The sequence below is a fragment of the Marinitoga sp. 1138 genome (assembly GCF_013363265.1).
In the GTDB taxonomy this organism is placed as follows: Bacteria; Thermotogota; Thermotogae; order Petrotogales; family Petrotogaceae; genus Marinitoga; species Marinitoga piezophila.
The window spans coordinates 57,672-105,045 of record NZ_LBFA01000026.1 but is presented as its reverse complement, the minus strand read 5'-3'; the positions used below and the strand labels follow the sequence as shown (position 1 = coordinate 105,045).

40 protein-coding genes and 1 tRNA gene (1 of these 41 running past the window's edge) are annotated in these 47,374 nt (G+C 30.3%); 13 read left to right on the top strand and 28 right to left on the bottom strand.

The window, feature by feature from the left end; all coding sequences use genetic code 11:
* The 11 genes from XO11_RS09380 to XO11_RS09330 all read right to left on the bottom strand — a co-directional run.
* Positions 1-642, bottom strand: a 642-nt coding sequence (locus XO11_RS09380; protein WP_175418532.1) for a motility protein A, incomplete at its 3' end; no start/stop codon positions are given.
* The gene (locus XO11_RS09375; RefSeq protein WP_014297358.1) at positions 643-846 is read right to left on the bottom strand and encodes a flagellar FlbD family protein; all 204 of its coding nucleotides are present in this window, start codon (positions 844-846) and stop codon (positions 643-645) included.
* A 13-nt stretch (positions 847-859) separates the two neighbouring features.
* Complete coding sequence (locus XO11_RS09370) at positions 860-3,484, bottom strand: flagellar hook-basal body complex protein (RefSeq protein WP_014297357.1); 2,625 nt, start codon at positions 3,482-3,484, stop codon at positions 860-862.
* Between the two features lie 28 nt (positions 3,485-3,512).
* The gene (locus XO11_RS09365) at positions 3,513-4,181 is read right to left on the bottom strand and encodes a flagellar hook assembly protein FlgD (protein WP_014297356.1); all 669 of its coding nucleotides are present in this window, start codon (positions 4,179-4,181) and stop codon (positions 3,513-3,515) included.
* Positions 4,171-7,728 (bottom strand): hypothetical protein, encoded by a 3,558-nt coding sequence (locus XO11_RS09360; RefSeq protein WP_175418531.1) that lies wholly within the window; start codon positions 7,726-7,728, stop codon positions 4,171-4,173. The genes XO11_RS09365 and XO11_RS09360 overlap by 11 nt, the downstream gene beginning before the upstream one ends.
* 10 nt (positions 7,729-7,738) lie before the next feature.
* Complete coding sequence (locus tag XO11_RS09355) at positions 7,739-8,407, bottom strand: hypothetical protein (protein WP_014297354.1); 669 nt, start codon at positions 8,405-8,407, stop codon at positions 7,739-7,741.
* Positions 8,408-8,545: 138 nt separating this feature from the next.
* Positions 8,546-10,033 carry a YfcC family protein gene (locus tag XO11_RS09350; protein ID WP_014297353.1) on the bottom strand — a complete coding sequence of 496 codons (1,488 nt, stop codon included), beginning with the start codon at positions 10,031-10,033 and terminating at the stop codon, positions 8,546-8,548.
* A 1-nt stretch (position 10,034) separates the two neighbouring features.
* A complete protein-coding gene (locus XO11_RS09345) occupies positions 10,035-11,381 on the bottom strand; it encodes a M20 family metallopeptidase (RefSeq protein WP_075780746.1) in 1,347 nt (448 codons plus the stop codon).
* A 321-nt stretch (positions 11,382-11,702) separates the two neighbouring features.
* Positions 11,703-13,322 (bottom strand): chaperonin GroEL, encoded by a 1,620-nt coding sequence (gene groL / locus XO11_RS09340; protein WP_014297351.1) that lies wholly within the window; start codon positions 13,320-13,322, stop codon positions 11,703-11,705.
* Positions 13,323-13,336: 14 nt separating this feature from the next.
* Complete coding sequence (gene groES / locus XO11_RS09335; protein ID WP_014297350.1) at positions 13,337-13,606, bottom strand: co-chaperone GroES; 270 nt, start codon at positions 13,604-13,606, stop codon at positions 13,337-13,339.
* A gap of 166 nt (positions 13,607-13,772) precedes the next feature.
* On the bottom strand, positions 13,773-14,048 hold the full coding sequence (locus XO11_RS09330) for a hypothetical protein (RefSeq protein WP_014297349.1): 276 nt from the start codon (positions 14,046-14,048) through the stop codon (positions 13,773-13,775).
* Between the two features lie 506 nt (positions 14,049-14,554).
* Between XO11_RS09330 and XO11_RS09325 the strand changes: the two genes are divergently transcribed.
* Genes XO11_RS09325 through XO11_RS09305 form a run of 5 tightly spaced genes read left to right on the top strand, consistent with a single transcriptional unit; the run spans position 14,555 to position 19,502 of the window.
* Positions 14,555-15,055: an NAD(P)H-dependent oxidoreductase subunit E gene (locus tag XO11_RS09325; protein WP_014297348.1), complete on the top strand. Its 501-nt coding sequence runs from the start codon at positions 14,555-14,557 to the stop codon at positions 15,053-15,055.
* Between the two features lie 12 nt (positions 15,056-15,067).
* Positions 15,068-15,466, top strand: a complete 399-nt coding sequence (locus XO11_RS09320) for a ferredoxin (RefSeq protein ID WP_014297347.1) — start codon at positions 15,068-15,070, stop codon at positions 15,464-15,466.
* A gap of 12 nt (positions 15,467-15,478) precedes the next feature.
* Positions 15,479-17,269, top strand: a complete 1,791-nt coding sequence (nuoF, locus tag XO11_RS09315; RefSeq protein WP_014297346.1) for an NADH-quinone oxidoreductase subunit NuoF — start codon at positions 15,479-15,481, stop codon at positions 17,267-17,269.
* 16 nt (positions 17,270-17,285) lie between these two features.
* Entirely contained in the window at positions 17,286-19,019 is a 1,734-nt protein-coding gene (locus XO11_RS09310) for an NADH-dependent [FeFe] hydrogenase, group A6 (RefSeq protein ID WP_175418530.1), read from the top strand.
* A gap of 57 nt (positions 19,020-19,076) precedes the next feature.
* A complete protein-coding gene (locus tag XO11_RS09305; protein WP_014297344.1) occupies positions 19,077-19,502 on the top strand; it encodes a hypothetical protein in 426 nt (141 codons plus the stop codon).
* 243 nt (positions 19,503-19,745) lie between these two features.
* Here XO11_RS09305 and rnr read toward each other — a convergent pair whose 3' ends face one another.
* Positions 19,746-21,950, bottom strand: a complete 2,205-nt coding sequence (rnr, locus tag XO11_RS09300; protein ID WP_175418529.1) for a ribonuclease R — start codon at positions 21,948-21,950, stop codon at positions 19,746-19,748.
* 11 nt (positions 21,951-21,961) lie between these two features.
* A complete protein-coding gene (dnaB, locus tag XO11_RS09295) occupies positions 21,962-23,362 on the bottom strand; it encodes a replicative DNA helicase (RefSeq protein ID WP_014297341.1) in 1,401 nt (466 codons plus the stop codon).
* 75 nt (positions 23,363-23,437) lie between these two features.
* Here dnaB and XO11_RS09290 point away from each other — a divergent pair, with 75 nt between their 5' ends.
* Together XO11_RS09290 and XO11_RS09285 are read left to right on the top strand one after the other, a co-directional pair.
* Entirely contained in the window at positions 23,438-23,632 is a 195-nt protein-coding gene (locus tag XO11_RS09290) for a hypothetical protein (protein ID WP_014297340.1), read from the top strand.
* Between the two features lie 92 nt (positions 23,633-23,724).
* Complete coding sequence (locus tag XO11_RS09285) at positions 23,725-24,198, top strand: QueT transporter family protein (protein WP_014297339.1); 474 nt, start codon at positions 23,725-23,727, stop codon at positions 24,196-24,198.
* Positions 24,199-24,276: 78 nt separating this feature from the next.
* Here XO11_RS09285 and XO11_RS09280 read toward each other — a convergent pair whose 3' ends face one another.
* The 5 genes from XO11_RS09280 to XO11_RS09260 all read right to left on the bottom strand — a co-directional run bounded on the left by XO11_RS09280 (position 24,277) and on the right by XO11_RS09260 (position 29,009).
* Positions 24,277-25,011 (bottom strand): ABC transporter ATP-binding protein, encoded by a 735-nt coding sequence (locus XO11_RS09280; protein WP_014297338.1) that lies wholly within the window; start codon positions 25,009-25,011, stop codon positions 24,277-24,279.
* The gene (locus XO11_RS09275; RefSeq protein WP_175418528.1) at positions 24,995-25,840 is read right to left on the bottom strand and encodes an ABC transporter ATP-binding protein; all 846 of its coding nucleotides are present in this window, start codon (positions 25,838-25,840) and stop codon (positions 24,995-24,997) included. Before XO11_RS09275 ends, XO11_RS09280 begins: the two co-directional genes overlap by 17 nt.
* Positions 25,837-26,928 (bottom strand): branched-chain amino acid ABC transporter permease, encoded by a 1,092-nt coding sequence (locus XO11_RS09270; protein ID WP_014297336.1) that lies wholly within the window; start codon positions 26,926-26,928, stop codon positions 25,837-25,839. The genes XO11_RS09275 and XO11_RS09270 overlap by 4 nt, the downstream gene beginning before the upstream one ends.
* 4 nt (positions 26,929-26,932) lie before the next feature.
* On the bottom strand, positions 26,933-27,841 hold the full coding sequence (locus XO11_RS09265) for a branched-chain amino acid ABC transporter permease (protein ID WP_014297335.1): 909 nt from the start codon (positions 27,839-27,841) through the stop codon (positions 26,933-26,935).
* 61 nt (positions 27,842-27,902) lie between these two features.
* Positions 27,903-29,009, bottom strand: a complete 1,107-nt coding sequence (locus XO11_RS09260; RefSeq protein ID WP_014297334.1) for an ABC transporter substrate-binding protein — start codon at positions 29,007-29,009, stop codon at positions 27,903-27,905.
* A gap of 318 nt (positions 29,010-29,327) precedes the next feature.
* On the opposite strand from XO11_RS09260, the gene XO11_RS09255 reads away from it, so the two are divergent.
* The 4 genes from XO11_RS09255 to XO11_RS09240 all read left to right on the top strand — a co-directional run bounded on the left by XO11_RS09255 (position 29,328) and on the right by XO11_RS09240 (position 35,222).
* Entirely contained in the window at positions 29,328-31,130 is a 1,803-nt protein-coding gene (locus XO11_RS09255) for a TIGR03960 family B12-binding radical SAM protein (protein ID WP_175418527.1), read from the top strand.
* Positions 31,127-31,891 (top strand): inositol monophosphatase family protein, encoded by a 765-nt coding sequence (locus tag XO11_RS09250; RefSeq protein WP_014297332.1) that lies wholly within the window; start codon positions 31,127-31,129, stop codon positions 31,889-31,891. The genes XO11_RS09255 and XO11_RS09250 overlap by 4 nt, the downstream gene beginning before the upstream one ends.
* Positions 31,888-32,961 (top strand): glucose-1-phosphate thymidylyltransferase, encoded by a 1,074-nt coding sequence (locus tag XO11_RS09245; protein ID WP_014297331.1) that lies wholly within the window; start codon positions 31,888-31,890, stop codon positions 32,959-32,961. Before XO11_RS09250 ends, XO11_RS09245 begins: the two co-directional genes overlap by 4 nt.
* 908 nt (positions 32,962-33,869) lie before the next feature.
* Positions 33,870-35,222 (top strand): glutamine synthetase family protein, encoded by a 1,353-nt coding sequence (locus XO11_RS09240; RefSeq protein ID WP_014297330.1) that lies wholly within the window; start codon positions 33,870-33,872, stop codon positions 35,220-35,222.
* Between the two features lie 30 nt (positions 35,223-35,252).
* On the opposite strand, the gene XO11_RS09235 is transcribed toward XO11_RS09240, so the two are convergent.
* The 3 genes from XO11_RS09235 to lgt are packed head-to-tail and all read right to left on the bottom strand — an operon-like array spanning position 35,253 to position 37,263.
* On the bottom strand, positions 35,253-36,014 hold the full coding sequence (locus tag XO11_RS09235; RefSeq protein WP_014297329.1) for a TatD family hydrolase: 762 nt from the start codon (positions 36,012-36,014) through the stop codon (positions 35,253-35,255).
* Positions 36,015-36,017: 3 nt separating this feature from the next.
* Positions 36,018-36,377: a cupin domain-containing protein gene (locus XO11_RS09230; protein ID WP_014297328.1), complete on the bottom strand. Its 360-nt coding sequence runs from the start codon at positions 36,375-36,377 to the stop codon at positions 36,018-36,020.
* A gap of 1 nt (position 36,378) precedes the next feature.
* On the bottom strand, positions 36,379-37,263 hold the full coding sequence (lgt, locus tag XO11_RS09225) for a prolipoprotein diacylglyceryl transferase (RefSeq protein WP_175418526.1): 885 nt from the start codon (positions 37,261-37,263) through the stop codon (positions 36,379-36,381).
* A 50-nt stretch (positions 37,264-37,313) separates the two neighbouring features.
* On the opposite strand from lgt, the gene XO11_RS09220 reads away from it, so the two are divergent.
* Positions 37,314-37,389: transfer RNA gene (locus XO11_RS09220), tRNA-Gly, on the top strand.
* 16 nt (positions 37,390-37,405) lie between these two features.
* Here XO11_RS09220 and XO11_RS09215 read toward each other — a convergent pair.
* The 7 genes from XO11_RS09215 to XO11_RS09185 are packed head-to-tail and all read right to left on the bottom strand — an operon-like array spanning position 37,406 to position 45,493.
* Positions 37,406-38,698, bottom strand: coding sequence for a hypothetical protein (locus XO11_RS09215; protein ID WP_014297326.1), 1,293 nt, complete (start codon positions 38,696-38,698; stop codon positions 37,406-37,408).
* Complete coding sequence (locus XO11_RS09210; RefSeq protein WP_175418525.1) at positions 38,674-41,214, bottom strand: hypothetical protein; 2,541 nt, start codon at positions 41,212-41,214, stop codon at positions 38,674-38,676. Before XO11_RS09210 ends, XO11_RS09215 begins: the two co-directional genes overlap by 25 nt.
* A gap of 2 nt (positions 41,215-41,216) precedes the next feature.
* A complete protein-coding gene (locus XO11_RS09205) occupies positions 41,217-42,086 on the bottom strand; it encodes a polyprenyl synthetase family protein (protein ID WP_148265170.1) in 870 nt (289 codons plus the stop codon).
* A complete protein-coding gene (locus XO11_RS09200) occupies positions 42,058-42,606 on the bottom strand; it encodes a bifunctional nuclease family protein (RefSeq protein WP_014297323.1) in 549 nt (182 codons plus the stop codon). Before XO11_RS09200 ends, XO11_RS09205 begins: the two co-directional genes overlap by 29 nt.
* Positions 42,606-43,379, bottom strand: a complete 774-nt coding sequence (locus tag XO11_RS09195; RefSeq protein WP_014297322.1) for a 1-acyl-sn-glycerol-3-phosphate acyltransferase — start codon at positions 43,377-43,379, stop codon at positions 42,606-42,608. The genes XO11_RS09200 and XO11_RS09195 overlap by 1 nt, the downstream gene beginning before the upstream one ends.
* Positions 43,376-44,599 (bottom strand): tRNA uracil 4-sulfurtransferase ThiI, encoded by a 1,224-nt coding sequence (thiI, locus tag XO11_RS09190; RefSeq protein WP_014297321.1) that lies wholly within the window; start codon positions 44,597-44,599, stop codon positions 43,376-43,378. The genes XO11_RS09195 and thiI overlap by 4 nt, the downstream gene beginning before the upstream one ends.
* A 45-nt stretch (positions 44,600-44,644) precedes the next feature.
* Positions 44,645-45,493 (bottom strand): YitT family protein, encoded by an 849-nt coding sequence (locus XO11_RS09185; protein ID WP_014297320.1) that lies wholly within the window; start codon positions 45,491-45,493, stop codon positions 44,645-44,647.
* 149 nt (positions 45,494-45,642) lie between these two features.
* On the opposite strand from XO11_RS09185, the gene XO11_RS09180 reads away from it, so the two are divergent.
* On the top strand, positions 45,643-47,374 hold the 5' portion of the coding sequence (locus tag XO11_RS09180; protein WP_014297319.1) for an ATP-binding protein. The gene runs 1,022 nt beyond the window's last position; 1,732 of the gene's 2,754 nt are visible here — the first part of the coding sequence; its start codon is at positions 45,643-45,645; its stop codon lies beyond the right edge, outside the window.

Below are 47,374 nucleotides of genomic sequence, written 5' to 3'. Positions count from 1 at the left end.
AAGATTTACCTGTATTGATGTTCTTCTTCCTATTTTTTCTGCTATTGGCAAAGAGAATATATTTGCAACAAGAGCACCGTATAACGTTGTAATAAGAGCAATAGCCATTTTAGGACCTATAGTAGATGGATCGTTCAAACTACCAAGCATCAAAACGAGACCTATCAGCGTTCCAATCATTCCATATGCTGGAGCTAATGTACCCCATGTGTTTAGGATACCCGACCATTTACTTTGTTCCGCTTCAAATAACTCCATTTTTATTTCAAGGATTTTCCTTATTTCTTCTGGATCAGTACCATCAACTGCAGCCCTTAAACCTTCTTTCATAAATTCGTTATCAAGGCCTTCAAGATCTGCTTCAAGGGATATTAAACCTTCTCTTCTTGCTTTTTCTGCAAATGAATATAATGTTTTTAAAATTTCGACCATATCCATTTTTGGTTCTTTTATTCCCATCATTATTGCACTAACTATTTTAAAGGAGATATCTTTTGGCGCGGCAATCATCATACCCCCAATAGAACCAATAACTGTAATAAAGAAGGAGTTTGTATCCCATAATTGTCCTAATCCTGATCCACCACCAATTAATATAGCAACAAAAGCCAAACCCAATCCTATTAAACTTGAGAGATCCATCTAATCACCCCTTGAGTATGTCCCGGAAAATATCCTGCTTTTAAAGTTTATTATTTCTTCTATTATTTTTTTTACATCTTCTTTTACTATATAGATATGACCATTGTTTAAAATTATTGTTGTATCTGGACGGGACTCTATCTTTTCTATCATATCAGGATTTATATAAAACTCTTTACCTCCAAGATTAGTTACTTTTATCAATTAAATCACCTCATTATCTCTTGAGGTTAACAAGCTCTGTTAAAATCTGATCTGATGTTGTTATTACCCTTGCTGCTGCCTGGAATCCTCTCTGGGCTGTAATCATTTTTGTAAATTCTTCTGATAAATCAACATTTGACATTTCTAACGCTCCTGATACAAGAGTTCCTGCACCTTCCTCACCAAAAGATCCTATTTTGGCAATTCCACTGTTATCACTTTGCATAAACATTGAGTTACCTACATCAAGCAATCCTCCAGGATTGGTGAATTTAGCAACAGCTACCTGAGCAATTAAATCTGATTTTCCATTTGAGAATATTCCCAACACTTCACCTAAATCATTAATTGTGAAATTCTGCAATACGCCTTTTGCATTTCCATCCTGATCTGCAATGTTTACTGAATTTGGTGCTGCAAATTGTGTTAAATCATACATGTTTAAAGATACTTTTACAGGTCCAGCCGCTGCAACTGATGATGGTGCAACCCTTTCATTTGGAGATTCACCTGTGCTTGCAGGATCAAACCAGAATCCAATAGCTCCATTGTTTCCATCTGATGTGTCATAATCAACATATCCAACTGAATCCAATCTCCATCTTGAACTTAAATATTGACCTTTCCCATCAAAGGCTATAACACCTTCTGCAGGGTCAGATGTTGTTGTACCATCTTCTGTTATTTTGTATAATGGCTGTCCGTCTACTGTTTCTGCTTTCCAGTACCATGTGTTGTCAGCAATTTTTGTGTATTTTATATTTATATCGTAATCATTTCCAAGTGAATCATATATTTTTGTTGAAATAACCACATTTGGATTTTCGTATTCTGCTATTTTATAATTCTGAGAATTTTCTGTATCTATTAATCTTAATTCACCTGAAACTGGAGTTTGAATTATTTTTCTTGCTGCAATATATCTAACTGTTCCATCTTCTGATGTTTCACCTGCTGTGTTTCCGGTTGTTGCAACAAATGTGTCTGTAGCATTTGCTTCTATTACTGATAATCCAGCTATTGTGTATTTTCCATCTGTTGATTTCCATCCACTTTCCATTTTTGCATTAAATTCTTCAACTGTATCTGCTGATGCGCTATCTCCATCTGCATCTGTAAAGGTTACTGTTTTTAATGAACCACTTTCTTCCACTTTTAATGTTATAGTTACATTTCCATTATTATCTACACTAAATGATATATCCCTTGGATCATAATATACTTCATTGTTCTGACTGTCTTTTAATGAAATACCGCCTAAGAATTTCACATTCCTTGTATTTGTACCATCTGTTAGTTGTAATCTATTATCTTCATCCTGATATTTTGGAATTAATTCTCCTTTTGTATCTGTCATGTATATACCATCAAGTCCCCACTCAGTGGCATCATCAGATGAAGATTGATATAATTCTATGGATAATGCGTTTGTAGAACCTACTGGTAATAATGCAACTGATTCTGAAACACCTGAATCTAAAATAAGATTTTTTAATGTTATTTCATTACCTCCACTATCGGTAAGAGTAACTCCCTGTGCAAAATTTCTGTTTAAATCATAAAATGTTCCGTCTGTAGAAATTGTTCCTGTATATTGTGTTCCTCCAGAATCTGTAACCTGGATTGTTACCTGATTTGGATTTGTTGCATCTCTATATATCGCTATATCAGGTCTGCTATCTCTTGTTGAATCCTGAGAACTTAATGTAACAGGATTACCGTTAGAATCTGTTACAGAAATATCTCCATATGCTCTTAATGGCCAATCTATTCCATTTTTACCTATATCTATTCTTGAATCTGCAGGATATGAAGAGTTAAAATCATTTGTTGCATTGGCTCTAACAACATGTCCTGGATAGTTAGACCATCTTAATACATTACCAACTTCATCAAGTTCAACTTCACCGTAATTACTTCCTCCAAGTAATGTATAGTTTTTATCTGGATCTATACTTTGAGCATGCCATCTATATACAATTCTATCTTTATATTGTTCTGACATTATTCTTTCAAAGGTAAATTTTACCGGAACAACATCACCTGATGAGGATTTTATCGTCATTGTTGTTTCTTTTATTCCAACATCAGAATTTAAATTGTCCGCTAAATTAAGGAATGTTGTTTCTCTTGCTTCCATAACAAGATTTGGAGAAATTGTTATATCCTGAATAGGTTCATTGGAATCTATATATCTTTTTCCTGTTTCTGTTATTTTTGCATTCCATCCCTGTAATTTCATACCACTTGATGGATTTACAAAATGCCCTTCTGAATCTAATGTAAAGTTACCTGCTCTTGAAAAGTATTTTGTTAATCCATCTGATAATACAAAAAATCCATCTCCTTTTATTGCCATATCTGTTTTATTTCCTGTATTCTGAAGTGACCCCTGTGTCATTATTTTATCTATTGATGCTATTTTTGATCCCAATCCAACCTGTGTAGGATTTATTCCACCAAATTGTCCACTTGCTCCTCTACTTTCAGATAATGTTTGTGAAAGTGTATTCTGAAATGTTACTCTTGAAGTTTTATAACCAACGGTGTTTACATTGGAGATATTATTACCTATAACGTCTAATTGTGTCTGAAAGTTTTTCAATCCACTCTGACCACTAAACATTGCTCTTAACATATAATCTCCTCCCAAATTTATTTTATTTTTATATTTCTGATATTTCCACTATTTTGTCTGTGCTATACTTTCTTCCATTTACCAAAACATAAAATTGATTGTCTTCAAATTGTACTGCATCTACCTTTCCTCCATCTAAACCTCCGATTTTTACCTTTTTCCCATCTTTGTACGTATATACGTCATACTTGTATGTTCCATCTGCAACCTGAGAACCATCTGTATTTCTTCCATCCCAGTTAAATGTTTTCATTCCTTCTTCCTGAATACCCAAACTCTTTGTAAAAACAAGATTGTCATTTTCATCATAAATATCCACAAATACCTTGGTTGGTTCTTCAAGATTATAAATTATTGCATCAGAAAATCCATTAACAAGATTTATTTTATTGTTTTCTACCACAACATTTTTACCTATTAAATTGGACGTTTGTACTTTAAATAAACTCATTTGGGAGTTAACCATATCCTGAAACGATTCACTCATATTCATTATTTGTTCTGTCATTGACAGTTCAGACATTTGCGAGATAAATTCTCTATCGTTCATTGTATTGGTTGGATCCTGATACTTTAACTGTGTCATTAAAATCTTTAAAAACGCATCTTTATCCAGTTCTTTTTTGGGTTCTGAACTTTTAGGCTTTGAATACTGTGAAAATACTAAACTTGCTGCTGGATCAACATTATTGATCATTTAGATCACCTCTCAAAAATTCCCAGAATGTATTTCTTTTATCTTTTCTCTTTTTTTCATTTTCGCTGTCATTTTCTTTATATAAATTCTCTTTTTGATTATTTTCTCTTTGCTGATTTTGAGAATTATCCTGATTTTGCTCATTTCTCTGATCTGTCTTTATATTTAATTCCATTTTTTCATAATTTTCCTTAAATACCTGTATAACATTTTCAAGCCGTTTTTCAATTTCTCTTCCGTATCTGTCATTTTCAACTGTAATATCAAGGGATAAATTTTTCATTGATTTTATTATTTTTATTTCAACTTCTCCAAGATCTGGTGGATTAACTTTTACTACAGTTTTTTCAAAGTATTTTGGAACATTTTCTATTTTCTTTATTGTATTAACTATACGATTTTGTAATTCATTTATTGTAATTGTTTTTGGAACATTATTGTTTGTTAACTGCCTTGTTTCCTGCGCTGATGTTTGTTTTAACAAATGCGGATGCAAATATTCCACTTTTTTCTCAAATATTGGAGATTTTAATTCTACTTTTTTATCCCTTTTTAAATTTCTAAAATTTTCTATTTTATTTTCTGGTATATAGGATATTTTGTTATTTTTCTTTATCTTAATATTTTCTACTGTTTTTAGTATTTCCCTTGCTTCATCTATTCCTTCTTTACTGTATTTAATCAGAACTTTTATGTCTTTATAATTTTTAACTAATGTATAATCCATTTTATTTTTCGATAATACTCCTTTTAAATCCTTGATATTATTTCCGGAGATATTGTTTTTTAATATATATCCTTCTGATTTTTCTGAAGAATATATTTTTTCAACATGTTTTTTGTTATTTTCCATAAAAGTCTGTATTTTGTGTTTTAATAGATTTACGTCTATATTATTCTGTGGTTTTTTTATATGAGCTTTGTTTAATTCTATACTTTTTAATAATGCTACGGCCTGTTTATTGTTATTAATTAATATTTTTATATTGATATTTTTATCTTTTATCTGCAATACTTTCTGGTTACTATCAAAGGTATTTTTTATTGAAACTTTATAATTATTACCTTTTTTTAGATTCAACGTATTTTTTAATTTTTTGTATTTTACAGATTTAGCCTTTAAGATTTCTGGAACTTTTTCATTTTTAATAAATTCCGCATTATCCACTTCTTTATTTTCCAGATATTTGAACTTTTCAGTATTATTTCTATTTATACGTATCCTTTCAAACTCATTGTTTTTATTATTTTGATCTATTTTGTTGTTTATACGCTTTTCTATCTTTCCTCCATTTTCTCTTTTTATATTATTTATATTATGAGAGGATTTGATTTTTTCATTTTTTTCAGGCGATTTAAAGAAAACTTTTTGAATATCTTTTATTAATTTTTTAAGTTCTTCTGGATATGTTTCAGGAGTTAATTTAGATTGTTCAACATCATGAAAAATATCTTTTATTAATTTTTCTATTTTATTTTGTAGTTCATTTAAATTATTCTCTCTTCGAGTAATATTACTAAGATCTTTTTCTTTTTTTTGTCCAATTGGTGATTCACCTTTTTTATTCTGATTATCTATAATTATTTTCTTTATTTCCTTTATTTCTTCTCTGGTATCTTTGGATAATATTTCATCTTTTTCTTTATAAGATAATATAAATCTTATAACCTTTTTTACATCTTCTTTTGTAAAATTTAATTTTTCATTATGATTTTCTGTTGTTTTTTTATCTATATTGAGCTCTTTGACATCACCTTCTTTTATTTGTTTATTTATCTTTTTTATCATTGATTCAATTTCTTTTTCAATTTTTATTTTTAAGTCTTTAGTTTTACCTTCATTTTTCTGGAATGGATTTATGTTTAATTCTTTAATTATACTTTCGGTAATTATCTTTGCCGTTTCCTTTTCTTCTGAATTTTCTTTGTTATTTTTTACCGCTTCTAATATTAAATATTCTATTTTTTTTATGTTTTTATCTTCATATTTTATATTATGATTATTTTTTAATATATTAAATATTTTTCCAGCGGTTTCATTTATTATTTTCTTTATTTCTGAATTTTTTATTTCTTTTTTCACTTTATGAAAATCAAAGAGATTTATTAAGCTTTCTAAAAGCTTTTCATTATCTTCATTTAATTTATTGATATTAAGATTATTTATCCCAGATTCTTTAATTTTTTTATAAACTTTCTCTTTGATTTCATCTTTATTTGATATTTTTGTTTTAGTATAAGATTCTACTGTATTAATTATTTCCTCTGCTATTTTTATTATTTTTTCTTTGTGTTTGGTATCAGGATTTCCTTTATTGATTTCAGTTAATTTCAAATCTGATTTTATTAAAATTTTTCTTATTTTATCTTTTATCTGATTTTCATTAAATTCATTATTATTAATTACCTCTATCTTCTTACTTTCTATTATCTCTGATTTCTTATTTTCAATTTCAATATTTATTAGTTTTATTTTTTCCAATGCTTTGCTTAACTCGTTTTTTATTTCTTTAATTTCATTGGATTTGTTTCTATCAGATATTTTATTTATTAAAGCAACTATAATTCTTTTTACTTCATTAATTTCATTTTTGTCTTCTTTTGAATTCATATTTTGTAATTTTTTGTGTATTTGCTTTAATTCCTTAATTAATTTTTCTTTATTTGCTTCGTTTATTTTACTTTCTTTCTTATTTATTAAATTATTACTCTTGTTTTCAACAATCACTTTGTTCATTTTTTCTGATAATTTATCCAGTTCATCAATTTTATTTTTTAACATTTCAATTGATTTATTTATTACTTCCAGTTTATTATCACTCTTATTGTCACTTTTTAATTCTTCCTTTTTTATATTAATCTCTCTGCTGAATTTCTGAGTTTCTTTATTCTCTGAAAATTTTATTAAATCAGAATCCTTTATATATATTTTTCTTATTTGCTTTGAGTTTTCTATATTTTTTATATCTTTTTCAAATATTTCTACTATCTGTTTTAACTTTTCATTTAATCCACTTTTATCTTCAGTCTTTTTTTCTAAAGAAAATATTGCTTTTTTTATATTATCTATTTCTTTTTTTATCTCTATTAAAGCTTTTTTATTTATTTTTTCTGGTTCTATCTTTAAATATTTTATATTTTCTTCTACACTTTTCAGTATTTCTATTATCTTCTTATAATCAACATTTTCTTTATTTTCTATTTTCAAATTGTCATTTTTTAAGCTTTTCTCCAGTTTTGTTAATTTAACCTTCTTTATGGCAAAAGACTTTAAATGGCTATTTCCAGTTTCATAGCCATTTATTTTTTTTATATTTATCTTTTTTATATTTAATGATTTAAGAATCCTGGATTTTTCATTATCCCGGAAAGCTTCTTTTTTAACGAAAGAATTTATTTTTGAAGCGTGATTTAATGAAGAATTTTTATTTTCCACAAATAGTTTGTAGAAAGTTTTATTTGCGGATTTTATTTCATTATTTTCATTGGCGAATAATGCCTTTTTCTCTTTTTTTATCGAGAATAATAAAGGAAGACCGGATATCATTTTTTCCCTCCTATTGACTTTTCACCTCCCCTATCTTTGAAATAACATTTGCAGCTTTTGTTGGATTTACCTGTGCCAATGCCTGTACTATCTCTGCTGCTGTATCAGAAGGCAGCATTAATAACGCATTGACTATTAAATCTATGCTTACTTCATCTCTGGAAAGCGCTAACGCTATTTGAGATGGTGTAGAGGAGGCGAACCATTCGGATAATTTTTTTATTCTATATTTATAATCTTCAAACATTTCCTTTTCTTTTTCAAATTTCTTTTTTTCTTCTTCCAGCTTTTGTTTTGCAATAGCAAGTTCACTTGCTTCATTGCTAAGTTGAACTGATAATTTATTCAACTCTTCAATTTGTGATTTTAATTTTTCATTTTTTATATCTATTTCTTTCATTCTATCTTCAAGTAATTTTTCTTGGATAACGTATGCATTTCCTACATCTAAATATTCATATTTTACTTTATCTTTTAATACAGGCACTTTTTGTAGCATATATGCTACAAAACTTTTCCAGTCTTCCTTTATACTTAAATTTAATGTTTTTAATCTTCCAAATTCAAAATTTATATATATTATTGTGATTACAATACCTGTTATAAATATTGACCAAAAAAATAAACCGAATAATCTCTTAAATCTACTTGGCTTTTTTACATTTTCTTCTTCTGGCATAATCCATTCCTCCTTTATTATTCTCAAAGTATAGTATATCAAATTTTTTCCTTTTTTAAAACAAATATACAAAAAAATCACACACGAAAATAAATTCGTGTGTGATTTTTCTACTTTAACTCTATATATTAAATATCATTATATATATACAGCTATTGTTAATGCTGCCATTACCACTAATGAAACTATTATAAGTAACTTCCATACAAATTTGAAGTATATTTCATATGGAACCTTTGCTATAGCCAATGCACCCATTATTACAGCACTTGTTGGAGTAAATAGATTTATAACTCCTGATGCTGATTGATACGCTGTTATAACAAGATCTCTTCCAACACCGGCAAAATCTGCTAATGGTGCCATAATTGGCATTGTTAATGTTGCAAGACCTGAAGTTGATGGAACAAGGAATGACATAGGTAAATAGAATAAATATGCAATATTTACAAATGCTACAGAACCAAGTTTAGCAAGTGTTTCTTCTCCCCAATGCAATATAGTTGCTGTCATTCCACCATCATTCATAACAACTGTAATACCTCTTGAAACACCTATAATTAATGCAACACCCAATAAATCCCTTGCGCCACTTACAAAAATATCTATGTATTCGCTTTCACTCATTTTATAAATCCTTGCAATAATTAAACTTGCTACAAAGAATAACATTGTAATTTCTCCAAACCACCAGTCACCCAATGGTATAGGATGTCCTATTATTTTTCCCAAAACAGGTATATTCATTAAAAAGTTATTAAAGTTTTCAAATATATGGATATCAAATTTCCATGCCCAAGGAATTACACCCAATACCATTACAATAAATGTTAACCCAAATATCCATAATACCTTTTTTCTTTCCTTTGTTAATTCAACTTCAAGATTTGTATTTTCATTATTGAAATGTTCTTCATGCTCTTCTTTTAAATGATATACTAATGATTTTGTTGGATCTTTTTTTACCTTATCCGCATATCTCATTACATATATAATTCCTATAATTTCAGAAGCTATTAAAATAATCAACCTTAATCCTATACCATCTCCAATAGAAATATTGGCAAAGCCGGAAGCTATTCCTGTAGCAAAAGGGTTAACAGTTGAACCGAGAACACCAAGCCCAGCTCCCAAGGCTATTGTCGCAACAGCTGTTAAAGCATCAAAACCCGCTGCAATAAATACCGGTATAATTAAAGGATAAAAGGCTATTGTTTCTTCTGCCATTCCATATGTTGTTCCTCCAAGACCAAATAATACCATTAATATTGGTATTAACAGCTTTTCTCTTCCATTTAATTTTTTCAGTACACTTGCAATTCCAGCATCAATAGCACCTGTTTTCATTACTACAGACAAAAAGCCACCTATTACAATAACAAATAACGCAATATCAACAGCATCATAAAAACCCTTAATAGGTGCATTAAAGATTTCCCATAATCCCTGAGGATTCTGTTCTATTCTATGATACGTTCCAGGAATAGGTTGTGGCTTTGATGCGTTTGGATCAACATAATCATATTGCCCTGCTGGAATAATCCATGTAAATATTGCTACAATAACGATAATGGAGAATAAAATCGTATAAGCAGTTGGCATTTTAAAACCCTTTTTTCTTTCCATTTTATACCTCCTCACAAATTTTATATATTGCTTTTGCATATATTTTTATTGCTTTGAGTAAATCATCTAATTTAATACTTTCATTTGGCTGATGCTCAGTTTTAGCGGAATCTGGAAATGTCGCACCAAAGGCTATACAATTTTTTAACGCTCTTGCATATGTTGCACCACCTGAGGATATTGGCAATGATTTATAATCTCCTGTTTCTTCTCTATATGTATTTAAAAGAATCTGATACAAAAAGTGCTCTTTTGAAAAATATACAGGTGCTAACCAATCAATTTCTTCAATTATTAAATTATATTTCTGTGCTTTTTCCTTTAATTTTTCCATTACAAATTCTTTTTCTACTGTAACGGGAATTCTTATATCAACGCCTATTTCCTGTTTATTTCCTTTAAATTCTATCTTTCCAATATTAAACTTTAAATATCCAGAATCTTCATCTTTACATTCACCAAAAATCTTCGTTGCATATGGATCTTCACCAACTTCATTGACAATAAAATCTATCATATTTGATCTATAACCTATTTTATTTAATGTTATAATTAATCTTATGATAGCATTAACCCCTTTTTCTGTATCTTTGGCATGAGCAGATTTTCCTAATACAACTAATTTTCCATTTTTTACAGTATATTCATATCCTGCATCTTCGAGTTCATTTTGTAATTTTTCCTGATCTTTGCCAGAATATTCCATTTCATCTGGAACTGCATTTAAAGCGCTTCCACCGGATATATTTAAATCACATTTTTCATTTCCAGATATTTTAAGTTGTAATAAACCTTTTTCAGCATATACTAAAGGAAATTGCGAATCAGGAGTAAAGGATATTGTTGGAATTTCTTCTTTTTCTTTATATTTTTCAATACCTCTCCATAACAATTCTTCATCGGTACCAAAAATAAATCTTATTCTCTTCTTAAATTCATAACCCATATTCTTTAAAATCTTAACAGCGTAAATTGCAGCCAGCATAGGACCTTTGTCATCCTGAACTCCACGACCATATAATATACCATCTTTTATTTCAAGAGAAAATGGATCTGTTTCCCAGTTATTTAAATCACCAGCCGGCACTACATCAAGATGCCCCAGAACACCTATTAATTCTTTTCCTTCTCCAATTTCCGCATATCCATAATAAGGATTATAAAATGTTTTAAACCCCATTCTTTCACAAATTTCAAGTGTTTTTTTCAATACATTATCAATATTTTTTCCAAAAGGAAATTCTTCTGATTCTTCTTCATTTACACTTGGAATTTTTATAACCTCCTCCAAGTCGTGAATAAAATCACTTTTGTTTGCAGATATTAATTTTTCAATATTTTCTAACATAACACACCTCCTTTGCCCAGCTTATTATACAATTAATTATAATTAACTCAAAATCCCAAAAAGGAATAAAAATAAACTTATTAAATCAAAAATAATACTCATGGTCATTTATTATATTATTTTATAAGTATGCATGAGTATGCATGAGTATGCACGAGTATGCGTATGATTATCATTTTATTATTCCTGGCGTATTTTATTATTAATATCAGAATACACTTATTAACCTATATTTTTTGTTTCTAATTAATAAAATATAAATATTGATATATTTTTTTATAAAAAAACTGCCCCGAAATTCGGGGCAGTTTTATTTATTTATTAATATGCTGGCATATCTGGCATTTCTGGTGCTTTTTCTTCTTTTGGTTCATCAACTACTAATACTTCTGTTGTTAAGAGCATTGAAGCAATTGATGCTGCATTTTGTACTGCACTTCTTGTAACTTTTGCTGGGTCGATAATTCCTTTATCGAACATATCTACAAATTCATCATTTAATGCATCATAACCGTAAGCTACTTCGTCTTTTGCCAATACTCTATCGATGATTATTGCTCCATCTACTCCAGCATTTTTAGCAATTTGTCTAATTGGTGCTTCTAATGCTTCATATACAACTTTTGCACCGATTTTTTCGTCTCCTTCTAATTCTTCTAATAATGGTTCAATAGCTTTTTTAGCTCTTAATAATGTTACTCCACCACCAGGAACTATACCTTCTTCTACTGCTGCTCTTGTAGCTGATAATGCATCTTCAATTCTGTGTTTCTTTTCTTTTAATTCTGTTTCTGTTGCAGCACCAACTTTAATAACTGCAACTCCCCCAGCCATTTTAGCAAGTCTTTCCTGTAATGTTTCTTTTTCATATTCTGAAGTTGTATTTTCAATTTGTGCTTTTATCTGTTTAATTCTTTCTTTGATGTTTTCTTCGTCACCTTTTCCACCAACGATAATTGTGTCATCTTTTCTTACTTTTACCATATCTGCTCTACCAAGGTCGTTTAATGTTACATTTTCCAATGTTAATCCAACTTCTTCACTGATTACAACGCCACCTGTTAAGATAGCTATATCCTGTAACATTGCTTTTCTTCTGTCACCAAAACCAGGTGCTTTAACTGCAACTGATTCTAATGTTCCTCTTAATTTGTTTAATACTAATGTTGATAATGCTTCACCTTCAACATCTTCTGCAATAATTACTAATGGTTTTCCAGCCTGTGCAACTTTTTCTAATACAGGAATTAATGGCTTTACTGTTGAAATCTTTTTATCTGTAATCAAGATATATGGTTCTTTCATTATTGCTTCCATTTTTTCTGTATCTGTTACAAAGTATGGTGAAATATATCCTCTATCAAATTGCATACCTTCTGTGAAATCTACAAATGTTTCCATTGTTTTTGAATCTTCAACTGTGATTACACCATCTTCGCCAACTTTGTCCATTGCATCTGCAATTAAGTTACCTATCTGTTCGTTGTTTGCTGAAATTGATGCAACATGTGCAATATCTTCTTTACTTGATAATTTTTTGCTCATGTTCTTGATTTCTTCAACAGCTTTTTCTGCTGCTTTCTGAATTCCATTTTTCATTAACATTGGATTAGCACCAGCAGCTACATTTTTCAATCCTTCTCTTATCATAGCCTGTGCCAATACTGTTGCTGTTGTTGTACCGTCACCAGCCACATCATTTGTTTTTGAAGCTACTTCTTTTACTAACTGTGCACCTAAGTTTTCAAATTTATCTTTTAATTCGATTTCTTTTGCAATTGATACACCATCATTTGTAATTGTTGGTGAACCCCAGCTCTTTTCCAATACAACATTTCTACCTTTTGGTCCTAAAGTTATTTTAACAGCATCTGCTACCTTATTAACTCCTCTTTCTAATGCTCTTCTTGCTTCTTCTGAGAATAACATTACCTTTGCCATTTCACAACACCTCCTTAGTCTTCATATTTTGCTAAAATATCATCTACGTCGATTATAATATAGTCTTCATCGTCAATTTTTATTTCTGTTCCTGAATATTTAGCAAATACTACGTGATCACCTACGTTTATTTCAACATCATCGTCAATAGTTCCAATAGCAACAACTTCTGCTCTCATTGGTTTTTCTTTTGCTGTATCTGGTAATACTATACCGCCTTCTGTTTTCTTTTCTTCAATAACAGGTTTTATTAATAATCTGTTACCAAGTGGTTTTACTTTCACACCAATCACCCTCCTTGTCCATATTTTTTATTTTTTTAGCAGTCAAGTTATCCGAGTGCTAATTTCTATTTGTATGATACTCCTTCTTGAAAAAAATTTCAAGCATTATTATAAGCGTTTATTCCTTTTTATTTTCAATTAATCGTGATTATAATTAAAATTCTAATTATTCTTCCTTTTTCCATAATATTTTATTTGCCCGATCATCAAAAATCTCTTTTATATCCTCTGGTACAGTTAATTCTTCTTTATATGTTTCAATAACCTCTATAATCAAATCCTTTGGCAATGATGAAATTACCCATAAATCACTTATTAAAACCCTGCCTTCATTTTTTACAGGAGCCTTAATAATCGAACTTTCAACTGCTTTTAAAAATATTCTTAAATCTTCTTCTTTATAAAAACCCTTACCTGTATCATTTCCATAATTAATAGGCATTTATACCCCTCCTTAAATTTGTTTTTTGTATTGTTTATTATAACATCTTTTAATTGCTATTAAATTAAAAAAGTTTTTTATATTATTTTATCTTCTTCAACCATACAAAATAACAGGTTATATATACCATTTGTATATATTGAGTATATTATATATAATGATTACTTTCTTGTAAATTACACATGTTTCTAAATCTTTTATTCGATATTCATTAATCATGATTTAACATTTCACAAATAGAAAAACATTTATTTAACACTTTCGTTTTGCTAATGTAATAAAATTGCCTGTAAATTAAATCAAATTATTTTATAATATAGTTGAAGATATTTATTTCTCCATCTTAACTCCGGATTGTGAAAAAAATAATAATATAAGATAATTTTAGTCAGAATTTAATTATTTTTAACTATAACTTAAATATAATTTGTGAAAAAAATAGCTATAAAGTTTATATATATTCATAAAACATATAAATAAAAACTTTATCTTGAGGAGGGAACGGAATGTCCGTAGAACTTGAAAGTAAGTTAAAAGAAGTAGAAGAATATATTGACTCTCTGGAACTCGAAGGGAAGGACAAAGTTACAAAGAGAAGTTATCTAATCCATGTGCTACATAGAGCACAGGAAATAATTGGTTATTTACCAATTGAGGTTCAAAAATTAATCGCTAAAAAATTAGACGTTCATGCTTCTGATGTTTATGGAGTAGTAACGTTTTATAACTTTTTTTCAATGAAACCAAAGGGAAAATATCCTATAAGTGTATGTTTAGGAACAGCATGTTATGTTAGAGGATCAGGAGATATTTTAGAAGAATTTAAAAAACAATTAGGCATTAAAGAAAACGAAACAACAGAAGATGGATTATTCAGTCTTCATGCTGTTAGATGTGTAGGAGCATGTGGTCTTGCACCAGTTGTTATGATTGGTGACGAAGTTCATGGAAGATTAACGAAAAACGATGTAAAGAAATTAATAAAAGAATACCGTGAAAGAGGTTAAGGAGGGAAATATATGCCTAAAATTAAAAGCCTTGAAGATTTATTAAAACAGAAGGAAGCTGCAAAAAATAAATTGAATTTAAGAAAAATTGCTGATAAAGACAATATAATAACTTTAAAGGTTGCAATGGGAACATGCGGAATTGCAGCTGGTGCAAAAGAAACATTTAACAAATTGGTTGAAATTGTTGAGGAAAAAGGACTTGATAATATTAGAATTATTCAAACTGGTTGTATGGGGTATTGTCATGCAGAACCTACTGTTGAAGTTTCTGAACCGGGAAAGGAACCTATATTATATGGAAAAATCAACGAAGAAAGAGCTGTTGAATTAATTGAAAAACATATATTAAACGGAGAATTGCTTCAGGATTCAATAATAGGAGAAACACACAAATCCATTAACGAGTAAGGAGGGAATATAATGCCATCATATAAATATCACATATTAATCTGTGGAGGTACAGGTTGTACATCTTCTAAAAGTGAACTTATAAAGGATAATCTTGAAAAGATTATAAAGGAAAAAAATCTTGAAAATGATGTTCAGGTTGTTAGAACAGGTTGTTTTGGATTCTGTGAACAGGGACCTATTGTAAAGTTCTTACCTGATAATACATTTTATGTTAGAGTTACACCGGAAGATGCAGAAGAATTGGTTAATGAACATATTATAAAAGGTAGAAAAGTTGAAAGATTGTTATACGTGGAACCTACAGAAAAGGAAAAAATCGACGAATCAAAGAAAATGCCATTTTATAAAAAACAAATCAGGGTTGCTTTAAGAAACGCCGGTTTAATTGATCCTGATGATATTGATGAATATATTGCAAATGATGGTTATCAGGCTTTAGCAAAAGCATTATCAATGACTCCAGAAGAAGTTGTTGAAGAAGTTAGAGAATCCGGTCTTAGAGGAAGAGGTGGAGGAGGATTCCCAACAGGATTAAAATGGGGATTTGCCCAAAAAGCAAAAAGCGATGTAAAGTATGTTGTATGTAATGCAGACGAAGGTGACCCGGGAGCATTTATGGATAGATCCGTTTTAGAAGGTGATCCACATTCAGTTATTGAAGGAATGGCTATTGCAGGTTACGCAATAGGAGCAAATCAGGGATATATTTACATAAGAGCAGAATATCCACTTGCAGTTAAAAGACTTCAAAATGCTATTAATCAGGCAAGAGAATATGGACTATTGGGTGAAAATATTTTAGGAACTGATTTTTCATTTGATCTCGAAATAAGACTTGGTGCTGGAGCTTTTGTTTGTGGTGAAGAAACTGCTTTATTAGCTTCAATTGAAGGATACAGAGGAGAACCAAGAACAAAACCTCCTTTCCCTGCCCAAAAAGGTTTATGGGGCAAACCAACTATTATAAATAATGTTGAAACACTTGCAAATATTGCTCCTATTATTTTAAAGGGTGCAAAATGGTTTAGAAGTCTTGGAACAGAAAAATCTCCTGGAACAAAGGTTTTTGCACTAGCAGGTAAGGTTAACAATGTTGGACTTGTTGAAGTTCCAATGGGTACAACATTAAGAGAGGTTATTTTTGATATTGGTGGTGGAATTAGAGATAACAAGAAATTTAAAGCTGTTCAAACAGGTGGACCATCAGGAGGATGTATTCCTGAAGCATATCTCGATACTCCAATTGATTTTGATACATTAACTGCATTGGGTTCTATGATGGGTTCAGGTGGTATGATTGTTATGGACGAAAATACATGTATGCCTGATGTTGCAAAGTTCTATCTTGAATTCTCCGTTGAAGAATCATGTGGTAAATGTACTCCATGTAGAATAGGTAACGTAAGATTACTTGAAATATTAGAAAAGATTACTTCTGGTAGAGCAACAATAGAAGATTTAAATACACTTGAAACTTTAGGAAAAACTATAAAAGATTCTGCATTATGTGGTTTAGGTCAAACATCACCTAATCCAATATTATCCACTCTGCATTATTTCAGAGATGAATATGAAGCACATGTTCTTGATAAAACATGTCCAGCTGGAGTATGTAAGAATTTAATTACATATGTAATTGATAAGGATAAATGTGTGGGATGTACAGCATGTGCGAGAGTTTGTCCTGTAAATGCAATTAGTGGTGAAATTAAGAAACCACATGAAATAGATCAGGAAAAATGTATTAAATGCGGCGCCTGTTATGCAACATGTAGATTCGGCGCTATAGAAAAGATATAAGGAAGGAGGATGCAATATGCCAAAAATTACTATAAATTGTAAAGAGGTTGAAGTTCCTGAAAATTATACAGTTTTAGATGCTATTAATTCAATAGGTGCATATGTTCCAACATTATGTTATATGAAACTTGAAGATATAGGAATTGAAAATAAACCTGCCTCATGTAGGGTTTGTATGGTTGAAGTAGAAGGAAGAAGAAACCTTGCTCCAGCATGTGCTACTCCAGTTTTTGATGGAATGGTTGTTAAAACACATTCAAGAAGAGCTATTCAGGCAAGAAGAACTGCTGTTCAACTTTTATTATCAGATCATCCTCAGGATTGTTTAAAATGTCCTAAAAATGGTGACTGTGAATTACAGAGCCTTGCTCACGAATTAAATATTGTTTCAAATCCTTTTATGGGTAAGATGTCAACTCACAGAATTGACGAATCAGCTGCTATTATAAGAGATCCAAATAAATGTATTATGTGTAGAAGATGTGAAACTGTATGTAATGAATTCCAGACAGTTGGTGTATTATCAGCAGTTAATAGAGGATTTGATGCTGTTGTGAAACCAACTTTTGACTGGAATTTGGAAAATACCGCATGTACTTTCTGTGGTCAATGTGTTGCAGTATGTCCAACAGGAGCTCTTGTTGAAAAATCATATATTGATCAGGTCTGGGATGTAATTGAGGATCCAACAAAACATGTTGTAGTTCAAACAGCTCCTGCAGTAAGGGTTGCTCTTGGTGAAGAATTTGGTTATGAACCTGGAACAATTTCAACAGGGAAACTTGTTTCTGCATTAAAGGTTTTAGGTTTTGATAAAGTATTTGATACTAATTTTAGTGCTGATTTAACTATAATGGAAGAAGCTTCTGAATTTAAAGAAAGACTTGAAAATGGTGGATATATGCCTATGCTTACAAGTTGTTGTCCAGGCTGGGTTAAATTCTTAGAACATCAGTTCCCTGATTTATTAGAAATGCCATCAAGTGCTAAATCACCTCAGCAAATGTTTGGTGCAATAGCAAAAACATATTATGCACAAAAAGCAGGAATTGATCCAAAGGATATAGTTGTAGTTTCAGTTATGCCATGTCTTGCTAAAAAATATGAAGCAAACAGGGAAGAAATGAGAGATTCAGGTTATAAAGATGTTGATTATGTAATTACTACAAGAGAATTGGCAGATATGATCAGAGAATCAGGTATTAACTTCCAGAATTTACCCGAAGGTGAATACGATAATCCATTAGGCGAGTCAACAGGTGCTGCTGATATTTTTGGAAGAACAGGTGGTGTTGCAGAAGCTGCATTAAGAACTGCTTATGAATGGATTACAGGAGAAGAATTAAAAGATGTTGATTTTGAAGCTTTAAGAGGTTATGAAGGAGTAAGAATTGCTGAAGTTGATATTAAAGGTCAAAAAATCAGAATTGGTGTTGCTCATGGTTTAGGTAATGTTAGAAAATTGTTAGAAGATATCAGAGAAGGTAAAGTTGAGGTACATCTTATTGAAGTAATGGCATGTCCTGGCGGATGTGTTGGTGGTGGAGGACAACCTTATCATCACGGAGACTTTAATATCATCAAAAAGAGAATTGAAGCTATTAATAAAATCGATAAAAGCAAACCTATTAGAAAATCACATGAAAATCCATCTATTAAAAAATTATACGATGAATTCCTTGAAAAACCTCTCAGTGAAAAATCACATAAATTATTACATACAAGATATTTTGAAAGAGAATGGTTATGATATAATAAAAGCGGGGATTTCTACCCCGCTTTTTTATAAATATTAAGGAGGGATTGGATGTATACTTATAGTCTTATTGTTATTGCAGACTCTGAAGAAGATGCTATTAAAAAAGCTTCTAAATACGCTGGAAGATATGGTGATCATAATGTATCTTCATGTATTTCATATGCAAGTGAAAGCAAATTATTTGAAGATACCGTCCAGGAATTAATTTCTTTATATAAAGGTTTATACAATGCATCTGAAAATATGATTAAGCGTTTTGAAGGAAAGGTCCCTGAAGATGATTTTATTTTTAATACTTTAAAGGAAAATCTTGAAAGATATGAAAGAGGGAGTTATGCTTATCCCGAAGAATGGAAGCTTGTCTTTCATGATGGTAGAGATTTTGAGCATATAGACGATTATTCTTTTTTTGAAAATATAAAAAATAATACAAATCATGAAAATTTATATCTTTTAATAATTGATATACCATAATATATAAAATAAAAGGGGGATATCCCCCTTTTATTTTATTCTGCAGCAGGTTCGTTAGATACCTTTCTTTGAAATATGTATTTATTATTAACCCCATGTTTTTTGTTACAATTTTTCATTTTACCGTATAGAAGTGTTACTTTTTTGTATTTTTATGGTATAATATGTAATGAAAAAAATACCTAGGGGGGTATAGGGGCCGCCGCAACGGTAACGTCTGCCGTGCGGCTCTCTTTTTTATTATTACTTTTTATTTTTCTTCTTTTTTCTTTTTACTTTTATCTTTGCATTTGGATATTTCCCTTTTAATTCTTTTTCCATTTCTTCATCTGTTTTATCAACTATTTCAAAATCTATTTCCGCTGTTAATTTATTTGCATTTTTTACCCTTACCTTTATTTTATCTCCTAATTTATAAACTTTCTTTTTTCTATCTCCAACAAGAACATTTAATTTTTCATTATAAACATAATAGTCATCCATAGAGGATACATGAACAAGACCCTGTATAAATTTATCCGGTATTTCCACAAACAAACCAAATTTGGTTACATTAGTTATGTATACTTCAAAGATTTCATTCATATGGTCTAAAATATACTCTACCTTTTTCATATCCGCAAGATCCCATTCCGCTTCATTTGCTACTCTTTCTCTTTTTGAACTGTGAGAAGCTATTTCAGGAAGCTTTTCTGTATATTTCTCTATATCTTTTTTTGAAAGCGTTCCTTTTCCTTTTAGATATTTTTTCAATAATCTATGTACAATCAAATCAGGATATCTTCTTATTGGTGATGTAAAATGCGTATAATTTTCAGATGCAAGACCAAAGTGTCCTACATTTAAATCTGAATATACTGCTCTTTTTAAAGAGCGAACCAATAATTTCTGTATACTTTTTTTCAATGGATGATCTTTAAGATGTTCCAATAAATCCTGTAATAATTTTGGATGTATATTCTTTGGAAATTTGTATCTCAAACCTATAATTTCAAGATAATTTTTTAGTTGTAAAAGCATATCCGGATCAGGTTCTTCGTGAATTCTATATATAAACGGCAATCCCTGCGAATCAAATATAGAGGCTATAGTTTCATTAGCTTTAATCATAAATTCTTCAATTATTACTTCTGAAATGCCTCTTTCAACAGGAATTATATCCTTTACGTTGCCATTTTCATCAAATATAAATTTTACTTCTCCACCTTCAATATCAAGAATAGCTCCTCTTCTTCTCCTGTTTTCCCTGATTATCTCCATTAATTCTTTCATCATTTCTAATTGTGGTCTCAACCAGCCTATTTCCTTTTCAAGTTCCTCATCTGCTTCATTTGATAATAGTTTATTTACTTTGCTATATGTAAGCCTTTTTTTACTCCTGATAACTCCGTTATATACATTAAAATCTACAACATCACCATTTTCATCTATTTCCATAAGCAATGACATGGTGAGTCTATCTTCATTTTCAACAAGAGAACATATCCAATCTGAAAGCTCATGAGGCAACATTGGAATTACAGTATCTATTAAATAAACACTTGTTCCTCTTTTAAATGCTTCTTTGTCAAGGTTGGAATTTTCCTTTACATAATGAGAAACATCAGCAATATGAACACCTAATAAATAATTTCCATTATCTAATTTCTTTATTTGAACTGCATCATCAAAGTCTTTTGCAGTATCTCCATCTATTGTAAAGATAATTTCATCTCTAAAATCTTTTCTACCTTTTAAATCCTTATCCTGTACTGTATTTGGTATCTTTAAAGCTTCATTCATTACATTTTTTGGAAATACTCCAGGCTCAGGAAGCTCGTGTTTTATAATGACTATTGGCAAATCCACTTTTGGATCATTTGTGTCACCTATTATTTTTGTTATCTTTACCTCAGGATTTTTACCACCATATTTTATTATTTCAGCTTCTATAACCTGTCCTGGTTTAGCATCATTAAAGTTTTCAGGAGCTACATAAAAATCTGTGTTTATTTTTTGATCTATAGGAATAATAAAACCAAATAATTTTTTCTTTTCAAATATTCCTACAACCTTTTTCATTCCTCTTTTTAATACTCTTACAACTTTTCCTTTTGGCAAGTCTCGCCATGTTCCAATTATTTCTACCAACACTGTATCTTTATGCATTGCATCTTTAGCATTTTCAAGAGTTATGGCTATTTCTTCTCCACCTTTTATGGTTACAAATGCCATACTTCCTCTTCTTGTAAATTCTATAATTCCTATTTTCATATTTTTTCCTGGTAAACAATATTTGTTTTTAGAATTTTTGTAGATTTCTCCGTTATCCATCATTTCTTTTAACGCATCTCTTACCTTTTTTCTTTCTTCCTTTGTTTTAGCCTTTAACTTGGCATATATCTCTTTCTGTAATAAAGGTTTTTTTTCAATTAACTGTATAACCTTTTTTTGTATATTTTTTACCATTTTCTTTCCTCCTAATACGGTTCGTTATGTAAATTATCTTTTTCATAAAATAATGTTATTTTTGGATCGAACATTAATTTTATTGTCCCAACTGGACCATTTCTCTGTTTTCCTATAATTAACTCTGATTCATGTGGGTGATTTAATATAAGATTTTCTCCATTATCATCCTGATTCTCTTTTTTATTATCCTTCTTTCTTTTATAATATGCATCTCTGTATAAAAACATTACCATATCGGCATCCTGCTCTATAGCCCCTGATTCCCTTAAATCACTTAAACGCGGTCTTTTATCTTCTCTCTGCTCTACTGCTCTTGAAAGCTGAGAAAGAGCAACTATAACTACATTTAATTCTCTTGCCAGCAATTTCAATGAACGTGAAATTTCCGAAATTTCCTGTTGCCTGCTTTCACCACTTCTTGATTTAGATGACATCAATTGAAGATAATCTATAAAGATTGCTTCTATTCCATATTCTCTTTTCATTCTTCTTGCTTTTGCTCTTAATGTTCTTGGATCAAGCCCCGGCTCATCATCAACCACTATTTTTGATTGGGATAATTTATGTGCGGCATTAACCAATTTATTCCAATCTTCATTGTTTAACATACCTGTTCTAACTTTTTGTAAATCCACATGTGCTTCAGCACATAATATTCTTTGCACAAGCTGTTCTTTTGACATTTCAAGGTTAAACATTGCTATTGGGATTTTATATTTTATTGCAAGATTACTTGCCACATTTAATGCAAATGTTGTTTTACCCATTGATGGACGAGCTGCGATAATGATTAAATCAGATTTATGAAATCCCGAGGTAAGGCGATCTAAAGAAATGAACCCTGTAGGTAGACCTGTAACGAGAGCATTTGGTTCAACTGAAGCACGTTTTTTTAATTCATCAAGTTTTTCAAAAACATCGTGAATTATGTTCGGAACTGAATCATATGTTCTCGTTGCTCGTGATTCCGCTATTTCAAATATCTTTTTTTCTGCAAAATCAAGAATTTCTTCCGCTTCACCAATTGTTTTTGTTGCTTCAACTATTTCTGAACTTGCAGTTATAAGGCTTCTTAATAATGACTTATCCTTTACGATTTTTGCATAATATAAAGCATTTGCAGGTGTTGGAACAACTTCAGCCAGATAAATAAGTTTATCTTCTCCACCTGCTCTTTCAAGCAAATTTGCATTTCTTAAACTTTCCATAACAGAAATTGCATCAACAGGCAATCCTCTATCAAATAAATCCTCTATAATTTTAAATATAATTTGATGTTGTTGATTATAAAAATCATGTGAACGTATTTCTTCCAGAATATCCGGTAATATTTGCGGGTCAAGAAAAATACTACCTAAAAGCGCCTCTTCTGCTTCCTGACTATGGGGTGGAGTTAATTCTTTATTCAATGTTAATACCTCCTTTTACAACTCATGATATAATTATAATACTTAATTGTAAAATTTACAAGGAGGAATAAGTGAATGATTGCCAATATATTATTCTACGCTGGTGTAATTTTAATAATTAACTCTATGTATTTATTTAATAGTTCTGCTAAGGAATTAAGAAAAGGTTACTTAAAAAAAGAATCTGTTATACAAAAAAATGATAAACACGCTTTCATCTCACTTGTCATAGCTATTGTATTGTTTATAATTGTTGCTATTTTCTTTTAAAAGAAATATTTTTTTAAAAATAATATGTTAAAATTCTTTGCTATTCATGGCGGTCGCGGCACCCGCCTTAACAAAACAAGGAGGTGTTTTCTTTGAAAACTAAAAACATGGTATTGGCAGGTGTAGTTGCGGCATTATATGTCGCATTAACTGTGGTATTACAACCTATTAGTTACGGCCCTATGCAGGTAAGGATTTCAGAAGCTTTAACCGTTTTACCTTTTTTAAATCCTATTTTTATTCCTGCATTGTATATTGGAGCTATGTTAGCTAATATTTTTGGTGGATTTGGCGCAATTGATATCTTTCTTGGCAGCGCTTTGACTTTAGTAGCCGCATATTTAACCTATAAAATGCCAAATAAATATCTTGCACCATTGCCACCTGTAATTGTTAATGCATTTGGTGTTTCTGCTTATGTTGCTCCTCTTGCACATGTTCCATATTGGTCAACTGTATTATGGATTGGTATTGGAGAAGCAATAGCATGTTATGCACTTGGATTACCTCTTTTAATTCTCTTAGAAAAAAGAGGAATATTAAACTTTAATAAAGCTACAGAATAATGCACAAAGGCTCCCGTAAGGGGAGCCTTTGATTTTTAAGCATTATGAGGTGCAACTATGACGGCGTATCAATAGTTGTCAGGCCATTCCAAGATAGGCTTTTTGTACACTTTCATCCTTCAATAATAAATCTGAATCATTTTCAAGTATAATATTTCCTGTTTCAAGCACATACCCATAATGGGATACTCTTAATGCCTGAGCAGCATTTTGCTCAATTAATAAGATAGTTCCTCCATTTTCATTTATAACCTTTATAATATCAAACACTTCAGAAACAAGTACAGGTGCTAATCCTAACGATGGTTCATCCATCATTATAATTTCAGGTTTACTCATAATTGCTCTACTAATAGCAAGCATTTGCTGTTCTCCACCTGATAATGTTCCTCCTAATTGTTTTAAACGTTCCTTTAATCGCGGGAATAAATTATATACCCATTCTAAGTCTCTTTCTATACCTTCTTTATCTTTTCTATTATATGCACCCATCATAAGATTTTCATATACGGTTAAATTCGGGAATATTCTACGTCCTTCTGGAACAAGAGCTATACCCATTCTTGTAATTTCATGTGAACTTTTTCCTGCAATATTATTTCCCTTATAGAGTATTTCACCGCTTTTTGGTTTTACAAGTCCGGCAATAGCTGAAAGGGTTGAGGTTTTTCCGGCACCATTGGCACCAATAAGGGTTATAATCTTCCCTTTTGGAACCTTTATGTTAATTCCTTTTACAGCATGTATAGCTCCATAATATATGTTTAAATCTTTAATTTCAAGTACTATTTCATTATTATTCTGCTTTTGCATTCTTCCACTCCTCTCCAAGGTATGCCTCAATAACCCTTGGATTCTTTTGAATCTCTTCAGGCTTACCTTCAGCAATTATTGCACCATAATCGAGAACAAGTATTCTTTCACACACTCCCATAACAACCTTCATATCGTGTTCTATTAAAAGTATGGAAAGATTAAACTCATCTCTTATTTTTCTAATAAAATGCATTAATTCTTCAGATTCCTGTGGATTCATACCTGCTGCTGGTTCATCCAATAACAATACTTTTGGATGCGTTGCCAGAGCACGTGCAATTTCTAATTTTCTCTGTAACCCATAAGGTAATGCTGATGCTTTTTCCTCTGCAAGATGTAATAATCCAACCTTTTCTAATAATAACAATCCTTCTTTTATCATTTCTTTTTCTTTACTTAAATATCCAATTTTTGTAAGAGCCTTTATAAACCACATTGGCGAACTACCCTTTGGATTTTTACCATGCTTTTTCATTATTTTATCCACATCGCTATTTGAAAGCATATGATGTTGAGCAACTATAACATTTTCTAAAACTGTCATATCCTGAAATAATCTAATGTTCTGAAATGTCCTGGCAATTCCAAGATGCGTAATTTCATGTGGTCTAAATGGCGTAATATCAATACCATCAAAAATTACCTTGCCTTTTGTAGGGATATAGATACCTGTAATAACATTAAATGCTGTTGTCTTACCGGCTCCATTAGGACCTATTAAGCCCAATAATTCTCCTTCATACAATTGATTATGAAAATCATTAACTGCTATAAGCCCTCCAAATTGCATTGTTATGTGATTCATTTCAAGAATTTTTTTCATCATTCATCACCTTCTTTACCTAAATAAACCTCTGCTAAGGAAGGTTTTTTCACTTCTATTTTCAAGAATTTTAATATTCTCTCCCATGTAAGTTCGCTTCTTCCCATAATACCCTTCTGCCAGAATATCATCAGGAAGATAAATATTGCAGAAATAACAAGCATTCTCATTCCTGGAATACCTGGAACATGCATACCAAAAATATCAAATGGTTCTTCTAAAGCTCTTAAATATTCAAACATAAGAGCAAATACTCCTGCACCTATAACAGAACCTGTAATACTTCCTAAACCTCCAAGAACAACCATTATTAATACATAGAATGTCAATAACGGACCAAATGTTGTAATCCTTGGATCAATTGTTGTAAGCCAATGAGCATATAATGCTCCTGAAATACCTGCAAAGAATGCACCAAAAACAAAGGCCAATAACTCATGTTTAAATACATTTATACCCATTGATTCTGCAGCTATTGAGTCTTCTCTTATAGCAATCAAAGCCCTTCCATATGAACTCTTAACAAGACTGATAATAGCGATTAATGTAACCAATAACCAACCCCATGCCCAATATACATTTGTGTAATTAGGAAGTCCTTTTAATCCAAGAGGACCATTGGTAACGCTAATCATATTATTTGCTGCAACCCTTGCTATTTCAGCAAAACCCAAACTTGCAATTGCAAGGTAATCACCTGATAATTTCAAAGTAGGCCATCCAATTAGAAATGCAAATACAGCTGCAATTACTCCTCCAGCAATTGTTGCTACCAAAAATCCTGAATGAAGATTCAATAACCATGGCTGAATTGGCATAATTATATAAGACATTTCCTTTTGCATTGGTTCAAGGGTTAATAATGCTGATGTATAAGCACCTAATAACACAAATCCAGCATGTCCCAATGAGAATATACCTGTAATACCATTTATTAAATTCAAACTAACTGCCATTATTGCATAAATAGGTATTAAAGTAATAATTCTTAATGTGTAATCATCAAAGCTATTATTGGCATAAGATAAAAAAAGCGTAAATATAACAATAGCTATTATATTTAATATCCAGTTTAATTTTTTCATACTCATGCTATCACACCTTTACCACAGATTTTTTACCCAATAATCCATCGGGTTTTATTAAAAGAATGATAATAAGGATAATAAAAGCAAAGGCGTCCCTGTAACCTGCTGCAGATGGCATTAATGCAACAAGGAATATTTCCATAATTCCTAATAAAAATCCACCAACAACAGCACCAGGAATAGAACCTATTCCACCAAGAACAGCTGCAATAAATGCTTTAAGACCGGGCATAAATCCCATATATGGAAATACGTTAGGATATCTCATAGCCCACATAATACCTCCAGCTGCTGCCATTGCTGAACCCAATGCAAATGTAAAACCAATTACCATATCCACATTAATACCCATTAATGATGTTGTAGGTATATCTGAGGAAATTGCCCTCATAGCCATACCAATTTTTGTTTTATATACTATCCAGAAAAGGATTAAGAACAATACAGCTGTTATTATGAAAACCATAAAGGTTAAAACTGGTATTCTTGCCCCTCCAATTGTAAATGTTTTATTTAATATCCATTTGTTATTTTCATTAAAAACTGCTGTAAATGATTTTGGAACTGCACCAAAAACAACAACAGCTATACTTTCTAAAAAGAAACTCATACCAATTGCTGTGATTAACGCGGAAATTCTAGGAGCGTTTCTCAAAGGTTTATATGCAATTCTATCTATAAGGAAACCAAGAAATGCAGCTCCTAAAACACCAATAATTACGGAGAGCCATAGGGGAGAACCTACCAATGATGCATAAAACGCAAAATAAACACCCATCATCATAATGTCACCATGGGCAAAATTTATAAGTCTTAAAATCCCATAGACCATTGTATATCCAACGGCTAATAATGCATATAATCCTCCAAACATTAAGCCATTAAATAAATTTTGAAGAAAAATTGAACCACTCACAAAAACACCTCCATTTCAATCAATAAAAAACCCCGGAGTGACCGGGGAATTAAAGCTAAAATTATTTTTCAGCAGGATTTACTGTAGTTACATATGTAAATTCTCCATTTTTAACCATATCAACTACAACTGATTTTTCAGCATCACCATTTTTGTTAATAGTAATCATACCTGTTGCACCAGGGAAGTTTTTAACTTCTCTAATTGCTTTAGCAATAGCTTTTGGATCTGCTTTCCCGGCCATCTCAATAGCTTTTCTCATAACTAAGTATGCATCAAATCCCAAAGCATGCATAGCACCTGGTTTTGTTCCAAATTTTTCTATAAACTTTTCAACAAATACCTTTGTCATTTCTGTTGCTGCACCATCTGGATGGAAATGTGTTGTGTAATATAATCCTTCTACTGCATCTCCACCGATTTTTATTAATTCTTCTGCTTCTGCACCGTCACCAGCAAGTATTGGACCATTGTATCCTAACATTCTTGCCTGTCTTGCAAATAATGAAATTTCTGGATAATATCCTGTGATATATAATACATCTGGATTTTTATTTAATGCATCTGTTAATTGAGCACTAAATTCCTGGTCACCTGTTTTAAAGAATTCAATAAAGTAATTTCCGCCAAGTTCTTTAAATTTCTTTTTGAAGAAATTAGCTAAACCAACACTGTAATCCTGTTCAACATCAATAAATACTGCTGCTTTCTTTGCTTTTAAATTATCAAATGCGAATATTGCTGCTGCAGCACCTTGATATGGGTCGATAAAACATACACGTGAAACATATTTTTTACCTGTTGTAACTAATGGATTTGTTGATGAAGAAGTTAACATAGGAATATGTTTTCTTTCGGCAACTGCACCACCTGCTAATGAATGAGCACTTGCAACTTCACCAATAATTGCTACAACCTTGTCTTTGTCAATTACCCTACTTACAGCATTTGCAGCTTCTGTTTTTTCGGATCTGTTATCAACAAGTACTAAATCAATTTTCTGACCCAATACTTCTGGATACATTTCATGTGCTAATTCAATTCCCTGCCAGCTCATTTCACCAAATGCTGCAATACCACCGGTCATTGGTAAAACAACACCAATTTTAATGTTTGCAAATACAACGAGACTTAAAACTAAAACCATCGTCAATAAAAACTTCTTCATAGAATCCCTCCCTTAATATTACAAATGTAAAATCTTGGTTATATTTTACCACACTTTAATATAACTGTCAAGTATGAAAAAAATTTCATTTATTTTATTAACAATCAAAATATTTTATTAACATAGCGAACCTTTTTATCCAAAAAAACACATAATATTCTTTATATATATGTTTTGTGTATATACAAACTTCAAAGGAAATCTATTTATTCTAAACAAAGCAGCAAAAAAGTAATATAAAAAATAAAAAGAATTTCATAAACTTTAAAAGATTTATGATATACTTAGTTTTTGAATAGATTAGAGGGAGGATTTATTTTGAATATACAGAAATGGTTATTTTCAAGCGGTGTATTACATAGAGTAAGAAAACCTGCAAGATATATTGGCGGAGAATATAATATTATAAAAAAAGATTTAAATAATAAAATAAGAATAGGTCTTATGTTTCCAGACCTATATGAAGTTGGTATGTCTCACACAGGGTTTCAAATATTATTAAATGAATTTAATTCTTTTGAGAATGTGTATGCTGAAAGGATTTTTTTACCCTGGAAAGATATGATTGAAGAGATGAAAAAACACAATATTCCTTTATATTCTCTTGAAACATTTACTCCTATAAAAGATTTTGATTTAATAGGAATTACCTTGCAATATGAGCTATCTTATACCAATCTATTACACGCGTTAAAACTTGGAAATATACCTGTCTGGTCAAAAGATAGATCTGAAAATGATCCTATAATTATTGCCGGAGGACCAAGCGCTTCAAATCCTGAACCATTAAGGGATTTTATTGATGTTTTTTTTAATGGTGATGGCGAAGAGGTTTCTGAAGATATTATAAAAATAATTTCAAGTGATGTTTCAAGAGATGAAAAACTTAAAAAATTTCACGAAACGGAAGGATTTTATGTGCCAAAATTTTATCCTGTTGAAGAAAATAATTATGGTTTTTATATTCCAAAATTTAAAGATAGAGTTAAAGTAAGAAAGGTTAGAGATTTAAATACGGTGAAATTTCCGGTTAATCAAATAGTCCCAAAGATTAAAACTATTCACAACAGGGCTATAATAGAGGTTATGCGTGGTTGCGATAGAGGCTGTAGATTCTGTCACGCGGGTTTTTATTATAGACCTGTAAGAGAAAGGACAGCCAAGAGCATAATTGATTTATCCTACAAAACACTTGAAAGTACCGGTTATAATGAAATTTCACTATTATCTTTGAGTACTCTGGATTATAGTGATTTAGAAAGTGTTCTTGATGAATTAAATGATTTTTTAAAAGAAAACAGAATTTCAATTTCTTTACCTTCAAGCAGGGTTGATAGATTTGGTATAGAAATTGGAAGTAAGATTTCTGGAGCCCGAAAAACAGGGTTAACCTTTGCTCCCGAAGCTGGTTCACAGAGATTAAGAGATATAATAAACAAAAATTTAAGTGAAGAAGAAATTATTAATGTCGCTAAATTTGCCAAAGAAGCTGGCTGGAGAAGAATAAAACTATATTTTATGATTGGATTGCCAGGAGAAACCGATGAAGACGTAAAAGCTATTGTTGAATTAGCTCGAAAAATAAAAAAAGAGGCCAAATTAAAGGATATTACTGTTAATGTCTCGATTTTTATTCCAAAACCACATACTCCTTTTGAAAAAGAGCGGTTTGTACAACCAAAAGAGGTTAAGGAAAAAATAAAAATATTAAATGAAGTAAGGAAATTCGCAAGATTAAACATCCATGACCCTTACGAAAGTTTAATTGAAGCATTGTTATCTCGTGGAGATAGTAAAATTGGAAAGGTTATTTATGATGCAGCCTTTGAAGAAGGTGCCATTTTCGATGAATGGGAAGAAGAATTCGATTTTAGAAAATGGGCAAGAGCTATAAACAAAAATAATATAAACACATCTCTTTATTTAGATGAAATAAATACAGATGAATTGCCATGGAAAATCGTGGACATTTTAATAACCGAAGAATTTTTAAAATTTGAAGAAAAAAAAGCTGAAGAAGCAAAAACTACTGAAGACTGCAGATGGGATAAATGTTCTTTATGTGGTGTGTGTATAAAGACTGGATTAAATAATATATTAATGAAGCAGGTGAAAAGATGAAAGAGTTTGAATATTTAAAGGATCTTGTCTTTAATGCTGGAAGAAAGCTTTTGGAATGGCGTGAAGAAGAGTTTTCTGTTAATACTAAATCTTCGAAATTTGATCTGGTAACTTCTCTTGATTTTAGAGTTCAGGATTTCTTATATAATGAATTAACTAAAAAATTTCCTGAAATAGGATTTTTGGCTGAAGAAGATGGTTTTGACAAAAAACCTTCAACTAAAGGATACTGGGTTATTGACCCAATAGATGGAACTGTTAATTTTGCAAAAGGAATTCCAAATTTCTGCATTTCCGCTGCATATGTTGAAGATGATGAACCATTATATGGTGTTATATATGCACCTGTTATGAATCAATTAATATATGCTGAAAAAGGAAAAGGAGTATATGAAAATGGCAAAAAGGTAATTCCTCATTGGAATAAAGATATTGAGAGTTCTATGATATCTTTAGGAAATTTACGTGGTCATACATATAAATTTTTCCGTGCTCTTGAAAACAATGTAATGAGAGTGAGACTGTTAGGTACTGCTGCTTTACAAATTGCATATGTGGGAACTGGAAATCTTGATGCATTTATTTCTGTAAAAGGAAATTCATGGGACGTTGCTGCAGGATATATTATTGTAAAAGAAGCTGGAGGAATAATTACAGATTATTCCGGAAACAAAGCTACAATCTTTAATAAAAAAGCTATTTATTCTAATCCATATATACATGAAAGATTATTAAAAATTATACAGGGGGTGCAAATATGAAGGCGTTGATATTGTGTGCTGGTAAAGGTACAAGGTTAAGACCTTTAACATTTACAAATGCAAAACCATTAATTCCTATTGCAAACAAACCAACTATTGTATATAGTCTTGAAATGATTAAGGAAGCTGGTATTACAGAAGTTGGTATTGTTGTAAACCCAGATAATAAAAAGGATTTTGAAGCCACTTTAGGAACTGGAGAACAACTTGGTTTAAACATAACATATATCGTTCAGGAAGAACCTAAAGGATTGGCTCATGCTGTTGCTATCTCAGAAGATTTCTTAAAAGATGATGAATTTTTAATGTATTTAGGTGATAATCTGGTAACTGTAGATTTGAAAAAGTTTGTTGAAGAATTTAATAATGAAAATATGGATTCATTTATTCTTTTAACTCCTGTAGAAGATCCTTCAAGATTTGGTATTGCTGTTTTAAAAGATAATAAGGTTATAAAGGTTGTTGAAAAACCAAAGGATCCTCCATCGGATTTAGCAATTATCGGTGTATATATATTTAAACCTGTTGTTTTTGAAGCTATTAAAAATATTAAACCATCATGGAGAGGCGAATTGGAAATTACAGATGCTATTCAATGGCTACTTGATAATGAAAAAAATGTAGGGGCACATATTATATATGGCTGGTGGAAGGATACAGGAAAACCTGAAGATTTGATTGAAGCCAATAGAAAAATATTAGAACAGTTAAAAGATAGCAGAAATGAAGGTATTGTTTATGAAAACTCTTCAATTCACGGTAATGTGGTAATTGGAAAGGGTGCAAGAATTTTAAATAGCGTTCTTAGAGGTCCAATAATTATAGGAGATAATGTGCTTATTTCAGATTCATATATAGGTCCTTATACAAGTATAGGAACAGGAGTTACAATTGAAAATGCTGAAATAGAAAATTCTATAATACTTGATAATGCAACAATTGCACATCTTGAAACAAGATTGGATTCAAGTATAATTGGAGCAAATGCAACAGTGGTTCACAGCGATAGAAAACCAAAAACTATAAGACTTGTTGTTGGTGATTATTCAAAAATAGAAATACCAAGATAAATATATTCAATTCCCGGCTTTATTGCCGGGAATTTTTATTTCTTGAAAATTATAATAATTGAGAAAAATATAAGTTCATGATTTGATTTCGTTGTAGATTAAAAAAAATAAAAGTTCTTTAAAAATATCATTCTAGAAAACTTCATAAAAAGATTCACTCATGAGACTCGATTGCTAATCCTCAAAAACTTTTTTCGAAAATAGAAATAATAATAATCGCTCAAACAAGTAGAAAATTCTAATCCTCAAAAATTCTCGTTCCCGCCGGTCGTTGCAGACTCACATCCATGTTCGTCTTCACTCAAAATCACATCCGTGTGATTTTGTCCGGCTTCACATCGAATTTTTTCGGGAATTTTCAAGTTTTCGCTCATATTATTATTTCTATTTTCTTATTTCTTATTATATGTCATTATATAAGTAAAACATAAAAGAAAACACGAGTAAAAAGGTGAATGAAGGCTTGAAATTTCCCGAACGGAGATATTGCGTGAGCCGGAACAGCAAAAGTATTGTGAAAAATAAAAACGAATGAAGACTCGAAGAACGCCCGAAAAAACTGCGAATGGAGAGGGTCAAAAAAACAGGATGTTTTTTTGAGCGCAGCTTCTGCAGGGATGCAGAAGCTAAGCGACCCCGCGTATATGAGCAGTTTTTGAGGATCAGCGTTCGAGTTGTCTGAAAGAGTTTTTATTTTTCACAATTATAAGAAATTTTTATAAAGGCATAATATAACCCCAATTCTATAATACCTTCTAAATAAGTAAAAATTAAAAATCGAATAAAAATAGCGTGTAATATTTTATAAATAGCTTTAATAGCCTTGAGTAACTGTTTTAATGATTATGTTTTTTATTAAAGAAGTGATATAGTACACATGGTGAAAATATATTATTGGAGGTGCAGCTATGATTAACTTTTTTAAAGTGGATAAAATTCCTGAAGAGTATGATTTTTTAGATATTATGGTTGTTGATATTTTCGGAAGATTAAAGCACGTTACTCTTCCAAAGAGTTATGTTTCAGAAAAGACTTTTAAAGAAGGTATCGGTTTTGATGCTTCTAACTTCGGTTTTGCCAAGGTTACTGATTCAGATATGGTGGCTATTCCTGATTTATCAAAAATCTTTGTCGAAGAAAATGAAGGAATGAAAATTGTTCATGTTTTATCAGATGTAATCAGTCCTTCAACCGGTAAATTTTTTGCACAATATCCAAGAAGCATTGCTAAAGAAACTTTAAAATATATAAAAGAAAGCGGCATTGCAGATGATGCAAAAATGCTTGTTGAATTGGAATTTCATATATTTGACGGTATAACCTTTAAAACTGGCGAAACAGAATCATATTACTTCCTTGAAAATGATGAAGGACTCGGTTATGAAGACAATCAGCCAAAAACTTATGGTTCATCATATCATTTAAATGAACCTTATGATATTCATTTCACTTTAAGAAATGAAATTGTTAAATCACTTGAAAATGCTGGTATTCCTGTAAAATACCACCATCACGAAGTTGGTATTGCACAACATGAAATTGAATTGAATTTCATGAGTCTCGTTGATGCTGCAGATAACGTTACTTTGGCAAAATATATAATAAGAAAAATAGCCGAAAGATACGGATTATATGTAACCTTTATGCCAAAACCTATGTTTAATATGGCAGGAAATGGTATGCACGTTCATCAATACCTTGAAAAAGATGGAAAGAGCTTGTTTGTTGGTGATGAATTGTATAATTTAAGCGAATTGGCTTTAAATTATACTGCCGGTATTTTAAATCACAGTTTAACAGGTTCGTTGTTATCCTGGTCAAATCCTTCAACTAATTCATACAAAAGACTTGTTCCAGGTTTTGAAGCACCTATTTCTGCTTCATTTTCAAAAGGTAGCAGAAGCGCAGCTGTAAGAATTCCTGGATATTTAAGCAAGGCTGATACAAGAATTGAATTTAGAACTGGCGATGGCTCAGCAAATGTTTATTTCTTCCTTTCTGCAATGGTTTTAGCAGGTATTTCTGGCATAGAAAAGAAGCTTGATCCCGTAGAATTAGGCTTCCATTCTAAAGGAGAAAATGAAAAGGTATTCCCTCTTGATTTAAGATTGGTAATGAAAGGTCTTAAAGATGACAAAGATTATTTAAAAACATTCCCTGAAGAATTAATTAATAAATGGTATGACACTAAAATGAAAGAAGCAAATCTTATTTATTCAATTCCTGTTTCAAAAGAATTTGAAATGTATTTTGAACTTTAATAATAAAATAAGGCTGGCTTTAAGCCAGCCTTATTTTATTGAAAATGCTTTTTTAGCATTGTTTAATAGTATTTCCGATGTTTCATCAATTGATATTTCCTTTATTTCTGCTATTTTTTCAATAACGTATTTTACATATAACGGATTGTTTCTTTTGCCTCTATATGGAACAGGGGTTAAAAATGGGGAATCTGTTTCCGGTAATATCATTTCAATTGGCGTATTTTTTACAACTTCTACAAGCTTATGATTGTTTTTAAATGTAATTGGTCCATCTATTCCAATATAAAATCCCAGATCAAGGAATTTTCTTGCCGTTTTCCAATCTGAAGAGAAGCAATGAACTACACCTAATTTATCTGGAATCCCATTTTCAACTAATAGATTAAATGCATCTTCATATGCTTCCCTGATATGTAAAATAACAGGCAAGCCAATTTCTTTTGCAATTTCTAATTGATTTATAAAAGATTTATACTGATCTTTTTTTGTTGTGTATTCCCTATAATAGTCAAGACCTATTTCACCAATTGCAATAACCTTTTCATTTGATGCAAGAATTTTTATTGTGTCAAAATCTTTATTGCTTAAATTAGATGAATCATTTGGATGAATACCAACAGAGGCATATATTTTTTCATATGTATTTGCGAGCTCTACTGTATTAAATGAATTGTCTATATCTATTCCAACCTCTATAACAAATTCCATATTTTCATTATCAAATTTCTTTATTATTTCATTTCTTTCTTCTATTAAATTTAAATGACAATGTGTATCTACTAATCTCACTTATTATTCTCCTCCACTTTTTGGAATTACACAAATAAATTGACTTTCTCCATCATTTATATTTTTAAATTGATGTTCTACATTTGGTGGAACAAATACAAAATCTCCTTCTTCAGCGATAACTGTTTCTTCGCCATTGAATACCTCTAATTTTCCTTTTACCACAAAAACCTCATGTTCCCAATTGTGTGTATGTTTAGGTGTAAATCCACCTTTTTCTATTGTAAAAAGTCTCATTACAAAGTTAGGTGCACCCAATTTATTACCTATGAGCACTCTTTTGTGAGCACCTTTTACATTCACACCATCATCATATGTAATTGGCTCTACTTCCATAGCTTTTCCTACATAAGCCTTTTCCATTTTATCCCTCCTGTTTATCTTTTTTGGATAATATTATGTATAAAGATATTCCTATTATTATAAATAAAATACTTATTAATACTGCTACCTTCATATTTAAGAACATTAAAGAATCTGTTCTTAATAATTCTATTACTCCACGTCCTGCTGAGTATAATATCAAATACAATGATATTATTTCACCGTCAAACCTTTTTTTATTCCTTGCATAATAGAATAAGAATAAAAATATTAATAAATCCCATGTTGATTCATACAAAAAGGTCGGATGGAAGTATTCATAACTTTCATATCCTGGCATTCTAAATTGTGGCGGCACATACATCTTCCACGGAAGATTTGTGGGAGAACCATATGCTTCATAATTAAAAAAGTTTCCCCATCTTCCTATTGCCTGCCCAAGCGGGAGCACATGTGCCATTAAATCCAATCCCTGTAAGAAATTAAATGTTATATTCTTTTTTATTTTTGTATATAAATATACTGCTATTAACGCCCCCAGAATTCCACCATGAATTGCCATTCCACCATGCCACGTTTTAAATACTTCACTAAAAGGTAATTTCGAATAATAATCCCAATTAAATGTTACATAATATGCACGTGCTCCAATAATGGAAAATATAATCCCTATCATCACAGCATTTGAAAGGTCATCTTCTGAAATATTCCATTTTTTTGCAGTATCATTTGCAAGATAAAAACTTAAAAAAACACCTGTTGCAATTAATAAACCATACCATCTTATTTGTAACGAACCAAAATTCAATATAACCTGATTTAATAAGATTTTTCCTGAAAACACTCCGGGTAATAGAAATATTACAGCTAAAAGATATATTGAAATTGAAATTATAAATACTTTTTTAAATAATCTATCTTTCATAATTACCCCCTTGAAATCATCTTTTAAAAATGGTATAATTTGTATCGGTTGCGGGTGTAGCTCAGCTGGTAGAGCGTCAGCTTCCCAAGCTGAATGTCGCGGGTTCGAATCCCGTCGCCCGCTCCATTTTTTTATTTTTCTTCTATTCTATCATCAGTTCATCTCTATTTCTTTCCGCGAAAATTTCCTTGAATATTGTATGTAAGTCTCCTTTTGAATAAACTCCACCCTTGTTTGCAACTTCCTCATCCAGATTTTCTAAACTTTCTATTCCTTTTACATTTGAAGCTACTATTGCCCCACCTGGTTCTTTCATAATTTTATTATATTTCGCGACAACTTCCATATGTGGTTTTACAGTTTCTATTTCATCTAAGTTTTTTACTTTATCTTTTTCTATAACTTCATCAATTGTATTATCGCCCTCATCAGTATCAGTTTCATTTTCAGCTTCTGTATTTTCTTCTTCACCTGTTTCCTGATTTTTTTCTTCGATTAAATCCTCTATATCTATGTTCTTTTCCTCTACTTGCTCCTCTATATTTTCTTCTATATTTTCCTCTGTCATATTTTCTTCTTCTATATTTTCCTCAACATTTTGAGGCGGTTCGCTTTCTTCAAGCAGATTATCCACATCTAATTCTTCCAGATTTTCCTCTGTATTGTCCTGAATTTGTGGTGCAGGTGGTGGAGGTGGCGGTGGTGGTGCATTTTGCGGTTCAGCTTCTGGCAAAACTGATTCATTGGATATTTCTTCTTCATCAATATCCATTTTTTGTTTCATCTTTTCATATTCCTGCCATAATTCCTCTAATTCATCAACCTTTACTTCAAGTATTTCTTCTACAGGAATTACTTCTTCTTCAACTTCAACTTCTTCAATAGTTTCTTCTTCTTCTTTTTCAACCTTTGCACCTTTAGCACCTAATGAGTATTTTCTAAATACAAAGAAATATGATAAACCTACTAATAATAAAATAATTAAAAGTATAATGGCAGAGGCTATAATATAAGCAGTAATTGGAATTTTTATCTTTTCTTCTTCTGTTCCAGTTGCTTCTTCGGTGGTTATGTTTGCACTTTTAAAATGTAAATCTTCTTCTATATTACCTTCTCTTATACTTTTCAAAGCTAATTGAACTTTTTCATCATTGGGATAATATTTTAAATATTTTTCAGCTTCAGTATATTTTTTTAAATAGAATTTTGTCCATCCAAGCATATATCTAATATCAGGATATTTTATCTCTATTTCAGCTGTTAAACTTAAAGCTTCCTGAAAATATCTTTCTGCAGCTTTGTATTCGCCAGACTGAAAAGAGCTTTTCCCATTAAAATAATACACTTCAGCCTTTTCAAGAAGTGTCTGGGAAAAAATCACTATATTCAAAATTATAAAAATTAATAATATTAAAACTTTACTTTTGCTTTCCATAATTCAAATCCCCCGTCTTTTTTTATAAGAAGCAAAAACGTATCTTTTTCTATTCCTATTATATCTATAATTTCAAAATCTGTAATTGAATCATAAACACCTGGAAACACCTTGTTTTTTAAATCTATATATGTTGCAAAATTTCTATCAAATATCCATAATCTATTGTTATTTTCAAGTAACTTCATCTTGCCTACATCGCCATCTCCAACAAATTGAACTTTTGAGTTTTTAGTATCATATACCACCAATCTATAATCAGATGTAAGCAGGAAAATATAATATGATCTTGAATAATAATCAATTATATTACCTATAGGTTTTCTTGTTAAATCTTCTATACCAGCTCTGGTAACTACTGTAACCCATTTATCTTCTTTTCTTTTTAAGACCTTATTTCCTAAAATTATATAAAAGTCATTATTTATTACTTTTATAGAGTCAAAAGGGGTCTTTTCAGATATAAGTTCATTATTTTCATATACTTTTGCAAGACCATCCTGATAATCAACATATATATATTTCCTGATTTCCGGAAGGTAATAAACGTTATTATGGACTTCAAAATCTATATTTTTTATTTTCATAAATTCATTTGAACTGGCATCTATAGCATAAACCCCATCCATTGTAGTTACATATAAACGTTTTTTATATTCTATGCTTCCAAGTATTTTTTTATTTAATATATTCCTTCCATCAAGATCATATACCCCATTATCTGAAACCACAAAGGCATTATCTCCAAGCATATATATTTTTCCATAAGTTAATTTAGAAATATATAACAATTGTTCTTCTAAATCTATCATGTGAAGTTTCATATAGGAGCTGGATTTTACAAATATATTTGCCAGTGATTCTTTTTCTGTTTTTAATTCCATTTCTTTTTTCTTTTCTTCTAACTCTTTTTGTGATTCAACAAAATCATCGTCTTTTATTTGAGGGATTTTTACCGTTTTTATATCTTTTGACAATAATTTTTGAACAGTTTTTAAAACATTGTTGTCAGAATATAGTTTGTCATAGGATAAATCAAATGTAAACATCCTGGCGTTTTTTAATTCGGCACTTTTTAACGTAACAAGCCCATCTCCTATACCATCAATTAATTCTGGATAAAAATCTTTTAACTTTGAATTTTTTAAATAAGCATTTAAATCTGGTTTTGTTCCCATTATTACATAATAGTCAATATCTTTTCTTGTTTTCATATTATTTAATTTTCTTATAAACTTTGAATCCGGAAGCAAATCTTTATAATATGATGCATACATTTCGATTTTGGAGCTAATATTTAAAAATAATGAATTATAATCCTCTTTGTTTATACCATAAGAGAGCTCCATAACCTCAGGATTCTTCTTGTATATGATGTTGTAATATATAGGATTAACTATATTCATTCCTTTATTTGGTGGTGAAAATAAGGTTAAAGTTCTAACATTTTTTATTTCAGGATGTGTTTCTAATGCATATCTTACAATTAATGCTCCTATCCCCTGAGCAATAATATCAAATTGTTTATTCTGTTTTGCTTTTAATTCTGCGGCAAATCTTTCTGCTTCAAACTCTAAAAAACTATTGCTTCCAGTTCTTATATAAAATCCAAAATATGAATCCATATAATTTTTTGGCTTGGATTCAAGAATTGGGTATTTATAATACCATATTGTTCTATTTGGGAAATACAAGCTCCATACATTTTCACCATAAAGGTTATTAATAGTTTGTGTGTTTGGAATATATCCAAGAAAATCATTGTCAACTCCAGGCACCAGCAAAAGATCAGGTTCCAATGATGGCGGTTTTTCTATTAATGTTTTTATACCATATGAAACCTCTTTTGGATTTGAATCTACATACAATCCAAATTTTGAAAAATGGAATACATTTGCCTGAACTATATATTGCCCAAGACTTTCGTCTTTAAATATTTCGCATCCTGGTAATTTTTTTATTATTGGCGGATCATCATTTGAGGCATACATAATCGCAAAATTATTAAAATTATCTCCATAATATAAATCCAATGGTATTCTATATTTTATTTTTATGGGTTTTAACGAAGATTCTTCTTTATTATCATCTGGTATTATTTCATATATTGGACCATAAAAATTACCAAAGGTTTTAAGATTCTGATATTCTGCAGAATTTTCCTTCAATGCCTTTATAGTAAAGGTTTTTCTATATTGAAATGCTCCAGGCGGAACATATAAAAAGAGATTGGATACAGATGCAGACTTAGCTTCATCTTCAACCTGTAATTTTTTTGTTCTAAATGTTGGAATTAAGATTAAAGAGATTATAAATATAATAAAAACCAAAAAACCTCCAAGCAACGTGATTTTCTTCTTTTTAGGTAGTTGCTTGAAGTTTTTTATATCTGCTATTAATTGTTTTATATTTATTTTTTTTATTATTCCAGTTATCTTGGAAAAATCTATTTTTTTCTTTTTTCCTTCCTTTTTTTCTTCCTTTTCTTCCTTTTTTTTCTTCTCTTTTTTGGCCATTTTTACTTCCTTTCAATTAGCTGTTTTATTTTTAATATCTCATTTGAAAAATCTTTAAGACCTAATTTCAATAATATATCATTTGCCTCTTTGAAAAGAAATTCAGCATAATTTTTAGCTTTTTCGTCTGAATATAGTGCTATTAAAGTAATTTTGTTTTCGTCATTATTTAAATCTTTTCCAACCTCTTCGAATTTGCCATATTTATCTTTTAAATCATCATATATTTGAAATGCAAGTCCAAAGTTTTTACCTGCTTTTTTCATTAATTGATATTCCTCTTTAAGATCCTTTAAATAAGGAATTACACCAAACGAAAATTCAAATAACGCCGATGTTTTTTTTCTATACATTTCTTCAACAGATTTTTGCGATGGTAATATCATGCCTCTTTCAAATGCTACATCAAGAGCTTCTCCTTGTATAAGATCTAACATAATTTCACTGAAAAATCCTGTTAATTTATATGATTCATCTATAGAAAAATTATTGGAAAACACCTTAAATGGAATAACAAATCCTGCATCCCCTGTAAGTATGGCCTGCCATTCTGAAAATTGCTTGTGATTGGTTAATTTTCCACGCCTATAATTACTATTATCTATTGCCGGTAAATCATCATGAATTAACGATGCAGTATGTAATATTTCTACAGCAAAACCTATTCTAAGCAATTTTTCCTCTTCTATATTATAATATCGTCCAATATTATATATTATCCATGGCCTTAATCTTTTTCCTCCAGCAAAAAAAGAATATTTAAAAGGTTTTTCTATTTCTTCAAGCAAATTTAGTTCAGAAAAAATCTCTTCTGCCTTTTTTTCAAAAATCTCTTTAAACTCTTTAATCTCCATCTTCTTTCTTCCCTTCATCAAAGAAATGTTTTTTTATCATATCAATATCAAAATTCTCTATAAATTCTTTAAATTCCTTTCTTTTTTCTCTCTCTTCATCTGTTTCTTCATCATCACGTTCACCAATTGGAATAAAGGATATATCTATGCCATTTTCTATGATTATAGAATCTTTAATATATATTGGAACTCTCGTTTTTACAGCCATTATTATTGCATCTGAAGGTCTTGAATCATATATTAATTCATCACCATCTTTTTCAAAAACTATATTGGCATAATATATGTCTTTCTCCATATTTATTATTTCTACTCTTTCAACTGTATATCCCTCATTCTCTAAAAATTTTAAAAATAAATCATGTGTAAGCGGTCTTGGCGTTTTTTGCTCGTTTATAGATAATGCAAGATAAGTTGCTTCACAGGCTCCTATCCATATTGGAATTCCTATATTTGTATTTTCTATTCTTAAAAAGATTACCGGAGAGTTGGATACTTTATCTAACCCCATTGTAATTACATCTACCTTTTTAAACATTAAACCACTTCCTCAAATTCTTCCTTTTTATTCACTTTTGAGGCAATTAATTTATATATATAATCCCTTAATTCAGCTTCGCTACCAAATTCTTCAGGATTTACAGGCTTAAATATAGTGATGTTTATTGGGTGTGGTGTAATATATAAACGTCCCTTTTTAGCAATTTCATAGGCTCCATCAATTGCAACAGGTAATATTTTTACCTTATATCTGTATGGAATCATCAATGAGCCACGTTTAAATGGCTTAACTTCACCATCTAAGGTTCTTGTCCCTTCTGGAAATAAAACAAGTTTCTGGCCATCTATTAATTTTTTTCGCAGTTCTCTTAATGCTTTTGCACTTTGAGTTGCATTCCCTCTTTCAATAAATACAGATCCCAATGCCTTAATAAAAAATGAAACAATAGGAACTTTAGAAAGCTCTTTCTTTGCTATAAACGCTGTTGGGAATACATATCCTATTATAAGAGGAATATCAAGTAAACTTTGATGATTTGCCACTATCATATACGCTTCATCGCCCATTTGAGACAGATCAAATTCACTTTCTACATATACCTTAACTCCCATTAACTTAAATGCATTTTTCCCAAATTTTTTTAAAACATTTATAATATATTCTTCTGCCTTTTCTTTTCCTTTTGTTTTTTCTATGATTTTAGATCTGATTATAACCCAGGTACCATAAATTCCAACATACCATATTAATCCCAGATAAAACCATATTGTTAATAAAATCCTTTTAAAAAACAGCCCTATTTTATTCACTTATCCACCACCTCTCTCTCATGAAAGATGTATTTTTCCTCTACTTCCCCGTTTTTAATAACATATACAATGCTATTTTTTATTGCTTCTTCTTCTAAAATTTCAAGATTTTCTATTCTTTCTTCGTATTTTTTCATTTTGTCCGGAAATGATTTTGTAGCTGGTTTTTTAGGTAAAAATGCCACACAGCTATCATTATATGGCCATATAGAAATGTCATAAGTTCCAATTTCCTTTGATTTATTAACAATATCAAGCTTCTCAAAAGCCAATAATGGCCTTAAAATCAACATATCAGTTGCGTCTGAAATGGATATCATATTTTCCAGTGTTTGTGAAGCCACCTGACCTATATTTTCACCTGTAATTAATGCCTGAGAACCACTTTTTTTAGCAATAATTGTTGCAATTCTCATCATTGATCTTCTCTGCAAAATCAACGAATATGATTCAACGTTAATATTCTTTATAGCCTTTTGAACTTCAGTGAAAGGAATTATATAATGATAGAATTTAAATGGATAATACGTACTTAAAACTTTACTCAACTCCACTAATTTCATAACAGTTTTTTCACTATTATTAGGCGGACTATAGAAAGAAATAGCATTCATTTTCATTCCACGTTTCATCATCATCCATGCAGCCACAGGACTATCAATACCACCAGATAATAAAATACTTGCTTTTCCTCCTGCACCTACAGGATATCCAGCATGACATTCAAGATTTTCAAAATACACAAATGCCATTTCATGTCTTATTTCAATTCTTATTAAATAATCAGGATTATGAACATCAACCTTCATCCCAGGAAATTTTTCAAGTATTTCTGCACCAATATCTTTATTTAAATCAAAGCTTCTAATAGGAAACATTTTATCAACACGTCTCGTATCAACCTTAAATGTACCTGATTCTATATTTTTTTCTTTTAATAAACTTATTATTTTATTTTTTATATCTTCATAATCCTTTTCAACCTTTACAGCTGGAGATATTGACTTTATACCAAAAACCTTTTTTATTCTATTTAACATTTCATCATTTATTTTTTTATTATCCTTTGGAATAATTATGATTCTACCATAAATCTTCTTTGCATTTACTTCATGATTCAATTGAAGTACTATATTATTCATTAATTTATTCTCAAACACATTTCTATTTTTCCCTTTCGTTCCTATTTCACTATATTTTATAACAACAAAATCGTACATTAAAATATTCCTCCTTAATTTTATTTCATATTAATTATATCATATTTAAACTCTCAATTTTTCAAATCCAAAACCATAAACACCTGTTGCAGAAGTCATGGAAACAAATGCATTTTTATCGTTATTTTTTATTATTTTTAATACAGTTGGCAATTCGCGTCTTCTTACTATTGTAAGAATAACATTTTTATTTTCTTTTGTATACCAACCCATGCCAGGTAAGATTGTTACCCCTCTTCCAAGAGTTGATGTAATTTCATCTGCTATAGCTTTATAATTATTGCTGAATATGAAGAGCTGAACAGAAGATTTTTCACCTTCAAGCACAAGATCTGTTGCATACCCAGCAATAGCCATCGTCACATAACCATATATAATTTTTTCAAATGAACCAAATACAAAAAATGAACTACCTATAATCAATACATCAAATAAAAATAGTGTTCGTCCTGGACTGAGATTTTTATATTTATTTATAATCATAATAATAATTTCTGTTCCACCAGTGGTTCCTCCTGCAAGAAAAACTATACCTACACCACTTCCAAGTAGTATTCCGCCAATAACCACTGATAAAAATTGATCATTTATAATAGGAGAATGAAAATAGTTCTGCAGCAAGGTAATGAAAAATGAAGAAGCAGCAATTCCATATATAGTTTTAAAACCAAAGGATTTGCCTATAATTCTCATTGCAATGAAAATAAGAATTACGTTCATGGCGAGATAACTTAAACCAACTGGAATACCGGTAATGTAATAAATCATTGTACCAACACCATTTAATCCCCCACCAACTATTTTCCAGGGAATTAGAAACAATGTCCAACCAAGAGCATTTATAAATGTACCTATTGTTATTAACAATACCTCTTTTAAAACTTCTTTTTTCACTAAAATCACCTCCAATAAAAAATACAATTAATTATATCAAAATAATTTTAATTTATGATTTTTATTGTTAAAAAATTGCTTTTTTTATAGTATAATAAAGACAGAGAGTTTAATTTGTCCCTTAATTTATAAAATCCGGGAGTGATTATATGCTTAATAACTTACTCAGAAGTTTTTCAAATGAACCTCCTACTAAACTTTTAAAAACCATATTGAATAATACTGCAAAAAGTCTGGCTGAAAAGTTCAATACAGATATTTTTATATTTATCCATGAACCGCCAAGAAATCTAATAAAGCTTCTTGGTGCATCAAATGATTGTCAGGCAATTGAAAAATTTAAAATTTATTTTTCTGATAATAAGGGATTATATGAGTCTCTTTTAAAAAATCAGATTTTTAAAATAACTGTAGGTGATTTTGAAGAATTGCATTGTTTAAAATATAATGAAATTTTTTTAATTCCTATTAATATAAATGATTCTTTAATAGGTGCTTTCGGTGTCCCAAAGCACTTTTCAGAAAAAGAATTGGAAAAATTTCACGAAGAAACTATAAGCTATAGCGTTATTCTGAAAATGACCATGGAGTTTCTTGTACTTGAAGAAACAAGAAACAGACTTGATTACGTGGAAAAAATAACTGATTTATTTGAAAATATCCTTGATGAAAAAAAATTAATGAAAGAAATATTAAAAACAATTCAAGATATGCTTCATGCTGAAGGGGTTATTTTCTGGAAATATGAGGGAAATAAACTTATATTAAAAGAATATACTGGATTTAAAGAAGAAGTTATTTCAGATATGATGCTTGATACCGAATCTTCTCTTGAAGGAATGGCAATAAAAAATAAAAAACCTTTTCTTGTTGTTGGAAGAAAAAGATTTAAAGAGTTTAAAATTCCTATAGCTAAAGAGTTACTTTCAGCATTATACGCTCCTATATTAATTGATAACATTGAATATGGAGTGATAAGTGTATATAATCGTGAGGAAGGATACGGATTCAGACCTTATAAACATTTTGATGAATTTGATTTATCTTCATTAAGAAATATCACAAGACGTCTTGGTCTGGCTTTAAGCAGGATATATTTATATGATAAATTAAAAGACGAAATAGAAAAACTTATTACATTAAAACAAAATCATGAAAATCTTATAAAAGTGCAACGAGACCATCTTGATAAACTTAATTCACTTCATAAAATCAGTCAGGCTGTTAGAACAACTTTCGATAAGACTAATGCTATAAAAATTATGCTTATGGGGTTAACAAGCGTTAGAGGTTTAAAATTTAATAGGGCTTTATATTTAGAAAGAGATAGAGTTCGAGGAATTTTAATACCTAAAATATGGATTGGTCCCGCAGATGATGACGATGTTGAAGCAATATGGAAAAACGCCAATAAAAGAGCTTTAAAATATGGTGATATTGTTCAATATTTAAGAGAAGAGGCAATACAATTACCGACTAATAATAAATTAACCGAAAGTGTTAAAAACAAGGTTATTGTTTATAAGGGACAGACAATTTTAGAAAGAGCCGTAACCAAAAAACATATTATTCATGTTGTTCCGCAAATGCTAAAATTTAAAAAAGATGAATTGCAATACTTATATGATATTATTCAGTATGATGAATTTGTTATTATTCCAATTACAGGAAAATGGGAAACAAAAGGTATTGTTATTGCAGATAATAAATTCACAGGACAGGAAATTTCTGCTACGGATATTGAAATTTTAAGATTATTCCAGGATAGTATAGGGTTATCTATAGAAACCATTGAAAATTACGAAGAATTAAAGGAAAAAACAAAGTCACTTGAAGAACAAAAAAATCTTATAGATTTTTATAGACGTTTTAATGAAAATA

Excerpts from the sequence above, each read along its gene's own strand:
- XO11_RS09370 (WP_014297357.1), bottom strand. The coding sequence starts at position 3,484 with ATGTTAAGAGCAATGTTTAGTGGTCAGAGTGGATTGAAAAACTTTCAG.
- XO11_RS09365 (WP_014297356.1), bottom strand. The coding sequence starts at position 4,181 with ATGATCAATAATGTTGATCCAGCAGCAAGTTTAGTATTTTCACAGTAT.
- XO11_RS09360 (WP_175418531.1), bottom strand. The coding sequence starts at position 7,728 with ATGATATCCGGTCTTCCTTTATTATTCTCGATAAAAAAAGAGAAAAAG.
- XO11_RS09355 (WP_014297354.1), bottom strand. The coding sequence starts at position 8,407 with ATGCCAGAAGAAGAAAATGTAAAAAAGCCAAGTAGATTTAAGAGATTA.
- XO11_RS09350 (WP_014297353.1), bottom strand. The coding sequence starts at position 10,033 with ATGGAAAGAAAAAAGGGTTTTAAAATGCCAACTGCTTATACGATTTTA.
- XO11_RS09345 (WP_075780746.1), bottom strand. The coding sequence starts at position 11,381 with ATGTTAGAAAATATTGAAAAATTAATATCTGCAAACAAAAGTGATTTT.
- groL (WP_014297351.1), bottom strand. The coding sequence starts at position 13,322 with ATGGCAAAGGTAATGTTATTCTCAGAAGAAGCAAGAAGAGCATTAGAA.
- XO11_RS09330 (WP_014297349.1), bottom strand. The coding sequence starts at position 14,048 with ATGCCTATTAATTATGGAAATGATACAGGTAAGGGTTTTTATAAAGAA.
- XO11_RS09325 (WP_014297348.1), top strand. The coding sequence starts at position 14,555 with ATGTCCGTAGAACTTGAAAGTAAGTTAAAAGAAGTAGAAGAATATATT.
- XO11_RS09320 (WP_014297347.1), top strand. The coding sequence starts at position 15,068 with ATGCCTAAAATTAAAAGCCTTGAAGATTTATTAAAACAGAAGGAAGCT.
- nuoF (WP_014297346.1), top strand. The coding sequence starts at position 15,479 with ATGCCATCATATAAATATCACATATTAATCTGTGGAGGTACAGGTTGT.
- XO11_RS09310 (WP_175418530.1), top strand. The coding sequence starts at position 17,286 with ATGCCAAAAATTACTATAAATTGTAAAGAGGTTGAAGTTCCTGAAAAT.
- XO11_RS09305 (WP_014297344.1), top strand. The coding sequence starts at position 19,077 with ATGTATACTTATAGTCTTATTGTTATTGCAGACTCTGAAGAAGATGCT.
- rnr (WP_175418529.1), bottom strand. The coding sequence starts at position 21,950 with ATGGTAAAAAATATACAAAAAAAGGTTATACAGTTAATTGAAAAAAAA.
- XO11_RS09290 (WP_014297340.1), top strand. The coding sequence starts at position 23,438 with ATGATTGCCAATATATTATTCTACGCTGGTGTAATTTTAATAATTAAC.
- XO11_RS09280 (WP_014297338.1), bottom strand. The coding sequence starts at position 25,011 with ATGCAAAAGCAGAATAATAATGAAATAGTACTTGAAATTAAAGATTTA.
- XO11_RS09275 (WP_175418528.1), bottom strand. The coding sequence starts at position 25,840 with ATGATGAAAAAAATTCTTGAAATGAATCACATAACAATGCAATTTGGA.
- XO11_RS09270 (WP_014297336.1), bottom strand. The coding sequence starts at position 26,928 with ATGAGTATGAAAAAATTAAACTGGATATTAAATATAATAGCTATTGTT.
- XO11_RS09260 (WP_014297334.1), bottom strand. The coding sequence starts at position 29,009 with ATGAAGAAGTTTTTATTGACGATGGTTTTAGTTTTAAGTCTCGTTGTA.
- XO11_RS09250 (WP_014297332.1), top strand. The coding sequence starts at position 31,127 with ATGAAAGAGTTTGAATATTTAAAGGATCTTGTCTTTAATGCTGGAAGA.
- XO11_RS09245 (WP_014297331.1), top strand. The coding sequence starts at position 31,888 with ATGAAGGCGTTGATATTGTGTGCTGGTAAAGGTACAAGGTTAAGACCT.
- XO11_RS09240 (WP_014297330.1), top strand. The coding sequence starts at position 33,870 with ATGATTAACTTTTTTAAAGTGGATAAAATTCCTGAAGAGTATGATTTT.
- XO11_RS09230 (WP_014297328.1), bottom strand. The coding sequence starts at position 36,377 with ATGGAAAAGGCTTATGTAGGAAAAGCTATGGAAGTAGAGCCAATTACA.
- lgt (WP_175418526.1), bottom strand. The coding sequence starts at position 37,263 with ATGAAAGATAGATTATTTAAAAAAGTATTTATAATTTCAATTTCAATA.
- XO11_RS09215 (WP_014297326.1), bottom strand. The coding sequence starts at position 38,698 with ATGGAAAGCAAAAGTAAAGTTTTAATATTATTAATTTTTATAATTTTG.
- XO11_RS09210 (WP_175418525.1), bottom strand. The coding sequence starts at position 41,214 with ATGGCCAAAAAAGAGAAGAAAAAAAAGGAAGAAAAGGAAGAAAAAAAG.
- XO11_RS09205 (WP_148265170.1), bottom strand. The coding sequence starts at position 42,086 with ATGAAGGGAAGAAAGAAGATGGAGATTAAAGAGTTTAAAGAGATTTTT.
- XO11_RS09200 (WP_014297323.1), bottom strand. The coding sequence starts at position 42,606 with ATGTTTAAAAAGGTAGATGTAATTACAATGGGGTTAGATAAAGTATCC.
- thiI (WP_014297321.1), bottom strand. The coding sequence starts at position 44,599 with ATGTACGATTTTGTTGTTATAAAATATAGTGAAATAGGAACGAAAGGG.